Source organism: Arthrobacter sp. B0316-1-20, assembly GCF_059091865.1.
In genome coordinates this window covers 282420-337757 of sequence record NZ_JBNHHC010000006.1, presented here as the reverse complement: position 1 = coordinate 337757, position 55338 = coordinate 282420, and the positions used below count along the sequence as shown (strand labels likewise).

The following is a 55338-nucleotide window of genomic DNA, read 5'->3' as shown; positions in this document are numbered from 1 at the left end:
CCGGGCGTTGGCCGCCTCGTCGCGGCCGGGCTTGACGGCCCGGTGCACGGTGACGATGCCGCCGGACAGGTTGCGGTAGGCCACGTCCTGCCAGCCTTCGCCGGTGATCCACTCGCCCAGCTGGTCCTGGTTGGGCCAGGCGCGAATGGACTCGGCCAGGTAGACGTAGGAGTCGGGGTTGGACGAAATCTTGGACGCGATCGCCGGCAGCGCGCGCATCAGGTACTCGGTGTAGACGGTGCGCCAGACCGGGAGGATGGGGTGCGAGAACTCGGCGATCACCAGCCGGCCGCCGGGCTTGGCCACGCGCAGCATTTCGCGCAGCGCCAGTTTCGGATCGCTGACGTTGCGCAGGCCGAAGGAGATGGTCACGGCGTCGAAGGAGTTGTCCGCGAAGGGCAGATTGGTCGCGTCCCCGGCCACGAAGTCGATGTCGGGGCGGCGGCGCTTGCCGACGCGCAGCATGCCCAGGGAGAAGTCACACGCGACCACGTGGATGCCGGCATCGGCATAGGGTTCGCTGGAGGTGCCCGTCCCGGCGGCCAGATCCAGGACCTTCTGGCCACGTTCGGCGTCCACCGCGTCCACCACGATCCGGCGCCACCGGCGGGTCTGGCCCATCGACAGCACATCGTTAACCAGGTCGTACTTCGGCGCCACGTCATCGAACATGGCGGCTACTTCATCCGGGCGCTTCTCCAGCGATGCACGATTCACTGGGCCATTGTCTCAAAGACCGGCGGCCGCCCGCGAACCCGGGCTTCGCGGGCGGTGGCGTTTGCCGGGCAGAGTAGGCTTAATGACCATGACCTCCCCCCTGTCCCCCTCGTCCGGCCTGCCCGGAACCGGGCCTGCCGCAGCGGCCGGCCGCACGGAACCGGAGGCCGCTGCCCGGTTGCCCCGCGGGACCCTGCGCGGCATCACGGTCGAGTGGCCCGCGGTGCCCGACACCCAAGGGCTCATGGAGTATCTGGTGCGCGACGACGTGCTCTGCTGGGTGCGGCGCGAGGGCGGGCTCGCCGGCTTCGGCGAGATCGCGCGGTTCACGGCCAGCGGGCCGGATCGCTTCCGGCAGGCGGCCGCATGGTGGCGTGGGATCCAGGCCACCGCCGACATCGACAACCGGGTGGGCGGCCCGGGAACCGGGCCGGTCGCCTTCGGCTCCTTCGCGTTCTCCTACACCTCGACCCACAGCTCCCGCCTGGTGGTGCCGGAGGTGCTGGTGGGCCTGGATGGCGACCGCGCCTGGCTCACCTATCTGACGTACGACGCCGATGCACACCTCAGCGCCGAGACGGCCGAGGCCGTGCTCGCGGGCTGGCTGGAAGAAATCTCGGTAGAGCGCAGCCCCGATCCCGCCGACTCCCTCGTTCCGGGACAGGTCTCGGAGCAGGCGTACATGGATGCCGTCGCGGCCGGGGTCAAGCGCATCCAGGCCGGGAACCTGAGCAAGCTCGTCGTGGCCCGGGACGTGGTGGCCAATCTCGCCGCGCCCATCGCCACCGCCCAGGTGCTGCGCGAACTCGCGGCGCGGTACAAGGACTGCTGGACGTACTCGGTGGACGGGTTGATCGGCTCCACGCCGGAGATGCTGATCAAGGTGGAGAATAACGTGGCGCGCGCCCGCGTGCTGGCCGGCACGCTCGACCGCTCCCGGGCCCACGGCCACGCCGGCGAATCGGACACCGACTACGCCCAGCGCGTGCTCGCCGGCTCCGAGAAGCAGCTGCACGAGCACCGGATCGCCATCGACTCGCTCACCCGCAAACTCGAGCCCTTCACCACCGCGATGAGTTCGCACAGCGAGCCGTTCGTGCTGGAGCTGCCCAACGTATGGCACCTGGCGTCCGACGTCTCGGCCGAGCTGGCGCACGACGGCGGGCAGCCGCCGTCGTCGTTGGAACTGGCCGAAGCTGTGCACCCCACCGCGGCCGTGTGCGGCACCCCCACCGAGGTCGCCGGCGCCCTGATCCGCGAACTGGAGCAGATGGACCGCGGGCCGTACGCCGGCCCGGTGGGCTGGACCGACGGCGCCGGCAACGGTGAATGGGGCATCGCGCTGCGCGGCGCCGTGGTGGAGGGTCCCCAGCGGGTCCGGCTTTATGCCGGCTGCGGCATCGTGGACGGCTCCGATCCGGAGGCCGAGCTGGCGGAGACCTGGGCCAAGTTCCGCCCGATGATCGAGGCGCTCGGTTTGCGCCGCAGATAACTATTCACCGACAATCGGCACGGCCGGGGGCGAACCGGCCTCCCGCCGACTACGCTGTTTTCCAATAGGCAATGGCTGTAGCCTGTGGTGCATATCACCTGTTGCGGGCATTCCCGTTACACTTAAGCCGGATTTCCAACGAGACAAAGGTAGTAACTATGCGCAAAAACGCATCCAAGGCGGTCCAGGGGTTCTCCCTTCTGGCCGTGGCGGCACTCGCTTTGACCGCGTGCGGTGGTTCGGACGACGCCGGCGGCAACGGCGGCACGGGCACTGCCGGCGCGGGATCCGAGCTGGCCCTCGTCCAGCCTGGCACGCTGACCGTCTGCTCCGACATCCCCTACCCCCCGTTTGAGTTCGAAGAGGGCGGCAAGTACACGGGCTTCGACATCGACCTGATTACGGAGATCTCTTCGGAGATGGGCCTTGAGGTGGCCATCCAGGACGTCGGTTTCGACGCCCTGCAGTCGGGCGTCACCCTGGCCGCCGGGCAGTGCGACCTCGGCGCCAGCGCGATGACCATCACGGAGGACCGCAAGAAGAACATCGCCTTCTCCGACCCCTACTACGACTCGCTGCAGTCGCTGCTGGTCCCGAAGGACTCCGACATCAAGGCCGTGGGCGATCTCTCCGGCAAGAAGGTGGGCGTCCAGCAGGGCACCACCGGCGAGGCCTACACCCGGGAGAACGCCCCGGAGGACGCCGAAGTCGTCGCCTTCCCGTCCGATGCCGAGATGTACCAGGCCATCCAGGCCGGCCAGGTCGATGCCTTGCTGCAGGACCTGCCGGTGAACATCGGCCACACCGAGGACGGCAAGTTCACCATCGTCGAGGAGTACAAGACCGACGAGTCCTACGGCTTCGCGGCGAAGAAGGAAGGGTCCGAGGCCCTGGTCTCGGCCGTCAACGATGCCCTCTCGACGCTGCGCGACAACGGCAAGTACCAGGAAATCTACGACAAGTACTTCACCGAGTAGCAAGCCCTCCGGCCCCCGTTCCCGTGCGTGAAGCAGCGGGAACGGGGGCCGCCGACTTACAGCTGGAAGGCATCACCAGTGAAACCTTCGACCCGCCGCCGACTTTTCCGCGGGGTCCTTTACGCCATCTTCATCGCCGCCGTCGCCGCCGTCGCCCTGGTGGCCGATTGGGAGGCCATCCGCACGAGCTTCCTGAACCCGGAAGTCCTGGGTGAGCAGTTCCCCACCATCATCGTCACGGCGGCCAAGAACACGGTCGTCTACACCCTGATCGCCTTCGTCGGCGGCTTGCTTTTCGGTCTCCTTTTGGCGCTCATGAAGCTCTCGCCCGTGGCGCCCTACCGGTGGGTGGCGACCGCCTACATCGAGCTGTTCCGCGGCCTGCCTGCCCTGCTGGTGATCTTCGGCTTCGCCTTCGCGGTCCCGATCGCGTTCCAGTGGCGTCCGCCGGGAGGCAGCACCGGGGCCGGGCTGATCGGTTTGATCGTCGTCTCCGCCGCCTACATTGCCGAGACGCTCCGCGCCGGCATCGAGGCCGTCCCCGCCGGCCAGCGGGAGGCGGCCCGCTCGCTGGGCATGAACCCGAGCTGGACCATGGTCTCCGTGGTGCTGCCGCAGGCGGTGCGCATCGTCACGCCGCCGCTGACCAATGAGCTGGTCATCCTGATCAAGGACACCTCGCTGCTCTTCATCGCCGGCATGGCCCTGGGCAATCGGGAACTCACGACTTTTGCCCGCGACGGCGTCTCCCAATTCGCCAATGCCACACCCCTGGTCGCCGCGGCGCTCATGTACCTGATCATCACCTTGCCGCTCACCCAGCTGGTCGCCTGGCTGGAGAAGCGCAACAACAGGAGCCGGTAACCCCATGACTGAAGAATCGCTGCGCCACGACAGGCCGGCCATCGAGGTCAAGGACCTCTGCAAGAACTTCGGCAACAACGAGGTCCTCAAGGGCATCGACTTCCATGTGAACCAGGGCGAAGTGGTCTGCGTGATCGGGCCCTCGGGCTCCGGCAAGTCCACCTTGCTGCGCTGCGTGAACCGGCTCGAGGAGCCCACCAGCGGCACCGTCCTGGTGGAAGGCGTGGACATCACCGACCCGGAAACGGACTTGGACCGGGTCCGGACCCGGATCGGCATGGTGTTCCAGCAGTTCAACCTGTTCCCGCACCTGAACGTCCTGGACAACCTCACCCTGGCCCAGCGCCGGGCCAAGAAGCGCGGCAAGGCCGAAGCCATGGAAGTCGCCCGCAAGAACCTGGAGAAGGTGGGGCTGGCAAACCGCGAGAACGCCTACCCCGCCCAGCTCTCCGGCGGGCAGCAGCAGCGGGTGGCCATCGCGCGCGCGCTGTCCATGAACCCGGACATGATGCTCTTCGACGAGCCCACCTCGGCGCTGGACCCAGAACTGGTGGGCGACGTGCTGGAGGTCATGCGCAAGCTGGCCGACGAGGGCATGACCATGATGGTGGTCACGCACGAGATGGGCTTCGCCCGCGAGGTGGGTGACCGCGTGGTCTTCATGGACGGCGGCGTGGTGGTGGAGCAGGGCAAGCCCGAGGACGTGCTGGCCAACCCGCAGCACGAACGCACCAAGGCGTTCCTCTCGAAGGTCCTCTGAGCAGGCTTACCAGCACACCGGGCAGGCTCCCACAACAATCTGGGCAGGCTCGCCCAGCACACCGGGCAGGCTCACCCCAGCAGACGGGAAGTGGCGGTCGCGACGGCGGCCGCCACTTCCGCGTGCACGGCCCGCAGCCGGCTTCGGTCGGTGCGCACCTCCACCACGCTGCGCCCGGCCACCGGCTCGGAGAGGACGGCGTCCAGTTCGTCCGCGTCCTTGACCAGCCGGTGCCGGACCCCGTAGCCGGCCGCCAGCGAGGCAAGGTCCGCGCGGTGCGGGGTGCCGAAGAGGCGTTCGACGGCGGACGTGAACGCCGCGTGCTCCCCCACCTTTCCGTGTTCCAGGGTCGAGAAGATTCCGCCGCCGGAATCGTTGACCACCACGATCTGCAGGTCGGGTTCGGGCTCCCCGGGTCCGAGCAGCAGCGATCCGGCGTCGTGCAGGAAGGTCAGGTCCCCCATGAGGGCCCGGGTTCCGGTTCGTGCTCCCAGCGCGATGCCCGCCGCAGTCGCCACGGTGCCGTCGATGCCGGCCACGCCGCGGTTGGCGTGCACGAAAGCGTCCGGAATGTCGGTGGGCGTCCCGGCCAGGTCCACGTCGCGGATCGGGTTGGACGAACCGAGCACCAGCCGGCCGCGGGTGTGGAGCCAGACCGAACGTGCGACCCGCAGGCCCGTCAGCTCCGGTTCGGTGTCCAGGCGTTTGAGCAGGGCCGCATCGGCCGCAACGGCGGCGTCCCGCCAGAGCCGCAACCACGCGCCGGACCCCTGGCCCGAGAAGATCGACAGATCCGCCGGCTCGGAAATCACCCGCTCCCGTCGGCGTCCGGGCTCGTACCAGGGGACCGGATCCGGCTGGAACAGCGCGGCCTGGACGTCCTCCCGCGCCAGCAGGGCGGACACCGGCCGCGAAAGCGTCGGGCGGCCAAAGACCACGGCCCGTTCGATCTGTGGCCCGAGGTGGCCCAGCAGCAGGCGGTAGGGTCCGATGGCGTTCGGGCCGAACCTCGCGTTGGAGGACGGTTCGGCCAGCAGCGGCAGCCCGTGTGCACGCGCGAAGGCTTCGGCTCCGGCTCCCGCACCGTGTCCCGCCACGACCACGGTGCGGCGTTCCTCGGCCGCGTGGATAGGCGGTTCCGCCTGGCCCGCGTTCAAACTGGTGGCCCGCCCGGATGCTATCGCCCCGGGTGCCGAGGCACCGCCGTCGTCCGTTGCCCGCACCGGCGCCGCGGCGTGGTCAGTAGCCGTATCCGTATCCGGGAACAGCGGGTCGCGGAACGCGAGATTGATGTGCACGGGACCGACCGCACCCGGATGCGCCGCCGTATCGGCCGCCGTGGTCGCTGCGTTAGCCGCCGACGGCGTGGCCGCCAGCGAGAGCAGGTCGGCCGTCGCGGCCGCCGGGGCCGGCGGGATGCCCTTGGCGTTCAGGAGGCTGGTGCGGATGGCGTCCGTCGGGTCGTCTCCGGCCGGGATGTCCACGGCCGAGCGCACGTGGATGCCGAACAGTCCGTGTTGCACCGTAGTCTGGTTGGCACCGGTGCCGCGCATTTCGGCCGGGCGGTCGGCGGAGAGCACCACCAGTTCCACGCCGGCGTGATTGGCTTCCATCACCGCCGGCAACAGCTCGCCCACCGCCGTTCCGGAGGTTGTGACCACCGGAACCGGGCGCAACGAGCCCAGCGAGAGCCCGAGCGCGGTAAACGCCGCGCCCCGCTCATCGATGCGGACGTGCAGCCGCAGGTCGCCGTGTGTTTCGGCCTCGGCGAGCGCATACGCCAGCGGGGCGCTGCGCGAACCCGGCGCGATGACGACGTCGCGCACTCCGCCCCAGACCAAGGCCTTCACGGCCAGTCGGGCGGTATCCATCGAGCTCAGCTGCGCAGTCACCCCCTCATGGTAAGCAGACGGCCGCGCCCCGAGGGACGCGGCCGTCTGCCTTCCGTCGGCGTGGCCGGGCTAGCGCTTGAGGTGCCCGTTCTTGCCCTTGAACATCTGGATAACGGACGGCCGGGGCAGCGCGGCGTCGCCCGGCTTGGCGCGGCGCCCGTCCCCGACGTAGTCCGGGAACAGGGAGCGCTGGGCTCCCCAGCTGCCGTCCTCGCCCGGGTGCTGGACGGCGACGAACACCAGCCCGTCGTCGTCGTGGATCAACGGGCCGCAGGTCTCGGCATCGATCGGCACGGCCATGAACTGCTCCACCTTGCCGCGTTCCTGTCCTTCCAGCGTGACACGGAAGAGAGCGTCGTTGCGCTGGATGGTGCCGGGCTGCCCATCGGTGGAGACCCACAGGTTTCCGGCCGAGTCGAAGGCCAGGTTGTCCGGGCAGGAGATCGGCTGCACCTGGTCGGCCGGGTAGCCGCTGAAGTAGACCGAATCGTCCACCGCCGGATCGCCCGCCACCAGGATCAGCTGCCAGGTGAACTCGGTGGAGGTCTGGTCACCGGTCTCGGTCATTTCGATGATGTGGCCGTGGCGGTTGTTGGCCCGGGGGTTGGGCTCGTCCACCTGCGCGCGGGTCCGGGCGGTGTTGTTGGTGCAGGCCATGTAGATCTTGCCGGTCGCCGGGTTGATCTCCACGTCCTCCGGGCGGTCCATCTTGGTGGCACCCATGGCGTCGGCGGCGAGCCGGGTGTACACCAGCACCTGGTCGATCCGCATGCCCGGCACCAGCGATTCGCCGTCGCGGGTCAGCTGGATCCAGTACCCGGTGCCGTCGAACGCACCGTCGGAGGGCAGCACGCCGGAGCCGTCGATCTGGTTCTGCGGGGAATTGCCCGTGAAGCTGGCCACATAGAGGTCGCCCTCGGTCAGCAAGGTCATGTTGTGCTTCTTGTCGCCCTCGCGGTAGGTGCCCTTGGAGACGAACTTGTACAGGTAGTCGAAGCGCTCGTCGTCGCCGGAGTAGGACACCGCGTGGCCGGAGGCGGCGATGGTCACGTTGGCGCCCTCGTGCTTGAACCGTCCCAGGGCGGTGTGCTTGCGCGGGGTGGAGGTGGGATCGAACGGGTCCACCTCGACGATCCAGCCGAAACGGTTGTCTTCGTTCCGGCCCTCGGGCCGGTCGGTGTCGAAGCGCGGCTCCGGGATGTGCCAGCCGCGCGACGGGTTGGCGCTGGTCAGGCCGTAGCGGCGCTGCTCGGCCGTCGGGGCGGACACCTTGAAGTACTGGTTGAAGTTCTCTTCGCCCGAGAGCACCGTCCCCCACGGGGTGGTGCCGCCGGCGCAGTTGTTCTGCGTCCCCAGCACGATGCGGCCGGTGGGATCGGCCTGCGTCTTCAGCAGCTCGGAGCCGGCGGCCGGCCCGGTCAGTTCGTATTCGGTGTCCATCAGGAAGCGGCGGTTCAGCCTGGCCCCGCGGACGTAGGTCCACGGCTGGCCCTTGCCCTTGCGCTCCAGTTCCACGACGGACAGCCCGTGCGCGGCCATGGCTACCTCGCGCTGGCGTTCGACGGGCATGTCCGGCGGGAACATGATCCCCTCGTTGGTGTACTCGTGGTTGGCGAACAGGACCGCCCGCTTGCCGTTGCTGCCCGGGATCTCGATGATGTCCAGGTAGTCGTTGTTGTAGCCGAACTGGCCCGACTGGGACTCCTTGGTCTGGTTCTGCGGATCGAACTCCGCGCTGTCGTGGAACAGGGGGTCTCCCCAGCGGATGACCGGATTCCAGTTGTAGCCCTTGGGTACCACGACGTCGTCCACGTTGTTGGGCACGGCCTTGATGCCGTCGAACTTGAGCTTGCTTGGGTTGCCCGGCCCGCGCCCGGCCTTGGCGGCCGGGGCGAGTCCAACCTGTGCATCCGCGGCCGCGCCGCCGCCGAACATCAGCGCCAGCGCGCCGGCGCCGCCCAACCCCATCATCCGGCGGCGGGAGTATTCGGCGGAGACGATGTCCCGGAAGTAGTTATTGTCCGAGGTGTTGCAGACGCCCTTGGCGCAGGCGTTGTCGCACTTGAGCGCGCAGGTCACGGCGCTGCGTTTTCCGGACACATGGCCCAGCATCGGCAGGTAGCGCTTCTTGGTTTCGGTCACGTTTTCACCTTCTGCATTGAACTATGGGATCGTCCTCCAGTGTGCTGATCGAAGTCGACCGGCAGGCCGAGCAGTGGTGAATTTTCGGCCAACGGCAGGCAAAACACCTTGCCGGGCTGGGCCGGGACCGCGAGGCTTCGCGTTCTTCCAGGGCGAGGCAACGAGTTTCTTCACGGGTGGCCTCGGCGTCAGAGGTGTCACCCGCAGAATCGGCCAGGCGCATTGCAGCGCCGAGGTCAGAATGGGGGTGGTGCGTTCAGGTCGGTGTTGTCGTAGGGCAGTTCGATGCCGCCGAGCGTACGTTTTTGTGGTGCTTGGTCGCTGATGTCGCGGGCGGCGGCGCCGTCGGCTGCTTGTGTGGCGCCATCGTCGGTGTCTCCGCCTGCGCCTTTGGCGCCGCGGGTGTTGTCTTCGTTTTCGCCGGTGGCTGCCGCTTCCGTTTCCTTCGGCCGGGGCAGGAGGGTGTCCCAGCCCTCGTCCGGGTGGGTGGTCTTGCGGTGGCCGGTGCGCGTGGTCCACGTGACCTGACCGTGTGGGCCGGCCTCGGCCCGGGCGTGCCCGGCGGTCTTCGCCGCGTGGTGGGCGCTGCACAGGCACTGCAGGTTTTCCGGCACAGTTATCCCGCCGTCGTCCCACCCGCGGACATGGTCGATCTCGCAGTACCTGGCCGCGCGGCGGCAGCCGGGGAAGCGGCAGTGCCGGTCCCGGACACGGACCAGGCGTTTGAGCCATTCGGGCGGAATCCGCAGTTGCCGGGCGGCAGCGATCGCCTGGCCGTGGTCGTCGGTGAGCAACGGCAGCCAGGACCTGGCCAGCTGGGCCAGTTCCCGTCCCATGTCCGCCGAGATCGGGCCGTGCCCGGCCAGGTCACCGGGCTCCTCGCCCAGCCCCAGCAGCGTGGCCAGGGCATGGTGACCAGCATCCCCAGCCCCGCACCACCACCACAGTTACCGCCGCCGTGTGCGGTCCGAGTACCTCCGCCGACCGGTGCCGGCGGAGGGGCCGCAACAGCACCGTTCCCCACGGAGTCTTCAGCGAACCTGCCGCTTCCGCTGCCGGCTGGTGCCAGTGCCGCGGCCGGTTCTGTCGGTGCCGCGGCCGGCTCCGGTGCTGCCGGCACCGTGTCTTCCGCTGCATCCATGTTTGGGGTGCCGGCCGGGCAGGTGCGGTCGGCCAGCATGAGGTCGCAGAACACGTCGGCGCGCAGCTGGGGCAGGGTCCTGGCCTCGCCGGGGCCTTGGAGGGAGCGGGCCGTGGTCTGGATCCGGTCGAAGACCAGATGCGCCTTGTCCGCGCTGGTGCGGATCCACAACTCGGCCATCCCGTCGTCCTGGTCGGTCAGCTGCACGTCCCGGGACTCGTTTGCCCGCCGGTGCCGCTGCGCCAAGGATTCCGGGTGCAGGCGGTCCCGCATCCGCCGGGCCCGGGACCGCACGGTATCCAGTGTGACGTCCCCGGCGCCGGGCAGCACCGCGTTCTCAAAATCCGGCAGGCATTCGGCCGGCAGGTCCGCGCAGCCGCGGGCCAGCGCCTTCGCCCGTGGCAAGTCCAGGTCCCCGCGGCCCATCGCCTCGAGAGTGCCTGGCAGGTGCGTGCAGATCTGCCGGGCGTCGGCCAGCATGGCCCGCGCCGCGGCGTCACCGGTGCACAGGTGCGCCGAGATCTCGTGGTGCGCGAAGCGGGAAAAGCCTTCCGGGTCGCGGTCCCCGCCAGCACCGGGACGCAGCCGGGCGAAGCGGTCCAACGCCTTCATCCGGCAGGACTGCACCCACGCCTCCACCCGGCCCGCAGCCAAAAGGTAATCCATGGTCTGCACGTCATTCAGTTCCGCCGGCTCCATCACCGCCAGCAAACCGGCCAGCACGGCAGGCACCCCCACCCCGCCCTCGGGCATCACAGGCTTACCATCGGCGTCCTCCGGCACCACGGGCAGGCCTACCCCTTCCTCGGTGGTCCCGGCCGTCGGTTGTCCGGTGCCAGATCCCTGGGATGCTCCGCGATCCTCGGGCATGGCTGGCTGCCCGCCGCCGTCGGCTTCGGTTGGCGAAGGAATCTCTGCGGTGTTGGCCGACTCGGCGGCGGCAGACGCATCAGGGTCAGCGGCCGCGGGAAAGAAACCGGCGCGATCAGGTTCGATACCATAACGCCGGAGCAGTGCCTCTGTTACCGCGTGCTGCAGCAGCGCTTCCAGCAGCGAACTGTCCGGACGCGAGGGCACACCGAGGTCCATCACCAGTCCCTGTCCCGGAACCGGGAACCGAAGCTCGACGCCCTCGCCCTCCATATCCTCACGCTACCGGCCGCCTCGGACAGTTTGAGGGCCTCGCTTGCCATCGGTGCAGGGAATCGGCAAGACCAGACTGCGCTCACGAAAGGATTAGGCCAGACATTCAGCCTGGTCGGGCCGCGCCTATAGAACCGGGCCCAAAACCCTGAAGGTTGTTCCGGATGCTGCCTTCCGCAGCCCCGAAGCACGTCCCGAGCACAGGCGCTTCACTGCTCCAGCGGGCCCGCAGGCGAGGTCCGTGGCGCTGCCAATCCCCCCTGCTCTTTCGGCACGTCGCCTGGGCCGCCGGGATGGTCGCCGGCGGCCGTTCCCCCGCCCCCACGTCACGGCTCCAGCAGCCGGTACGTCCGCGTCAGCCGTTCCAACCACCACTGCCGCCGGTCCGCCGGCGCCGCAAGACGATCCAGCAGGTCCGGGTCGGGCACAACGTCGCGCACCGGGAGGCGGCCGGCCACCGGCACGAGCGGTTCCGCCGTCACGTCCGCGTCCATCAGGGACACCGTCGCCAGTCCGCAGGCATACGGAAGTTCCGGCAGCGCCGCAGCCAACGCCACGCCGGCACGGATTCCCACAGAGGAGTCCAGGGCGGAACTGACGACGGCGGGGAGCCCGGCTTGCGCGACGATCTCCAGTGCCCGCCGCACGCCCCCGAGGGGCTGCACCTTGACCACGATCAGGTCGGCGGCGTCTTCGCGGGCCACCCGCAGGGGGTCGGCGGCCTTGCGCACGCTTTCGTCGGCCGCGATCGGGGTGGCGATCCCGCGCCGGCGCAGCTCGGTCCGCACGGCGCGCAGCCCGGCGATGTCGGCGACAGGCTGCTCGGCGTACTCCAGCGAATACCCGGCCAGCCGGGTCAACGCCTCCACTGCCGCGGGCACATCCCAGCCGCCGTTGGCATCTACCCGGAGCGCAGCGTGCGGGGCTGCGGCACGCACGGCGGCGACACGGGCCACGTCCTGGTCGATGTCCTGACCGGTTTCGGCAACCTTGATCTTCACCGTCTGCGCACCGTCGTAGCGGGCCAACACGCCGGGCACCTCCGCCGGCGTCACCGCGGGCACCGTGGCGTTGACGGGGACGCTGTCCCGGACCGGGGCCGGGAAACCCCGCCAGCCCGCCTCCACCGCGGCCGCCAGCCACGCGGCTGTTTCGTCGTCGTCGTACTCAAGAAAGGGCGAGAACTCCGCCCAGCCAGCCGGGCCATCCAACAGCAGCACCTCGCGCTGCATCACCCCGCGGAAGCGGACTTTCATCGGCAGCGACACCACGCGTGCGGTGGCGAGCAGGTCGGCGAGGTCGGGGAGCTCCGGCCGGTCGGAAAGCCCGGGAACATCGGGAATCTGGTGCGGTGTCATCACCTCCAACTGTACGGCGGCCGCCCTTCCCGGAAGCTGCCAGCATTGTGTGCGACCCTAGAATCGATGACTCCGCAGCGTTCCCGTGTCCGCTCCCGGCCCGCGCCCAGCCGTCCGGCGGCGCACGCTCCTGCCCTGTTCTGGCTGGGAGCACTGTTGTGCGCGGGAGCCTTTGTGCTGAACTACTACGCCTTCGTCCGCACCACCACCGGGCAATTCGCCGACGAATCGGCCTGGGCGGAGGCGGACTCCGGCTGGCGGCTGGGCCGCGGCGTTTTCCTGGACTTCCTGGACCTGCTGCCGGATATCTCCGTCGCCGTGGCGGCCGTCGTGCTGCTGGTGGCGGCCTTGGTACGACGCCGGTGGGGGCCGGCGGTGGTCGGCGTCGGGGTGGTCGCGGCGTCGGCGGCGACGACGTGGATCCTGAAGAACCTTGTTCTGGACCGGCCCGACCGCGGCGTGCCCACGCTGGAACACAATTCGCTTCCGTCGGGGCACACCACCATCGCCACCGCTGCGGCCCTGGCCATTTTCCTGGTGGTCTCGCCCCGCTGGCGGCCGTTCGCTGCGGCCGCGGGTGGTTTGTATGCCGTGCTGGCCGGTGCCGCTACCTTGATCAACGGCTGGCACCGCCCGGCGGACGTGGTGGCGGCCTTTTTGGTGGCCGGCTTTTGGGCGCTGGCCGCCGGCCCGGTCGTGCTGCGGCGGGGCAGCGACTGGAACATCTGGTCCGGCTACGGCAGCTTCTGGGCGGCGTCCGCGTGGTGGCCGCGGCTGTGCTGGCTGCTGGCCGTGCTGGGCATCGGCGCCGCCGCGGGACTCTACCTGCTCGCGCAACAGGCCGGCGCGGCACCCGTCCCCGGCACCGGCAGGCTCCCGTTGTTTTTCTGGGCCGGCATGGGCCTGATCACCGGCACCGGGATGCTGCTCAGCGCCCTGCTGACCTGGCTGTTCGGCCTCCAGTCGCGCCGGCATTAGGCCACGCATGGGAACGGCAGCAACGGCCGGGCAGGGAGCGCTGCTCAGCGGCCGCGCTCAAGCATTGCTCAGCGCCCGGGCCCGGAGCATTGCCGGCACGGGACGGCGGTGGCAGTGTGATCCCATGGCCATCGAGGTGCGTCCGGCAACGGTCTTCGGCGATGTGAAGGCCATGCTGGGGCCAAAGCGCGCCGATGCCAACGTCTGCTGGTGCCTCAGCTACCGCCTTCCGTCGAAAGACAACGCCTCGCTGCGGGGCCAGGATCGAGGGGCGCTCGTTGAGCGCTTGTGCGGGCAGGACCCGCCGCCGGGGGTGCTCGCCTACGACGGCGACGAGGTGGTTGGCTGGGCCGCCGTGCATCCCCGGGCGGACACGGCCTTCGCGCGCAACCGAAAGATCCCGCACGTGGACGACGTCGATGTGTGGTCGGCGTGGTGCATCCGGGTGCGGCCAGGGCATCGCGGCAAGGGGATCTCGCATCATCTGCTCGCGGGCGCCGTCGACCTGGCGCGCCGGCATGGTGCCCCCGCGATTGAGGGCTACCCCGTCGACAACGAGGGCAAGAAGGTCGACCTGACCATGGCGTACGTCGGCACGCGAAAGCTCTTCGAACAGGCCGGCTTCACGAAGGCGGCAGACACCGACTCGGTGGTAAACGGGTTCCCGCGCGTGCTCATGCGGCTGGAACTGGGCTGACGCACGCCTTTCCGACGCCGCTCCCCCACCCCTTTCCGACGCCGCGCCCCGCTCGCCGCCGCCACTCCCCTTACCGGTTGGCGCTGAGGCGCTGCAGCAGGGCTCGGGACTGCACGGGCCCGTAGGGCAGGATCGGGATGGCCTTGGTGGAGTCCGCGGGAGTGTCGCGGCTGGCCTGTTCACCCATCCGGACGGCCAGGGTCATGGTCTCGCACATGTTCTTCACGTAGGCGTCGCTGACGGTCTGGCCGTGGCCGGGCACCAGCACGTCGTACTCGTGCCGCAGCCCGGAGATCCGGCGCAGCGCTTCCACCCAGTCTCGCGGGTAGGAATCTTCGAAGGCGGGCGGGGCACCCTGCTCCACCAGATCGCCAGCAAAAAGCGTGGTGGGCGAACCGACCAGCAGGTCGCCGTCGGTGTGGCCGCGGCCCAGATAAAAGAGCTTGACGCCGACCTCGCCCAGGTCGACAGTGGTTTCCGTGTCCACCAGCTTGTTGGGCATCTTGATCCCGGTGTGCTCCCCGTCGCCGGCCGCCATTTCGGGTTCCGTTTCCCCGACTGCCTCACGCTGGAGAATGCCGTTCTCTGCGACGTCGTGCGCGCAATTGCGGTGGGCGTAAAAGTCCTGCACGCCCTGGGCCGCGAAGTAGGCGTTGCCAAAGACGTGGTCAAAGTGGAAATGCGTGTTCACGACGACGAGCGGCAGCTTGGTCAGCGCGCGAACGGCCGCGTAAATCCGCCGTGCCTGCCGCGGCCCGGCACCGGTATCCACCACCAAGGCCTTGTTCCTGCCGACGACCAGCCCGGAGTTCAACAGATACTCCCGGGTCCTGATCACGTAGTTCCCGGGCGCCACCTGCACCCATTCCGCCGGCTCCCCGGCCCTGTCCGCCGGCTCCCCGGCCTTGTCCTCTGATCGGGCGGCATCGCTCATCCGGCTGTCCCCCTCCGTCGCGTCGGACACCGGCCGCGCGGACGGCGCAGCCTGATCCTGCCACGGTACCGTGCCGACCCCTCCGGCACACCCGGCCACCAGGCCGCGGCCAACTGGCTGCGGCCTCCTGGCGGGCGTCCCGAGCTCAGAGTTCGTGGACGGAGCGAAGCACCTCGCGCACTTCGCCGAACGGCACGGAGTCGTCGACGTAGGCCTGCACATGCTTGGAGCCCATGCCACGGACCATCACGCCGTGTTCCCCCTCGGCAGCCGACTCGAGGAACACCGGGCGCAGCGCCTCGGCATGGTGTGCAGACAGGCGGGAGAGGTACTTTTTGTACGCCTCTGGCAGAGTGACCATGCCCTAAGGGTAGCGCCGGCGGGGACGGGCCAGCTAGGGAAAATTCCGGGCTGCCGCCGGCTGGGCGCCGGCCGGCGGGGAGCTGCTACAGGTCCGCGAGGACGCTGCCGGGGTTTTCGATCGCGTCCGCCACGTAGCGCAGGAAGCCGCCCGCGGTGCCGCCGTCGCAGACGCGGTGGTCGAAGGCCAGCACCAGTTCGGTCACCTTGCGGACCGCCAGCTGCCCGTCCACCACCCACGGCTTGTCGATGATCCGGCCGACGCCGAGGATCGCCACCTCCGGGTAGTTGATGATGGCGGCGCTGCCGTCCACACCGAACACGCCGTAGTTGTTCAGGGTGAAGGTGCCGCTGGTCAGCTCGGCCGGCGTGGCCTTGCCGTCGCGCGCGACGGCGGTGAGCCGCCTGATCTCGGTATCCAGCTGCCGGGCGCTGAGCCTGTCGGCGTTGCGTACGCTGGGCACCATCAGACCGCGGTCGGTCTGGGCGGCGAAGCCGAGGTTCACGCCGTCGAAGCCGACGATCTCCTCGCCTTCCACCCGGGTGTTCAACTCCGGATATTTGGCCAGGCCGGCCAGCACGAACCGCGCGATGAAGGCCAGCAGCCCCGGGGTGTTCTCCGGATCGCGGCGCTTGAGGTCGGCGCGCATCTGCAGCAGGGCGGTGGCGTCCACGTCCACCCAGACGGTGGCCTCGGGGATTTCGCTGCGGCTGCGCGACATCGCCTGGGCCACGGTCTTCCGCACGCCCTTCATCGGGGTGCGGGTGGCGATGCCCAGGCCGGTACGGGCGTCGGTATCGGCGGCACCCGCCGTGCGGCCCTCCGCCGGGGCTCCAACAACGCCGGTGGCGGGGGCGGCGGCTCCGGCCATTGCGCCGGCGGGGGCCGGGGCTCCGGCCAGCGCGGCCTCCACGTCCTTGCGCAGCACCATGCCGTCCGGGCCCGTGCCGGCGATGTCGGTCAAGCGGAGACCCGAGTCGCGGGCCAGCTTGCGGACCAGGGGCGAGATGACCAGCGGGGCCCGTCCGCTCGCGGCCGGCACGGGTTCCTCCTGCGTTGCCGCGGTCGTCGGAGCTACCGCCGGGGAGGCCACCGCCGCCGCGGAGGTCACTGCCGCCGGGGAGGCCGCCGCGGTCGCCGGAGCCGCCGCCGGAGCTGCCAGCGGTAGGGTCGCCACGGCAACGCGGCCGGTCTTCGGTTTCCGGGTGCGCTTGGACCCCGCCGATCCACCGGGTGTGCCGTAGCCGATCAGCACGTTGCCGGAGCCGGATTCGGCAGGCTCCTGGATGCCGGCGCGCTCCTCCCTCCGGTAGGCCTCGCCGTCGGGATGGCCGGCGCCTGGCCCCGCGCGGTCCGGGTCGGGAGCGTCTCCCGCCGCGACCGCGGCGGCGGCCTCCCCCGCCCGGGGGGCCTGCGGCGCGGCAGCCTGGGCACCGTCGTCGTGCACGTAGCCCGGAGCGTCGACGGAGATGAGGGGCTTGCCCACGTCCAGGGTGTCGCCGGCCGCGCCGTGCAGCACAGCGACGGTCCCCGCGAACGGGCTGGGCACCTCCACCATGGACTTGGCGGTCTCCACTTCGGCGACCGGCTGGTCCACGCGGATCTCGTCGCCGACCTTGACCAGCCAGTTGACCAGCTCGGCCTCGGTCAGGCCCTCGCCGAGGTCGGGCAGTTTGAATACCTGTCGCGACATGGCTACGCGTCCTCCCACTGAAGTTCATCCACCGCGTCCAGGATGCGGTCCACGCTGGGCAGGTAGTGCCGCTCCAGCTTCGGCGCGGGATACGGAATATCGAAACCGGTCACGCGCAGCACCGGGGCGGCCAGCGAGTGGAAGCAGCGCTCCTGCACCCGCGCCACGATCTCGGAGGCGACGGACGCGAAGCCGGGGGCCTCGGCGACGACCACGGCGCGGCCGGTTTTGCGCACGGACGCCATCACGGTTTCATCGTCGAACGGTACTATCGACCGGATATCAATGACCTCCAGCGAGCACCCCTCCTCGGCGGCGGCCGCGGCGGCCTGCATGACGGTGGGCACGGACGGACCGTAGGTAATCAGCGTGGCGTCGGTTCCCTCGCGGGCGACGACGGCGCGGCCGATGCCGGACCCCGCGGTGCCGGCCTGCCCCGCCCCGGATCCCTGCGCGATCGCGGGGGCGGCCCACTGCGACTGCAGCGCTTCGAGGTCCAGCTGCTCCTTGGAGAAGTAGAGCTTCTTCGGCTCCAGGAACACCACGGGATCCGGGAAGCGGATGGCCTCGCGGAGCATGGTGTAGGCGTCCTCCACCGTGGCCGGCGCCACCACCGTCAGGCCCGGCGTGTGCGCGTAGTAGGACTCCGAGGAGTCGCAGTGGTGCTCCACTCCCCCGATCCCGCCGGCATACGGAATCCGGATCACCATCGGCAGCTTGACCCTGCCGCGGGTCCGGTTGGGCATCTTGGCCACGTGCGAGACCACCTGCTCGAACGCCGGGTAGGCGAACGCGTCGAACTGCATCTCCACCACCGGGCGGAGGCCGTTCATCGCCATGCCGATCGCCATGCCCATGATGCCGGATTCGGCCAGCGGTGTGTCGAAGCAGCGTTCCTCGCCGAACCGCTTGGTGAGGCCGTCGGTGATGCGGAAGACGCCGCCCAGCGGGCCTACGTCTTCCCCGAAGACGACGACGGAGCGGTCTGCTTCCATCTCGTCGGCCAGGGCCGTGTTCAGCGCCTTGGCGAACGTCATTGTTGTGCTCATGGGGTGTCCTTTTACTGGGCGGCGGCGCTCAGGCCGACTCGCGCGAGAGCTCGTCGCGGAGCATGGCGGCCTGCTCGCGAAGCTGGCTGGTCTTTTCGGTGTAGACGAAGCGGAACAGGTCCTCCGGGTCCACGTCGGTCTCGGCGTTGAGTCCGTCGCGCATCTGCGCGGCCACGGTTTCCGCCCGCTCGGCGATTTCCTCTTCGAGGGCCTCGTCCAGGAGGTGCAGTTCCTTGAGGTATGTCCGCAGGCGCACCAGCGGGTCCTTCGGCGCCCACTCGGCCACTTCGTCGTCGGTGCGGTAGCGGGTGGCGTCGTCGGCGTTGGTGTGCGACTGCATCCGGTACGTGTGCGCCTCGACCAGGGCGGGGCCGCCGCCGTCGCGGGCCCGGGTCACGGCCTTGCCGAGCACGGACAACAACGCGGCGGTGTCGTTGCCGTCCACCCGCTCGCCCGGCATGCCGTAGCCGATGGCCTTGTGCGCCAGCGACGGCGCCACGGTTTGCTTATTGAGCGGGACGGAGATGGCGTACTGGTTGTTCTGCACGAAGAATACGACCGGGAGGTGGAACACGGCGGCGAAGTTCAGCGCCTCGTGGAAATCGCCCTCGCTGGTGGCCCCGTCACCGCAGAGCGCGACGACGACGGTGTCCTCGCCCTTGAGTTTGGCGGCGTGGGCGACGCCGACGGCGTGCAGCAGCTGGGTGGCCAGCGGCGTGGCCTGGATCGACACCTTGTGCTCGTAGGGATCGTAGCCGCCGTGCCAGTCGCCCTGCAGCAAGGTCAGGGTCTGCACCGGGTCGACGCCCTTGGCGATCACGGCGACGGTGTCGCGGTACGTGGGGAACAGCCAGTCGTCCCGGCCCAGGCACAGGGCCGCCGCCACCTGGCAGGCCTCCTGCCCGTGCGATGAGGGGTAGACGGCCAGCCTGCCCTGGCGGACCAGGGCGTTGGCCTGGTCGTTGACGCGGCGGCCGACCACCAGTTCGCGGTAGGCGCCCAGCAGGGCCTCGCCGTCGGGCAGCGGGTACTTGTCGTTGTGCACGTGTCGGCCGTCCGGGTCCACCAGCTGCACGGGCTGCCCGGAGGGCAGCATGTAGGCCTCCGCGGTGACCTGATCATCCATGCCGGGGCGGCCGGACGGGTCGGACATCGATCCCTCGATCGGGTTACCGGTTGAGATGGTCATGGTGTCTCCATTCGAATCCTGGTCGGCGGGCGCCGTTGCCTGCCGCCCCGCATGGCGCGGGCGGCCCTGGTGAAGAAACTGTGTAGCTTTAGTATGGATTCGGCTACTTTTCGTATCCACTTATGCGGGAAAACGTGGATTATCTGCTTGCCTGGCCGTAGTCTTGGAGACGAATTGTTAATGTGAGCTGGATAACCCCGCGAGGTGTAGACAGATGGCCAACGGTGCCGCCGCAAAAGTCCCGCAGCTGGACGAGATCGACCGCCGGATCCTGGCGGAGCTGACCCGGGATGGCCGGCTGTCCGTGACCGCGGTCGCCGAAAACGTGCACATCTCCCGCGCCCACGCCTACTCGCGCATCGCCCGGCTGACCGAGGCGGGCGTGCTGACCAAGTTCACGGCGTTGGTGGACCCGATTAAGGCGGGACTGAAGGCATCCGCCTACGTGACCCTGAAGCTGCGCCAGCACTCCTGGCGCGAGCTGCGCGAAGCCCTGCGCGCCATTCCCGAGGTGCACCACATTGCCCTGGTCGGCGGGAACTTCGATGTCATCCTGCTGGTCCGTGCCGTGGACAACGTGGACTTGCGCCGAGTCATCTTTGACCAGATCCAGTCCATGCCCGGGATCCTCGACACCCAGACCTTCCTGGTATTCGAGGACCTGGACACCCGCTGAAGCGCGCGCTCAGCCGCCGTTCCCGCCCGGGGGCGCCGCGACTTCTGTCATGTTGCCGGTCTCGACCTCGCCCGCACGCTCATATACCAGCGCCACCGCGCCCTTCTCGAAGGTGCGGGCGGGGCCGGCGAGGCGGAAGGATGCCGGGATGGTGCCGGAGCCGAAGAGGCGCTTCCCGCTGCCCACCGTGAGCGGATACAGAAAGAGGTTGAGGCGGCCGACCACGTCCTCGGTGAACAACGACTGCAACAGGTCGCCGCTGCCGAACACGTGCACCTCGTCGTGCCGCTCGCGAAGGTGGGCGGCCGCCATCGCATCGTGCAACGCGGTGGTGCCCGCCCAGGCGGGCTCGGTGAGCGTGGTCGACACGACGTACTTCGGCACCGCGTTGAACTTCACCGCGATCGGAGAGTCCTCGCCGGCATTGGGCCAGTAGGACGCGAAGATGTCGTAGGTCTTCCGCCCGAGCAGCAGCGCGTCGATCCGGTCGATGACCTCCCCGATCGCCTCGCCGGATGCTTCGTCGAAGAACGGCGCCTGCCAGCCGCCGTAGTCGAAGCCGCCCTCCGGGTCCTCGTCGGCCGCGCCCGGCGACTGGTACACGCCGTCGAGGGTGAGGAACATGTTGGCCACGATGATGCCCATGGGTCTTCCCTCCCGGCGCGTAACACCGCTGCCGACGCGCCGCCTTCATCCTGCCCGCGGGCCGGGACGGTTGTCCAGACCCGGACGCCTCGGCAGGCCACGGGCGGGGCTTTCGTGGACTCAGGGCCGAAAGCGGCCCGGCTGCACCAGGTTCTGCGGCGCCCGGCCGGCTGCGACCGCCGCCAGTTGATTCTTCAGGAGCCGGACGATCCGCGGTTCGAACGCCGTGGTGTCGCCGCCCAGATGAGGGGTGATCAGCGCGTTGCCGGCCCGCCACAGCGGGTGGTCCGGCGGCAGCGGTTCGGGATCGGTGACGTCCAACGCGCACCTCAGCCGGCCGGAGACGACTTCCGCGGTCAGGGCCGCCGTGTCGACAACCGCCCCGCGCGCCACGTTGACCACCAGCGCACCGTCCGGGAGGGCCGCCAGTACCGCCGCATCGATCAGCCCGCGGGTGGCTTCCGTCAGGGGTGTGATGAGGATCAGCACTTCGTGGGACGCCGCCAGTTCCGTCAACTCGTCCGTGCCGTGGACGTGGCCGTCGCCGTCGTCCCGGGCGCGGGTCCCGACCCGGGTCAGCTGCACGTCGAAGGGCTCCAGGCGCCGCGCGATTTCCCGGCCGATGCCGCCCACGCCGACGAGCAGCACCTTACGGTCCGCCAGCGACGGCCGCCGCACGTGGCGCCACCGGCCCTCGGGCTGGTCCCGCGCGGCGACGTCGATCCCGCGCAAGGAGGCAAGCACGAGCCCGACGGCGAGTTCGGCGGTGGCGGCGGCGTGCACTCCCGCCGCGCTGGCGATGGCGACGTCCGGTCCGACGACGGCGGCTATCCCGTCGACCCCGGTGGTTTGGGCCTGCACCAGCTGCAGGTTCGCCAGCTTCGGCAGGCCGGCGACGGCCCGGGACATGTCCGGGTACGGCAGCACCACGGCCTCGATCTGCTCGGGCCGGACGTCCTCGGGGTCGCCGTCGAAATCCCAATAGACGGTGCGGATCCCCGCGGGCAGGGGTTCCAGGGCGGCCATCAGGTCCCGGTCTGGGCAGGCGACGGTGGTGACGGCAGGCGGGGCGGCATTCATGTGACTCCTGGAGCAGAGGCCGGCAGCCCGGCAGCGCGAACGGGCTTCGCCTGGAAGCCTACCCTCCGTCCGCGCGGGCACCGGCAAAGCGCGCGGCACCAACCGTGCGGCACCGGGCTAGCCGCGCGGCACCGGCCTCGGCCCGCCGTCAGCCCTTGAAGACCGGCTTGCGCTTCTCCTGGAAGGCCTTGAAGCCTTCGGCGTAGTCGTCGCTCTTGCACAGCCGGCCCTGCGCGGCGTTTTCCTCTTCGGTGGCCAGCCACAGGCCCAGCCGCTGGTCGCGGATGTTCGCCACCAGCTCCTTGGACGCCCGGAACGCGCCGGTGGCGCCTTGGGCCACCTTGCCCACGATGCCGCGGGTGGTCTCCAACAGCTCGTCCGCCGGCATGGCCCGGCTGAACAGCCCGGCCCTTACCGCTTCCTCGCCGCTCATCAGCTCGGCGGTGTAGATCAGGTCCAGCGTGCGGTGCGCACCGAGCCGCTCGGTGAACAGCCAGTGCCCGCCCGAATCCAGGGTGGCCCCCAGGTTGGCGAACGGCGAGCCGATCTTGGCGCTGTCGGCCACGTACACCACATCCGTGGCGATCAGCAGGCCGAGCCCGACGCCGAGCGCCGCCCCCTGCGCGGCGGCGAAGGTGGGCGCGGGGAACTCCGCCATCTTCCGCAGCACCGGGGTGACGACGCCGGACAGGTAACCGTAGGCGTCGTCGGTCGCCGGGTCCACCGCCGAGATGTCGCGGCCGGCGCAGAAGCCGCGGCCCTCGCCGCGGAGCAGCAGCGCCCGGACGCCGGCGGCGGCGGCGTCGTCGTACGCCTTGCCCAGATCATGGACCGCCTGTTCGTCCAGCGCATTCATCTTGCCTGGTGCGTTGAGCACCACTTCGGCGATGTTGTCCTGGATGGACAGCTCAATCATGCTCATGGGACTCCTTCGGGGTCGGTGCTGTTAAGATCGGTCAGGCGTCGTAGTCGACGGTGATTTCGTCGCCGGTGGGGTGGGTCTGGCAGGTCAGCACGTAGCCGCGCTCGATCTCGTCCGGTTCCAGCGCGTAGTTCTCCTCCATGGTGAACGTGCCGGAGACAACCTTGGCGCGGCAGGTGCCGCAGACGCCGCCGGCGCAGGCGAACGGAACGTCCGGGCGGACGCGCAGCGCGGCGTTGAGCACCGACTCCCGGGCATGCTTGGGCGAAGCGACCGTGCCGGAGAGCCCGTCCAGCCGGAAGTTGATCTCGTAGTTGTCCGCGCTGGGGTCGAGCTGCACCGGCCGGCCGATGTTGCCCTGCGGTTTGGTCGGCTCGCCGGTGCTGAACAGCTCGAAGCGGATCTTCTCGGCCGGCACGCCGCGTTCGGCCAGGGTGTCGCGGCACAGCTGCACCAGTTCGTAGGGGCCGCAGAGGAACCATTCGTCCACGTCGTCGGTGCGGAGCACGTTGTCGAACAGGCTGGTCAGCTTCTCGGCGTCGATCCTGCCGGAGAGCAGCGGTGAAATGCGCTGTTCGCGGGAGAGCACGTGGTGCAGCGCGAAGCGGGTGGGGTATTTGTCCTTCAGGTCGGCCAGTTCCTCCACGAACATGACGTCCATGGCGGCCTTGTTCGCGTAGACCAGGTCGAACCGGACGCTGTCACTGGCGGCCAGCACGGTCCGCGCGATCGAGATCACCGGCGTGATGCCGGACCCGGCGGCGAACGCCACGAAGGTGGCCCCGGCGTCGGCGTTGATCTGTTCGGGGTGGTTGATCTCCGTCATCTGGTGCTTGGAGATGAACGCACCGGTGGGGCTCATGACATCCAGGACGTCCCCGGCCTTGAGGTGGTCGTTGGCCCAGTTCGAGAACAATCCGCCGATGTCGCGTTTGATCGCCACCCGGATTTCGCCCGGCTTCGGCTCGGCGCAGATCGAGTAGCTGCGCCGGATTTCCTGGCCTTCGAGCGTGGTGCGCAGCGCCACGTACTGGCCGGGCACGTAATCGTACTGGCCGTGCAGTTCCTCCGGCACCTCGAACGTGACCTCGACGGCCTCGTCCGTGAGCTTGCGGACCTCGGCGACGGTCAGCGGGTGGAAGGTGGCGCGGCGCTTGACGGCCGTGGCCTCCGGGGTGGAAGTAGTCATCTAAAGCACCTTGAAGTAGTCGAAGGGTTCATGGCAGTCGTTGCACTGGTACAGCGCCTTGCACGACGTGGAGCCGTACCGGGACAGCTCGCGGGTGTTGAGGGAATCGCAGCGCGGGCACTTGACGCTCAGGCCCAGCCTGACCGGTCCGGTGCGGACCGGCGCCATGCCCGACGGCGGGGCGATGCCGTACTCGTTCAGCTTGGCCTTGCCCTCGGCGGTCATCCAGTCCGTGGTCCAGGCCGGGGCCAGCACCTGCTTCACCCGGACGTCGGCGTAGCCCTCGGAGGCCAGCGCGGCGACGATGTCGTCGCGGATGGCGTCCATGGCCGGGCAGCCGGAGTAGGTCGGGGTGATGGTCACCTCGACGGCCGGCCGCCCGCCGTCGTCCGTTTCATCCAGCACCGACACGGACCGCAGGATGCCCAGGTCCTCGATGCTCAGCACGGGGATCTCCGGGTCACAGACGGTGGCCGCAACGTCCCAGACGCGTGCCGCTTCGGTTCCTGCCGGCCGTTGGGCCGTATTGGTGGACATGAATAGCTCCGTTACTCCGATGGCCGGCCTGGTTACCAGGTGGCGCCGGGGTGTTCGCGGGCCAGCACCTGCATCTCAGCCAGCAGGTAGCCCAGGTGTTCACTGTGTTTGACGCGGGTCTTGTCCGTCATGGCGGGCTGGACGTCCGGGACCTCCAGGGTCGCCTCCGCGAAGACGTCCGCGATGAAGGCGTCGAACCCTTCGCGCAGTTCCGAGGGCCGCACCGCGATGCCGGGCAGCCGGTCGATCAGCTCATCGTCCAGGAACAACTGCTCCACGTACGGCCAGATGGAAAGGAAGCCGGCGGCGATGCGCCGGTGCGACTCTTCCGTGCCGTCGCCCAGCCGCAGCGTCCACTGCGCCGCGTGGTCGCGGTGGTAGTCCACTTCCTTCAGCGCCTTGGCCGCGATGGCCGCCAGGGTCTCGTCCTGCGAGTCGACCAGCCGCGAGTACAGCTCGTGCTGGTACGTGGCGATGACCAACTGGCGGGCGATCGTCCTGCCGAAGTCGCCGTTGGGCTGTTCGACGAGGTAGCTGGAGCGGAATTCGTTCTCCCCGCGCCAGTAAGCCAGGTCGTCTTCGGACTTGCCCCAGGCAGAGCCGGCGTAGGTCAGGAACGACCGGGCATGGCCGATCTGGTCCAGCGCGATGTTGGCGAGCGCGACGTCCTCTTCCAACTCCGGCGCGCGGGAGATCCACCAGCCCAGCCGCTGGGCCAGGATCAGGGCGTCGTCGCCGAGGCGCAACGCGTACTCGCCGACGTCGTGGCTGGCCTTCGTGCCTTCGGTCACCTGCGCGGCAATGTCCTCCGGGCGCAGGGCGTTGCCCGGCGTGATCCGGGTGGCGCTTTCGCCGCTCACAGGTGCTTCACCCCTTCGCTCTTCGTGTAGTACGTGGCATGGCGGTAATCCTTGCCCTTGGGGGATTCGAAGAACTCGCCCTTCGCGTCAGGATCGCTGGCCACGATGGCCGACGCCGGCACCACCCAGAGGGAGACGCCTTCGTTGCGCCTGGTGTAAAGATCCCGCGCGTTGCGCACGGCCATCTCGGCGTCCGGGGCGTGCAGCGAACCGGCGTGCACGTGGGAGAGCCCGCGCGAGGAGCGGACGAACACTTCCCACAGCGGCCAGGGCTGCTTGTCGGACGACGCGGCTTCCGCCGTCGCCGTCTCCACGGGTCGGGCCATTGCGGTCTGGTCTCCAGTTGCCATTCAGGCCACCTGCGCTTTCTGTGCCTTCTTGTCCGCGTAGGCGGCTGCTGCTTCGCGCACCCAGGCGCCGTTCTCGTGTGCCTCGCGGCGGCGCTCCATCCGCTGCGCGTTGCAGGGGCCGCGGCCGGCGAGGACTTCGTAGAATTCGTCCCAGTTGAGTTCGCCGTGCTCCCACATGCCGGTTTCCTCGTTGTAGCGGATCTTGTCATCGGGCAGGGTCAGGCCCAGGACCTTGACCTGCTCCTGGATCATCCCCACGAACCGCGAGCGCAGCTCGTCGTTGGAGAAGCGCTTGATGTTCCAGGCCATCGACTGCTGCGAGTTCGGGGAGTCGGTGTCCGTGGGGCCGAACATCATCAGCGCCGGGGCGTAGAAGCGGTTGACCGCGTCCTGGGCCATCTGCTTCTGCGCCGGGGTGCCGTTGGCCAGTTCCAGCAGGATCTCGAAGCCCTGCCGCTGGTGGAAGGACTCTTCCTTGCAGATCCGCACCATCGCCCGGCCGTAGGGGCCGTAGGAGGCCCGGCACAGCGGCACCTGGTTGGCGATCGCGGCGCCGTCGACGAGCCAGCCGATGGCCCCCATGTCCGCCCAGCTGTTGGCCGGGTAGTTGAAGATCGAGGAGTACTTGGCCTTGCCCTCGAGCAGCTGCTGGTTGAGGACGTGCCGGGGCGCGCCCAGGGTCTCGGTGGCGGAGTAGAGGTACAGGCCGTGGCCGGCCTCGTCCTGCACCTTGGCCATCAGGATGGCCTTGCGCTTCAGGCTGGGCGCGCGGGTAATCCAGTTCGCCTCCGGCTGCATGCCGATGATCTCGGAGTGCGCGTGCTGGGACATCTGCCGGACCAGTGTCTTGCGGTACTTCTCCGGCATCCAGTCGGCCGGCTCGATCCGGGAGTCCTCGGCAATGATCTTGTCAAAGTAGGCCTTCCCGGCCTCGTCCTCGGGGGACGGCACGGCGTGCAACTGGGAGTCGCCGGCCTGGGTCTGCGTTGCCACGATGGTCACCTCACTGTACGAAATCCGGCCGCGAAATAATTACCGACCGTTCGTTCAGGATATAGCGCCTTTTCCGCAACCGTCAAGGCCAAGGGCGGCCGTCAGGGATCAGCCGGGATCAACTTCCGGCCCGGTGCTTCCACCCTCAGCCGAACCCGTCCGGCGGGGCGGGCCGGCTCTATATATTGGTGGCATGACGCACAGCCCCGCCGAAACCGTCCCCGCCTCCTCCCCCGCAGCCCTGCCGGAACCGCCGTCGCCCCGCAAGGTTCCCGTCGAGCGCTCCCATCACGGCGACGTCTTCGTGGACAACTATGAGTGGCTGCGGGACAAGGAGAGCCCGGAGGTGGTTGCGCACCTGGAGGCGGAGAACGCCTACACGGCGGCGGTCACCGGGCACCAGCAGCCGCTGCGCGAGGCCATTTTCGATGAAATCAAGAACCGCACCCAGGAAACGGACCTGTCGGTTCCGGTCCGCAAGGACGGCTGGTGGTACTACGGCCGGATGGAAGAGGGCAAGCAGTACGGCATCCAGTGCCGGGTCCGGGCCGCGGACACCGGCGACCGGGCAGCCGATTGGACTCCCCCGCAGGTCGACGCCGGCCGGCCGGTGCCCGGCGAGCAGGTGCTGCTGGACGGCAATGCCGAGGCCGAGGGAAAGCCGTTCTTTTCGCTGGGCGGCTCTGCCGTGACCAAAGACGGCAGCCTCTACGCCTACGCCGCCGACTTCGCCGGCGACGAGCGCTTCACCCTGAGGATCAAGGACCTGGACACCGGCGACCTGTTGGACGACGTCGTGGAGAACGTCTTCTACTCGTTGGCGTTCGATCCCGACGGCAGCCGCGTGTTCTACACGGTGGTCGACGAGTCCTGGCGCCCGTTCCAGATCAAGGCGCACACCATCGGCACACCGGCGGCCTCCGACGTCGTGATTTACCAGGAAGACGACCCGGCCATGTGGATGGGGTTCGAGCTGTCCTCCGACCGCCGGCATTTGGTGATCGGGATCGGCTGTTCCGAATACTCCGAGACGCGCCTGCTGGACTTCGCCGCTCCGGAAGCCGGGCTGCGGACGCTCATCCCGCGCGGCGAGCGGGTGCTGTACGACGCCGAGCCGTTCCTGCTGGACGGTGCCGAGAAGGTGCTGCTGACCCACAACAAGGACGCGGTGAACTCGATGGTCTCGCTGGCGGACCTCGCGGAGTTCTCCAAGCCCCTGGCCGAGCAGCACTGGGACACCGTGGTGGAGCACGACGACGCCGTGCGGGTCAACGGGGCCGGGGTGACCGCCACCCATATGGTGCTGTCCATCCGCCAGGACACCATCGAGCGCGTGCAGGTGCTGCCCCTGGCCGGTTTGGGCACGGCCGCGCAGGCTGCCCCGGCGGAGCCGGCATTCGACGAGGAATTGTTCACCGCCGGCGTCGGCGGTTCCGACTACGAGGCACCGGTGATCCGGCTGGCCTACACCTCGTTCCTGACGCCGCCGCGGATCTACGACTACGAGCTGGCCACCGGCACGCTGCACCTGCGCAAGGAAACGCCGGTGCTCGGCGGCTACGACCCGGCGGACTACGTGGCCGGGCGGGAGTGGGCGGCCGCGGCGGACGGCACGAGGATTCCGCTGTCGGTGGTCCGCAAGGCCTCGGTGCGGCGTGACGGCAGCAACCCGGCGCTGGTCTACGCCTACGGCAGCTACGAGGTGAGCATGGACCCGGCGTTCAGCACGGCGCGGCTGTCGCTGCTGGACCGCGGCGTGGTCTACGTGGTGGCGCACGTCCGCGGCGGCGGCGAGATGGGCCGGCACTGGTACGAGGACGGCAAGAAGCTGCGCAAGAAGAACACCTTCACGGACTTCGTCGCCGCCACCGAGTGGCTGGCGGCCTCGGGCTGGGCGGAGCCGGGACGGATCGCGGCCATGGGCGGCTCCGCCGGCGGCCTGCTGATGGGCGCCGTCGCCAACCTGGCGCCGGAGAAGTACGCGGCGATCGTGGCGCAGGTGCCCTTCGTCGACGCGCTGACCTCGATCCTGGACCCGGACCTGCCGCTCTCGGCGCTGGAGTGGGAGGAGTGGGGCAACCCGATCACGGACCCGGAGGTCTACGCGTACATGAAGTCGTACACGCCCTACGAGAATGTCCGGCCGGCCGCGTATCCGAAGATCGCCGCGGTCACCAGCTTCAACGACACCCGGGTGCTGTACGTGGAGCCGGCCAAGTGGGTGGCGGCCCTGCGGGAGGCCACAACCGGCACCGAACCGATCGTGCTCAAGACCGAGATGGACGCCGGCCACGGCGGCGCGTCCGGACGGTACGAGGCCTGGAAGGACCGGGCCTGGGATTACGCCTTCGCCCTCGACGCGATCGGCGCCACCGAGCCGGCCTAACCCGCCCGGCGATCCCCGGCCGCCTTGACTTGAATCACAAATCAGGATTACCTAATGAACATTCGGTAATGAACAGCGAGGGGCTTCCATGACGGACATCGACGTCGACACTTCCCGGGACGTTCCGGCGGAAAGCAACGAGCTGCAGCCGGGCGAACGGCCCGTGCACCCGGCCTTCGTCAACGACCAGGCCGCACGCTGGATGGGCGTGGAAGTCGTGAAGGCGGAGTTTGGCGACGTCGTGGTCGAGATGCGGCTGCGCGAAGAGATGCTCAACGGCTTCGGCATGGCGCAGGGCGGCATGGTGTTCGCGTTCGCCGACGTGGCCTTCGCGCTGGCCTGCAACGACCCTGACGGCGACGGCAGCACCATCACGGTGGCCTCCGGCGTCGACGTCAATTTCCTCAACCCGGGATTCGCCGGCCGGCTGCTGACCGCAACCGCCCGGCTGGTCAACCAGACCGGGCGGAGCGGCCTGTACGACATCACCGTCACCCAGGAGAAACCGGACGGCGGTGCCGACGTTCTGCTCGAATTCCGCGGCCGTTCCCGCACCGTCCCCAACCCCGCCCGCAACCAGCGAAAGCCCTGACTGCGCCGCAGCTTTCGACAGCGACGCCCCCAGCCTTCACCGACAGCACTGCCCGACCCGCATTAAAGGACCGTTCCCATGACGACCACCACCGGTACGAAAGCCCGCAAGACGACTCCCGCCGCCGAGGACACCCTCGACCCGGAGGAGCTGATGAGCCGGGACGAGCTGGAAGCCCTCCAGCTGAAGCGCCTGCAGCACACGGTCGCCTACGCCTATGAGCGCGTACCCATGTACAAGCAGAAGTTCGACGACGCCGGCGTCCGCCCGGAGGACCTCAAGGAACTGTCCGACCTGGCCAAGTTCCCCTACACGGACAAGGAAGACCTGCGCCGGTCCTACCCGTTCGGCATGTTTGCCGTGCCGCAGGAGGAGGTGGCCCGGATCCACGCCTCCTCGGGCACCACCGGCCGCGCCACCGTGGTGGGCTACACCCGCCGGGACATCCAGAACTGGGAGACGCTGTTCGCGCGCTCCATCCGCGCCTCCGGCGTCAAGAAGGGCTGGAAGGTCCACAATGCCTACGGCTACGGCCTGTTCACCGGCGGGCTCGGGGCACATTACGGCGCGGAGAAGCTCGGCTGCACCGTCATCCCCATGTCCGGCGGCCAGACCGAGAAGCAGATCCAGCTGATCCAGGACTTCGAACCGGACGCCATTCTCTGCACCCCCACCTACCTGCTCACCATCGTGGACGCGATGGAGCACGCCGGCGTCGATCCCGCGAAGACGTCGCTGAAGGTCGCCGTGCTCGGCGCCGAGCCGTGGACCGATGAGATGCGCCACGAGCTGGAGGGCAAGCTCGACATCGACGCCTGCGACATCTACGGCCTCTCCGAGGTCATGGGCCCCGGCGTCGCCGGCGAATGCGTGGACTACAAGGACGGCTCCACCATCTGGGAGGACCACTTCCGGCCGGAAATCATCGACCCGCTCACCGACCGGGTGCTGGGCGACGGCGAGTCCGGTGAGCTGGTGTTCACGTCGCTGACCAAGGAGGCCATGCCGGTGATCCGCTACCGCACGCACGACCTCACCCGGCTGCTGCCCGGCACCGGGCGGCCGAACATGCGCCGCATCGGCCGGATCACCGGGCGCTCGGACGACATGATCATCCTGCGCGGCGTGAACCTCTTCCCCACCCAGATCGAGGAGATCGCCCTGCGCATCCCCGGCCTGAGCCCGCACTTCCAGCTGGAGATCAGCCGGCCGCACCGGATGGACGAGCTCACCGTCAAGATCGAACGCCGCGAAGACTGCACCCCCGCCAAGGCAACCGAAGCGGCCCGGGAGCTGCAGCGCCAGATCAAGATCCACGTCGGCTCCAGCTGCAAGATCGTGGTTGCGGACCCCGGCACCCTCGCGCGGTCCAGCGGCAAGCTGCGCCGGGTCTACGACCTGCGCGACAACGCCTGACGGATGTGGGAACGGCGGGCGGCAGCAGGCCTGTGCAGGCGCCGCCCGCCGCATAACTGACCTAACGGTCGTGGGAGAATAGGACAATGGCGAAAACAAGGACCCAGGAGACCGCCCGCCGCGGCCGCCCGGGCTACGACCAGCAGTCGGTGCTGAACGTCGCCGTCGCCGTGTTCAACAAGCACGGCTACGAGGCAACCTCCATGGGCATCCTCGCCGAGAACCTGGGCATCTCCAAGAGCGCCATCTACCACCATGTTCCCTCCAAGGGCGACCTGCTGCGCCTGGCCCTGGATGAGGCCCTCGGCAGCCTGGAAGGCGTGCTCGAAAACCCGTCGGCTTCCGCCGGCCGGGCGGATGCGCGCCTGGAGTTCGTGCTCCGCGGCACCGTCCAGGTCCTGTGCGAAAAACTGCCCTACGTCACCCTGCTGCTGCGCCTGCGCGGCAACACCGAGATCGAACGCGACGCGCTGGACCGCCGGCGCGCGTTCGACCACAAGGTGGCGGACCTGGTGGACGCCGCCCGGGCCGAGGGCTCCCTGCGCGGGGACATCGACCCGAGGACCACGGCCAGGCTGCTCTTCGGCACGATCAACTCCATCGTCGAGTGGTACAAACCGGGCGGATCGCTGTCCCCGCAGAAGCTCGCCGACGACCTGATCGCCATGATGTTCGACGGCCTCCACCTGCCTGCCGCGGCCCGCGTCATCGCCTGACTCCTGGCGCAGCGCCGGCCCGCACCAACGCCTGACTCCCGGCGGCAGCGCCGGCCGCACCCTCGCGGATCCGCGGCCGCCCGACGGAGCCGGCGTACCTGCTGAATTCGCCGTCCTCCCCTGCTAGGCTGACCTCACCATTCGATGTTATGGGGACGTGATCGATATGGATGGGGAGTTCGGGTGGGTCTCGGCGCTCAGCATGGCGCTCACGATCGCCGCCATTGTCCTGTTCGCCTACCGCGTGCCGTGGGCCTGGTTGCTGCCGGTGGCCGCTACCGCCGTGCTGCTGGCCACCGGGATCCCCTACGGCCGGTTGAACACAAGCACCGTTTTTGTGCTGGCTGCTGCCCTCTACGGCCTGTGGAAGTGGACCCAGTACCGGCGGGAAGGCGTCCGTGTCCCGCTCCGCTCCGCCCACGGGCGTGAGTGGGGAATCGGCGCTGGGCTGTTGCTGCTGCTGTTCCTGCTCAACGGGTTCGCCGGCGTCACCCCGGTTGCCGAGATCGGCCCCCTGTACCTGTTTAACGCCCTGCTGGCCGCACTCCCGGCCGTCATGTACCTGGGCTTCGCCCACGGCATCCTGCAGTCGTGGTGGCTGGGCGTTGCGCTCTCGCTGTCCACCATGTTCCTCTCCGCCATCCGGGACGCACCGGTCTGGGTCTCGCTGTACGGCGCGATAGCGGCCGGCCTCCAGGTCTTTGGCTACCTGGGCTGGCAGGTGGCCTTGCGGCGGCCGGTGCGGAGCAAACACCGGTTGGCGCCGGTGCGACCGGGGCGTCCGGCCGCTCCCGGTCGTCCGGCCGCTCCCGGGCCTGGCCCGGCGGGACGGGCCGCATAACCAGCTAACGGGAGGGCGGCGGCATGGACTGGATCATGGCCTTGAAGGTTTTGGACGGCCCTGCCGGCGCGCTGGTTTCCGTGGGCTACCTGCAGGCGTCGGTGGGCCTGCTGACGGTCTTCCTGTTCGGCCTCCACTCCCGCTGGGCCTGGCCCGTGCTGCTGGTGCAGGAGGCCCTGGTCTTCCTGCTGCTGCTCACGCCGGCTTTCGACGGCGGCGGCGGGTTCTTCGTCGATGCCTCGATAGGCGTGGCGCTGCTGCTGCCCTGCTACGGCGCGTGGCGCTGGCGGTCCGCCGCCCCGCTCCTTGCGCCGGGTGCAGCCGGTCCGGCGGTGTGGGTGCAGCGGGCAACGGGCCGAACCTGGGCGGCCGCCGTGCTGGTCCTCATCGCCGCCACGGTCGTTTTCGTGGCCAGCGACATTCAGGCGGGCTTTCCCTTGGAGGGCGGCCTGCTGACCGTCCTCCTGCTCCAGGCGTTCTACGCGGCGGTGATGACGGTGGTGTATCTGGGGTTGGCGCACCGGATCTATGAGGCCTGGTGGCTGTGGCTGGCTTTTGCCGTGGTGCAGCTGGCCACCTCGCTGGTCTTTCCCAGCCAGCCGACGCCGCAGCTGCTGTACGGCGCCACCGTGCTGTTGGTGCTGTTCGCCTTCTGGCGTTGGCACACGGTGGTGTTCCTGCCCGTCCCCGGGGCCCGGGCCGCCGGGGACGCGGCAGGAGGAGGAGCTCCGGCTACTTCTCCACCAGTGTGAGCACGTCGTAGGTCGCGACGATCTCGTCGTTCTGGTTGGTCAGCACCGCGTCCCAGGCGACCTCGCCGTATTCGTCCGTCTCGCGCGGGGTGATGCGCTTGGCGGTGAGCGTCACCCGGATCGAGTCGCCGGCTGCCACCGGAGTGATGAAGCGCAGGTTCTCCAAGCCGTAGTTCGCCAGCACCGGTCCCGGTGCCGGCTCCACGAACAGCCCGGCACCCCAGGCGAGCAGCAGGTAACCGTGCGCCACAATGCCGGGGAAGAACGGGTTGGCGGCGGCGGCCTCCTGGTTGGTGTGGGCGTAGAAGGTGTCGCCGGTTTCGTTGGCGAACGCGGTGATGTCCTCCAGCGTGACCTGGCGGAGCTCCGAACGGATGGCGTCGCCGATCCGCAGTGTGGCCAGGTTCTTGCGGAACGGGTGCACGTCGTCGAAATACTGGTCGGCGCCGGTATGCCACACGCCGGTCACGGCGGTGAGCATGTTCGGCGAACCCTGGATGGCGGTGCGCTGCATGTGGTGCAGCACGGAGCGGATGCCGCCCAATTCCTCGCCGCCGCCGGCGCGGCCCGGTCCGCCGTGGACCAGGTGCGGCACGGGGGAACCGTGGCCGGTGGACGTCTTGGCGTCTTCGCGGTTGAGCACCAGCACGCGGCCGTGGTGGGCGGCGATCCCGGTAACCAGCACGCGGGCGGCCTCGGGGTCGTTGGTGGCGACGGTGGCCACCAGTGAACCGGAGCCCTTCGCGGCCAGCCGCACGGCGTCGTCCAGGTCCTCGTAGCCGATGACGGAGGAAACCGGGCCGAAAGCTTCCAGCGAATGCACGGCGTCGGCCTCGGCATCGGCCCAGGTCAGCAGCACCGGCGACATGAAGGCGCCCTCGGAGTCGCCCACGGTCCCGTCGGCGCGGGTGACCTGCGGCGAATCGAGCGTGCCGTAGGCGAGCTCGCCGCCGGCATCGATCATGGCCTGGACGGCTGCGCGGACGTCGTCAAGCTGCTCCACCGAGGCGAGCGCGCCCATGGTGACGCCTTCGGCCCTCGGGTCGCCGACGACGACGCGCTGTTCGATCCGGGCACGCACGGCGTCGGCGACGTCCTGCATGCGGTCCTTGGGGACGATGGCGCGGCGGATCGAGGTGCACTTCTGGCCCGCCTTGGCCGTCATTTCGGTGACCAGCGACTTGATGTACGCGTCGAACTCCGGGGTGCCCGGCACCGCGTCGGGCCCGAGGATCGCGGCGTTGAGCGAATCCGCCTCGGCGGTGAAACGGATGCCGCCCTGGGCCACGTTCGGGTGGGACTTCAGCAGGTTCGCGGTGTCGGCGGACCCGGTGAAGGCCACGGCGTCGCGGTAATCCAAATGATCCAGCAGGTCACGGGCAGAACCGGAAATCAGCTGGAGTGAACCGGCCGGCAGGATGTTGGACTCGATGATCAGCTTCACAGCGGCGGCGGCCACGTAACCGGTGGGAGTGGCCGGCTTGACGATGGTGGGCACGCCGGCGATGAAGGCCGGCGCGAACTTCTCGAGCATGCCCCATACCGGGAAGTTGAAGGCATTGATCTGCACGGCCACGCCGGGAATCCGGGTGTAGATGTGCTGGCCCATGAACGAGCCGTCCTTGGCCAGCACCTCTGCCGGGCCGTCCACCACGATTTGCGAGTTCGGCAGTTCGCGCCGCCCCTTGGACCCGAAGGTGAACAGCACCCCGATCCCGCCGTCGATGTCGATCATGTTGTCGATCTTGGTGGCGCCGGTGCGGTGCGAAACCTCATACAGCGCATCGCGCCGCGCGTTCAGGTACTGGGCCAGCTCCTTGAGCTTGAGCGCGCGCTGGTGGAAGGTCAGCCGGCCCAGCGAGGCCTGGCCGACGGTGCGGCCATGTTCGACGGCTGCGGCGAGGTCGAGGCCGTCCGTACTGACCCGGGCGAGCACGGCGCCGGTGCTGGCATCGCGGACCTCGGTGCCGGACACATCGCCCTCGGGGGTCCACCAGGCATCCTGGATGTAGCTGGGAACAATTTCGACATCAACGGCGGTAGAGGTCATCGTTGACAGCCCTTTCTTCGCCCGGCCCCGGTGCTGGCGCAGGATGGGGCGGGACATAAAATACTGAACGGTCGGTCGGTAACGTATCCAGCCTACATGACAGCCGCAGCCGGCACAGCCCCCTTTTCGGTGACCGCATGGCGCCCGCCCGCCGAAGGATTCAGGCGAGCCGGCGCCGGAGCGCGTCGACGTCGGCGGGCGTCAGGCCATGGCGCAGCAGGAACGGCTCCACCTCCAGCTGGGCCAAGACCTGCAGCAGGGACCCGCGCATCTCCGCCACCCGGGCCTCCAGCTCGTCGCCGCCAACGTACCGCTCCACCGGATGCGGGTAGGGGCTGACCCGGTGCCAGTCGTTGATGCCGCGGATGCCCAGCTCGTGTGCGTCGGCGATCCGCTCGGCCGGGACACCGGCGAGCTGCAGCAGCATCATGGAGACCATGCCCGTGCGGTCCCGCCCGGCGGAGCAATGGACGACGACGGCGCCCTCCGCGTGTGCCAGGGTGCGGAACACCTCGGCGATCAGGTGCGGGAAGACCCGCACGTTGTCCAGGTAGAAACGCGGGTGGTTCATGTACGGGGCGCTGTTGGCGAACTTCGCGTGCCCGGGCTCTTCGGTCGGCCGGTTGAGCACCGTGAATTTATCCAGCGCCCCGGCCGGCACCACCGGATCGGTCGGCCGGCGCGAGCGCTCGCCCGGGTTCCGCAGGTCCACGATGGTGCGCACGCCGTCGTCGTACGCCTGCTGCCAGCCCGCGGCGGTCAGCCATTCGGCGCGGCCCATGCGGAAGATGTCCCCCGCCACCCTGCGGGCGTTGACCGCGCCTTCCCAGGCGACAGCGCCGGCATCGCGGGGCTGTTCGGATGACATTGCAGCAGCCTACAGCCGCCCGGCTAGTCCTCCCAGTCGAAGAAACCCTTGCCGGACTTGCGGCCCAGCTCGCCGCGGGCCACCTTGTCGCGGAGGATCTGCGGCGGGGCAAACCGGTCCCCGAGCGTGGAATGGAGGTACTCGGCGATGCCGAGGCGCACATCCAGCCCCACGATGTCGGTGGTCTTGAGCGGGCCGACCGGGTGCTTGTAGCCCAGCACCATCGCGGCGTCGATGTCCGCCGCGGATGCGACGCCCTCTTCCACCATGCGCATGGCTTCCAGCGCGATGGCCACCCCCAGCCGCGAGGAGGCGAACCCCGGCGCGTCGTTGACGACGACGGCGGTCTTCCTCAGTGCCTCGACCCAGCTCCTGGAGGCGGCGGCGAGCTCTTCCGACGTCTTCGGGGCCAGCACCACTTCGACCAGCTGCGAGGCCGGAACCGGGTTGAAGAAGTGCAGGCCGCAGAAGTTCGCCGGGCGCTGCAACTGGTCGGCCAGCTTGGCGATGGACAGCGAGGACGTGTTCGTCGCCAGCCAGGCCGTCGGGGACAGCTGGGCCTCGACGGCCTTCAGCGCGGTGGCCTTCAGCTCGAAGTCCTCCGGCACCGCTTCCACGACCAGCCCGCACGCGGCGAACGAGCCGTAGTCGACGGAGACCGACAGCCGGGACTTGAGCGCGTCCAGGGGTTCGGTGGCCGTGCCGCGCTCCACGCTCTTGGCCAAGGCCCCCGTCACGCGCTCGCGGGCCGCCTCGGCGGCGGCCTCGTCGCGTTCCACCACGACGACGTCGGCTCCCGCCGTCAGGAACGCGTGGGCGATGCCGGCGCCCATGCGCCCGCCGCCGAGGACACCGACGTTGTTGGGAATAGTCTGCACAGAATTCATCTCGCTCACTTCGATCCTTGCTGCTCTGCGGCGCCAGGGCTTCGGACGGCGTCCCCGTCCGGGGCGGCGGCAGCCGTCTTGACCGCACTGCGGGCTGCGCTCTTGGCCGCGCTCTTGTCTAGGAAGGCCTGCATCCGGTCGAACTTGGCCTGCGACTCGAACAGGATGCCCTGGGCGATGGTGTCGATCATCGGGTGCGCCTCGCGCGGGGTATGGAACACCGACTTGGTGATGCGCACGGCCAGCGGATCCTGCTTGCCGATCCGGTCGGCCAGCGCATGCGCGGCGTCGAGGAGCGCGGCCGGCTCGTGGATCTCGGTGACGAGGCGGGCCGCCAGCGCTTCTTCGGCGTCCAGGATGCGGCCGGCCAACAGGATCTCCTTGGCCAGCGGCTCGCCCACCAGTTCCTTCAGGCGCCAGGTGGCCCCCGCCGCGGCCATGATGCCCAGGCCGACCTCGGGCTGCCCGATCTTCACGGAAGGCGTGGCGATGCGGAAGTCGGCGGCGTAGGCCAGTTCCGCTCCCCCGCCCAGTGCGAACCCGTCGAGGGCCGCGATGACCGGCATCGGCAGCTGGGCAATGCGGTGGAATACCGTGGAATTGATTCCGGCCAAGGCGTCATCACGACGGCGTTCGCGCAGCTGGGAGATGTCCGCACCGGAGGCGAATATTCCCTTGCCGTTGACCTCGGTGCCGGACAGGATGAGAATCCTCGGCGCCCGTTCCAGGACGGCGCAGACGGCATGCAGTTCGTCCACCATGGCCTGGTCGATGGCGTTGCGGACCTCCGGGCGGTTCAGTGCGAGGTGGACGCGGTCCTCCCGCTCGTCCAGCCGCAGCGTGCTGAAGGAGTAGTCGTCGAAGAGCATCAGACCCGCTCAACGATCATGGAGGTGCCCTGGCCGACGCCCACGCACATGGTGGCCAGGCCGCGCTGTGCGCCTTCGCGCTCCATCCGGCCCAGCAGGGTGACCACCAGGCGCGACCCGCTGGAACCGAGCGGGTGGCCCAAGGCGATGGCGCCGCCGTCGTTGTTCACGATCGACTGGTCCAGCTTCAGGTCGTGCAGCACCGCGAGCGACTGGGTGGCGAAGGCCTCGTTGAGCTCCACGGCGCCGAGGTCGTCGATGCTCCAGCCGGCGCGGTCCAGCACCTTGCGGGTGGCCGGCACCGGCCCGATGCCCATGATCTCCGGTGCGACGCCGGCCGAGGCACCGTCGACGATGCGGGCCCGAGGGATCAGGCCGAACTTCTTGACGGCGGCCTCGGAGGCGACCACGATGGCCGAGGCGCCGTCGTTGAGCGAACTTGAGTTGCCGGCGGTCACCACGCCGTCCGCGCGGTTGATGGGCTTCAGGCCGGCCAGGACCTCGAGTGTGGTGCCGGGGCGGGGTCCCTCGTCGGTGTCGACGACGGTGTCGCCCTTGCGCCCCTTGACCGTCACCGGGACGATTTCTTCCTTGAGCCGGCCGCCTTCGATGGCGGCGATGGCCCGCTGGTGGGACTGCACGGCGAAGGCGTCGGCGTCCTCGCGGGAAATGCCGTAGACGTCGGCGACTTCCTCGGCGGTTTCAGGCATGGAATAGGTCATCTTGCCGTCGCGGCTGAGGTCGCCGCTGGCGAAGCGCTTGTTGACGAAGCGCCAGCCGATGGAGGTATCGAAGATCTCGCCCGGCTTGGCGAAGGCCTTGCCCGGCTTCTCCTGCACCCAGGGTGCGCGGCTCATCGATTCGACGCCGCCCGCGATGACGATGTCCGCGGCGCCGGCCTTGATCATGTGCGACGCCTGGATGATGGCGCTCAGGCCGGAGGCGCACAGCCGGTTAACGGTGATGCCGGGAACGTGGTCGCCGTAGCCCGCCAGCAGCCAGGCCATGCGGGCCACGTTGCGGTTTTCCTCGCCCGCCCCGTTGGCGTTGCCGAGGATGACCTCCTCGACGGCATCCGGATCGATGCCTGCCCGGACCACGGCTTCCTTGACGACCAGCGCCGCCAGGTCGTCGGGACGGACCGCCGAGAGCGCCCCTCCGTAGCGGCCAACCGGGGTCCGCGCCCCGCCAATCAGGAATGCCTCAGCCATAGAAATAATCCCTCGCGCTTGATCGTTCAACGGTGACGATGAGCGGTCGCTTCGGCTGCCGCAGGCGACTGAAATTACCGACCGACCGTTCTATAAAGAATCCCACGCGGCCGGGGAGGGGTCAACTGCCGTGACGCAGAAGGTCCGAGGCAGCGCCCGGAACCCGGCCGGCTCAACCGGCGGTTTCGTCCCTGCCCTCGGCCTTGGCGGCGATCTCTTCCAGGTCCTTGGCCATCTGCTTGCCCGCCACGCGCAATCCCAGCTTTCCGAAGAGCGCCATCATCAGCCTCGAGAGCGTTCCCGGTTTCTCCAGCTCGGCCCCGAAGAACATGGCCAGCCGGGTGCCGCCGTCCACGCGAGCGAGCGTGAACCTCGTGGTGTAGTCGGCGCCGTTCGATGCCGCCTTGACCGTCGTCGACGCCGGCGCGTCGACGTCCGCCACCCACATCTCCTCCGTGGCTTCCTTGCCCATCATCTTTCGGGTTTCGCGCCACCGGAAGCCCTCGGCGTAGTCGCCGGGCGTCAGGATCTCGACCCGCGTCACGGAGCTCAGCGTCCGGGCGGAGCCGGGGATGTCGGTGATCACGCGCCACACGGCGTCGACCGGTGCGTTGACGTGCCGGACTATTTCAAGGTGATGGCCCACGGTCGCTCTTTCGGAAGGAGTCAGGTTTCGAACAGCCTAGTGGAGGGGCTGCTCCCGGCGCAGCCGCGGAACGGCAACGATAAACTCGAAGGGTGACTTCCGAGAGCCCCGCCCCAGCCAGTACCGCCAACACTACCGCCGGCCACGCCGGAGTCCCGGCGCAGCCTGCCCTGCCGGAGAAGGTTTCCGACCTCTTCGACCCGGCGCGGTGGCGCGTGGTGGAAGGCTTCGACTTCCAGGACATGACCTACCACCGCCAGGTGGAGCGCGACGCAAGCGGCAACGTGGTGCGCGACCTGCCGGCGGTGCGCATCGCCTTTAACCGGCCGGAAGTGCGCAACGCCTTCCGGCCCGGCACCGTGGACGAGCTGTACCGCGCCATGGACCACGCCCGGATGACGCCCGACGTGGCCACCGTGCTGCTCACCGGCAACGGCCCCTCGCCCAAGGACGGCGGCCACTCGTTCTGCTCCGGCGGCGACCAGCGCATCCGCGGCCGCGACGGTTACCGGTACCCGGTGGAAAACGCGGCCGGCGAGTCGGCCGAATTCATCGACCCGGCCCGCGCCGGCCGGCTGCACATTCTGGAAGTCCAGCGGTTGATGCGGACCATGCCTAAGGTGGTCATCGCCGTCGTCAACGGCTGGGCCGCCGGCGGCGGACATTCCCTGCACGTGGTGTCCGACCTGACCATCGCCTCCCGGCAGCACGGCAAGTTCAAGCAGACCGACGCCACGGTCGGCAGCTTCGACGCCGGCTACGGCTCGGCACTGCTGGCGCGGCAGATCGGCCAGAAGGCCGCCCGCGAGATCTTTTTCCTGGCCCGGGAGTACTCGGCCGAGGACATGGTCCGCATGGGCGCCGTCAACGAGGCGGTGGACCATGAGCGGCTCGAGGAGGTGGCGCTGGAATACGCGGCGGACATTGCCCGGCAGTCCCCGCAGGCCATCCGGATGCTGAAGTTCGCGTTCAACCTGGCCGACGACGGACTGGCCGGCCAGCAGGTCTTCGCCGGTGAAGCCACCCGCCTGGCGTACATGACGGACGAGGCCGTCGAAGGCAAGGAAGCTTTCCTGGCCAAGCGCGACCCCGACTGGTCGTCGTTCCCCTACTACTTCTAGGGCGGGCGGCATGGACATCGAGCCGGCACTGGCAGCGCTGACCGCGGCGCTGGGCGGCGAGGGCCCCACCGTCGAACTCGCCCCGGACGGCACCCCGGTGCCGGTGTCCTCGCCCGGACTGGTTCCCGGGACCGCCGCGGTCGTGCGGACCTCGGGGTCCACCGGCACGCCCAAGGCCACCATGCTGGGGATCGACGCGCTGGCCGCGTCGTCGATGGGCACCGCCCTGCGGCTGGGCGGCGAGGGGCAGTGGCTGCTGACGCTGGCGCCGAACTACGTGGCCGGCCTCCAGGTTCTGGTCCGCTCCCTCTACGCCGGCACCCGGCCCCGGGCGATGGACCTGTCCGGCGGGTTCACCGCCCGCGCGTTCACCGACGCGGCAGCCGCCCTGACCGACCGGTTCCGGATCACCTCGCTGGTGCCCACCCAGCTGCACCGGCTGCTCGCCGCGGCGGAGCCCGAAACGCTCAAGGCGCTGCGCCGGTTCGATGCCATCCTGCTCGGCGGCGCCCGGATGCCGGAGGCGCTGCGGGCGGAGGCGGCCAAACAGTCGCTGAAGATCGTGCGCACCTACGGCATGAGCGAGACCTGCGGCGGCTGCGTGTACGACGGCGTCCCGCTCCAGGGAGTCACCCTCCGGCTGGAGCGAGGCAGGGTCCTGATCGGCGGCGACGTGGTTGCCGGGGGCTACCTGGACAATCCGCAGCTGACCGACGCCCATTTCAGCGCGTCCGGCGGCACGCGCTGGTTCCGCACCGAGGACCTCGGCGAGACGGACGACGCCGGCGCGCTGACCGTCATCGGGCGCGCGGACGACGTGCTGATCACCGGCGGCGTCAAGGTGTCCGCGGCGGCCGTCGCCGAGGCGATCGAGGGGCTGCCGGGCGTCCAGGCCGCACTGGTGGCGGGGATTGACGATCCCGAGTGGGGCACCAGAGTCTGCGCCGCCGTCGTGGGCTCCGCCGCGGAAGCGGACATCGAGGCCCGGGTGCGCCGGGCGCTGGGCGCCCCCGCCGTCCCGCGCCACCTGGTGCGCCTCGAAGCGCTGCCGCTGCTGCCCAACGGCAAGCCGGACCGGCTGGCCGTGGCCGATCTCCTGCGCCGTGCGGCGGCGGAGGCCGCCGGCCACGACCGCGGCTCGCGTGGCGGGAAACCGCCGTCGCCGTGACATCGGCCACTCCTGCGGCGACGGCTGCACCGGCCTTCCGCTTCCATGGGCGAGAATAGACCGGTGCTGCGGCTGCCCGCAGCCAACGATGCATGAACCCCCACAGGTAAGGACTCTCCACAGTGGCTACAGCCGGGCAATGGTTCGAAGGGGCACGGCCCCGCACCCTCCCGATGGCGGTCGCTCCGGTGATCATCGGCAGCGCGGCCGCCTACGACCTGGGTTCCTTCCGGCCGCTGCATGCCCTCCTCGCGGCGCTCATCGCTGTCCTGTTTCAGGTGGGCGTGAACTACGCGAACGACTATTCGGACGGCGTCCGCGGCACCGATGACGTGCGGGTGGGCCCGCTGCGGTTGACCGGGTCCGGGCTGGCCAAGCCGAAAGCGGTGAAGGCCGCCGCGTTCGCCAGCTTTGGGCTGGCCATGGTGGCCGGGCTCGCCCTGATCATCCTGTCGCAGACCTGGCCGCTGCTGCTGGTGGGCGTCGGCTGCGTGATTGCCGCCTGGGGATACACCGGCGGCAACAACCCCTACGGCTACCGGGGGCTGGGCGAAGTGTACGTGTTCCTGTTCTTCGGCATTGTGGCCACCATGGGGACCACCTACACGCAGGCCCTGCAGGTCAGCTGGCCGTCCTTCCTCGGCGCGGTCGGGACCGGCCTGATCGCCACGGCACTGCTGATGGCCAACAACGTCCGCGACATCCCGACGGACCGCGAGGTGGGGAAACTGACGCTGGCCGTCCGGATGGGCGACGAGGCGGCGCGCGTCAGCTACGTCATGATGCTCGCGGTGGCGCTCCTGCTGCCGCTCATCATGGTCTACGACTTCCCGTGGATCCTGCTGGTGCTGCTGCTGGTGCCGGCGTGCCTGACGCCGAGCTGGCTGATGCTCAAGGGCAAAAAGCGCGAAAGCCTCATCCCGGTACTCAAGCAGACCGGGATGATCAACCTCGGGTTCGCCACCGCCTTCGCGCTCGGCGTGGTGCTGAGCCGGCTGTCGTAGCCGCCTCCCGGCCGGTAGCCGCGGCGGCGGCTCGCCCGAAGCCGGGTCAGCCCCGGTCCACGGGCCGGGTGCCGTCCGGCTCCTGCCCGGAGTCCCGGGTCCTGCGGTAGGAATCCACGTTCAGTTCGCCGTGCTGATCGACGGCTGCGTCCTCGGCCAGCGCGTCCGAAATCTCCGTCGAGGTCCTCGGTGCCTTGGCGCCGGCGAAGAACCGGCGCGCCAGTGCCGCCCCCGCTTCGTCCCTCATCTTGCGGAAGAACAGGTACGTGATGCACCAGCCCATGATCGCTGCGGCGAGGGCCGAGTAGACGACACCCAGCCTCAAAAACAGGCAGATGACAAAGATGACGGCCATGATGCCGAGACGCAGGGCGCTGAATTTCCAAAAAGCCACGCCTCAAGTTTACGCTGCCCGCGAGATCGTCCGGCCGGTCCGAAGATTCATCAGCCCCCGGCTTAACGCTCACCTACAATTGACTCATGGTCCGTCTCTATGTCCTGCTCGCGGTACTGGCCCTCGCGGTGGTGATCTATGCCCTCATCGAGTGCATCCGGTCGCGGCCGCACGAGGTGCGCAGTATCTCAAAACCGGGATGGATCCTCACAATCATCCTGGTGCCCCTGATCGGAGCCCTGATGTGGTTCGTGTGGGGCCGCCCCAGGACGGGCGGCCGGCAGGCCCAGCAGGCTCCCCGCCCGGTGGCCCCGGACGATGACATCGCCTTCCTGCGCACGCTCGATGCGCAGCGCCGCGCCAAACAACGTGAAGAGGAACTGAACCGCAAGGAGCAGGAGCTCAAGAAGCGCGAGGACCCCAAGCACGGCGGCGAGGACAAGCCCGCGGCCCATGACGACCGCCAGTTGAGCGAAGACGACCCGGAGAACGGCCCCCGCTAGGCGCCCGCTGACCTGACGCCGGCGTCCGGCTCCCGCAGGTCCCCGCAGGTCCCCGGACCGGCAGAAGGCCCGCCGCCCCGATGGGGCTGCGGGCCTTCTGTTGATTCGGAGGCTGCGGTCCTTTGTCTTGATTCGGGGCCGCGGCCTTCGGCCGATGCCGGCGGCTTGTCCTAGACCCCGGCGTAGCTGTGCAGGCCGGCGAAGAAGACGTTCACGATCGTGAAGTTGAAGACCACGCACAGGTAACCGACGATGGACAGCCAGGCGGCGCGGGTGCCGGTCCAGCCGCGGGTGGCGCGGGCGTGCAGGTAGCCGGCGTAGACCACCCAGATGACGAAGGTCCACACTTCCTTGGTGTCCCACCCCCAGTAACGGCCCCAGGCCTGTTCGGCCCAGATCGCGCCGAGCACCAGCGTGAAGGTCCAGAACACGAAGCCGACGGCGTTGAGCCGGTAGGCGGCGTTCTCCAGTGTCAGTGCCGAGGGAGCCAGCCGCATGAAGGCCAGCTTGTCCGCCTTGCCGGCGCGGCCGCGGGCCTCGCGTTTCGCTTGCACGAGCTGCAGCACGGACATGGCGAACGTCAACGTGAACAGCGCCGAGGCGAGCACGGCGACCGAGACGTGGATGATCAGCCAGTAGCTCTGCAGGGCGGGCACGAGGTGGGCCACCGGCGTCGGGAACCCGATGGACGCGGCAATCAGCATGACGACTACAAGGCCGATCACGAACGAGCCGAGGAAGCGAAGGTCCTTGCGGGTCAGCGCAATCAGGTAGACCACTGCCACCATCAGCGCCCCCGTGGTGCAGAACTCGTACATGTTGCCCCACGGCACGCGGTGGGCGGCCAGGCCCCGGGCCACCACGCCGGCGGCCAGGATGACGGTAGCCAGCACGCTCAGGGCCACGCCGATCCGGGCGGCGGCACGCCGTTCCTTGCCGTAGTTCATCGAGTCCGCGGCCATCTCGACGCCGGCCCCGGCGCCCGCGCCGGCCGCCCTCGCGCCTGCAGCTGTCGACGCCGCACCGGCGGCGCCGACGAGCACGCCCTGCTCGGCCGCGTCGTGCCCGGCGGCCAGCCGGTCTTCCACCGCCTTAATGGTCTTGCTGGATGTCACCAAATCCCAGCAAAAGGCGATGAAGGCGACGGTGAAGGCCATCGCACCGAGCAGGATGAACAGCTCGCTGTACTGGGCCATGGTCTGGTCAATCGTGGGCATGGGAAGAGATGTCCTTAGTGGTTGTCAACGCCGGCGGCGCTCTTGCTATTGTGCGCCCCGGGGGCGGCATCCGTCAGCCACTGGGTGCGGAAGAGTTTGCTGAGGGCGGCCGCTTCCGGGGCCAGCCGGTGGTCCTCGCCGCGGGCCAGCAGGCCCCATTCGACCATGGTGCGGCCGTCCTCGTGGGTGCCGGCCCGCACCCAGACGCGGCGGCGGCCGATGAACAGGGAGGCGCCCAGGCCGGCCAGGGCCAGCGAGGAAAACACGAGGGCACCGACCTTGCCGGGATCATGGTGGATGTCCAGCGCTGCATAGCGGACGAGGCCGTCGAACGTGACGCTGCCCATCCCGTTGGGCAGTTCCGCGGTTTCGTAGGCGGCGAGTTCGATGCCCCCGTCCTCCTGGTTGCGGTCGTTGAGGACGGTCAGCTCGGTCGTGTCCAGGACGTAGACGTTCTTAGGGTCGCCGTTGTCCAGGCCCAGGTCCCCGTAGTAGGAGTTCAGGTACAACCGGGGATTCATGGGATCGGGGTCGCTGCCGTAGGCCACCCCGTCTTCGCCCTCCATCGCGGTCGGCAGGAAGAACCCCACGAAGCCCAGCTGTTCCGGCTGCGCGTCCGGCGCCTTGATCACCAGCGTGGAGGTGTAGGCGCCGTCGTTCGGGATGGCGATGACGGGACCCTGGTGGGCGATGTTGCCCTCGCCGTCCCGGATGGTCACGACCGGCGCGTAGCCGTTGCCCATGAGGTACACGTTCGTTCCGCCGAGTGTCAGCGGGTGGTTTATTTTCAGCACCTGCTGCTCCTCGGGCGCCCCTGGCTCGGCGCGCACGGTCAGGGTGGCGGTGAAGTCGAGCGGCTGGCCGTAGTGGGTCGGTGATTCCCGGTCGAAGACCACATCGAACTCGTCGAGGCGCATGGAGAACGGCTCCAGCCGGTCCTCGGTGAACCCGGTTCCCGGATTGAAGCTGTCGTAGCCGATGAGCGAATTCACGAACGTTTCGCCCTCGACCAGGATCCGCTGGCCCGTGTAGCCGAACTGCCCGCCGATGGCGACGGACACCAGCACGCCGATCAGCGAGGTATGGAAGACCAGGTTGCCGATCTCCTTGGTGAAGCCGCGCTCCGCTCCGACGGAGGGCCGGTCGGTGTCCGCGTCGCGCACATCCACCCGGTACCCGCGGCGCTTCAGCAAGCGGGCGGCGTCCTCGACGGCGGAGCGGGCGGAAACGCCGGCGTCGGCGGGGACCGCCATGGACCCGTACTCGGGCAGCCGGGACAACCGGCGGGGAGTCCTGGGCGGCTGCGACCGCATGGCCTTGTAGTGCTGGATCGCGCGCGGGATGACGCAGCCGATCAGCGACAGGAAGAGCAGCAGGTAGATGGCGGAGAACCACACCGAGGAGTAGACGTCGAAGAGCTGGAAGCGGTCCAGCCACGGCCCGACCGCGGGGTTGTCCGCAATGTACTGGGTCACGACGGCGGGGTTGGCGGGGCGCTGCGGGAACAGCGAGCCGGGCACCGCGGCCACGGCCAGCAGCAGCAGCAGGAACAGCGCGGTGCGCATGCTCGTCAGCTGGGTCCAGGCCCAGCGCAGCATGCCGGCGAGACCCAGTGCGGGGACGGCAACGTCGTCCCGGCCGCGGTTGCGTTTCCGTTCGTCGGCGGGCCGGCGGTCCTTCACGGTCCGGCCGCCGCGATCCGTCCCCGGTCCGGCCGCTGCTTGGGCACCGGCTTGGTCGTGGCGTCCAGCGCCTTCGGGTGTCTGACTCATCAGATCGGGAGCCTCACTTCATTTGCAAACCAGTCCTGCAATTGCGTCACCCAGTCTCCCCATAACCCGCTGGCCATCAGCAGGCCCAAAACCACCAGCATGGCGCCGCCGGCCCGCTGCAGGAACAACCGGTGCCGGCGGAAGAACGCCATGGCGCCCATCCCCCGCCGCACGCCGAGCGCGATCAGCAGGAACGGAACCCCCAGTCCCAGGCAGTACACGAAGGCCAGGAACGCACCCTTGGCCGCATCCGCGCCTCCCGAGTAGGCCAGCGCCTGCACGGCCGAGAAGGTGGGGCCGATACAGGGCGCCCAGCCCAGCCCGAACGTCATGCCGAGGACCGGTGCCCCCCACAGCCCGGCCGGCGGCCGCGACTGGATCTTGCGGTCCCGCTGGAAGTAGGACAGCCCGCCCATGAAGATGATGCCCATGGCGACGACGACGACGCCCAGCACCTGGGTGACCCAGCCGGCTTCGCTTCCCTTCAACCAGGCTCCGAGCTGGCCGAAGATCGCCCCGATGATCACGAAGACGATGGAAAAGCCCAACACGAACAAGCCGATGCCGGCGAACATCCGGCCGCGGCGCTGGCGTTCAAGATCCACGCCGGTCAGGCCGGTGACATAGCCCAGGTAGCCGGGCACCAGCGGCAGCACGCACGGGGACAGGAAGGAGACCAGCCCGGCCAACATGGCCACGGGGATTGCCAGCAGCACGGAGCCGTTGAGCACCGTGTCGCCGAAGGCGCCGCCCACAGTCATCGGCAGCGCGGCCGTCGCCCACCCCATTGCTAGGCGGCCACTGCGTCTTTAATCAGGGCCCGGAGCGTGCCCTTGTCCGCCACGCCCAGGATCCGGGCGGCGACGCGGCCCTCCTTGTCCAGCACCAGCGTGGTGGGCACGGCCTGCGGGGGCACGTAGGCGGTCATCGCCAGCAGGACGTCGCCGTTCTTGTCCATGAAGCTGGGGTACGTCACCCCGAAGTTGCGCTCGAAGGCCTCTGCCGTGGGGCGCTCGTCCCGGATGTTGACGCCGTAGAACCGGGCGCCGTCGGCGAATTCCTCGCTCAGCGCCTGCAGGTCCGGAGCTTCCAGCCGGCAGGGCGCGCAGGAGGCGTACCAGAAGTTAAGGACCGTCACCTGGCCGGCCCAGTCGGCCGCATCGACGGTGGTGCCGTCAAAGAGCTTGGCGGTCAGCTGGACGGGTTCGCCGCGCGAGTCGGGCGCGTACTCGGTGACCGAGCCGTCGCCGGCGATGTAGTTCTTGTTGTCGCCGGCGTTGGCCTGCTGGGCCAACGGATCCTCGACGGAACAGGCGGCGAGCGACAGGGCGCCCAGCAGCCCCGCACCGACTTTGAACGCGGTACGGCGATTGAACGAACGGGGGTTATCGGCAGTCACAGTCACACTTTTCTTCGTGGGGTTGGGGGTGTCCCACTTCTACAACGCGTAGTAATTCTATTATGCTCCGGGCAGGTTCGCCGCACCGGGCAGGAGGTGGGCGCACGGCTCGGCGTAGCGCACCCCGGCGAGGCGGCCGCCGTCGAACTCCAGGGAAGTCACCGAGGCCAGCGTGCACTGGCGGCGGCGGGGATCATGCCAGAGCCGTTTGCCCTCGGCGGCCAGCCGGGTCACCCAGATGGGGAGCTGGTGGCTGACCAGGACCGCCTCGGCGCCCTCCCCGCCGCGTTCCACGGCTATCCGGCGGGCGTCGTCGATGGCCTCGCGCATCCGGGCGGCCTGCGCCGCGTACGGCTCCCCCCAGGACGGCCGGAAGGGATTGTAGAGGTGCGGCCAGTGCCGGGGCTGGTTCAGGTGCGAGCGGATGTCCGCCAGCCCCTCGAAGTGGTTCTCGGCTTCGATGATCCGCTCGTCGGTGACGATCTCGAGGCCAAGCGCCTTGGCGGTCGGGGCCGCGGTCTCCTGGGCCCGGTCCAACGGCGAGGCCACCAGGTAGCTGATCCTGGCGCCGTCGTCGCGGCGTTCGGAAAAGTAGCCCGCGGCACACTCGGCCATTTCCTGGCCCAGCGCGGACAGCCTGAAGCTCGGCAGCCTGCCGTAAAGCACGCGGTCGGGGTTGTGGACCTCGCCGTGGCGGAGCAGGTGGACGGTAGCTTCGGGCATGGGTACAAGTGTCTCAAACCGCCGGTGTTTGCCCAAAAGCCCCGCTGTCCGCCCGTGGGGGTGTAGTGTCTGGCCCCGCCGGCTGGCCGGGAAGAAAATCATCCTTCCGGCCGACCGTCGCGGCACTGGCCTGCATTGTAGTGTTGCCTTAACAGCTGCCAAGCACCTCTGCGGCCGGCGCGCAGGCCGGCCGCACCGAGGGCGACCCGTGTGGATGAGATGAAAAGGAACCGGCCATGAGCACCCCAGTAAACGAACCGAACCAGCCCGGTGACGGGGAGGGCCGGCCCGGAGGCCAGGAACAGCCCCGGTACGGGCAGAACCTGCCGCAATACGGCCAGAACGCGCCTCAGCAGCCCGGCTCGGAGCAGCCTCCCTACGGGCAAAACGCCCCGCAGTACGGACAGTACGGGCAGAACCCGCCGCAGTCCGGACCCCAGTATGGACAACAGTACGGGCAGCAGCCCTACGGCCAGGGCCAGCAGGGGCAGTCCCCGTACGGCCAGCAGTACGGGCAGTCCCCGTACGGCTACCAGAACGCCGTGCCCGGCCAGTACGGCTACCCCGGCGGGCAGGCGCAGACCGCCGCCAAACCCACGGCGCCGCGCGAGGTCGTCATTGCCTTCTGGTTGATCATTGCTGCCGCCGTGCTGACCGCCATTGAAATGCTGACGGAACTGGCGAATCTGGACGGCACCATGGCGATGGTGCTCAACGACCCGTCGGTCCGCGAAGCCCTGGGCGAGCAGGGCGGCCAGTTCTCCGACGCCGAGCTGGCGGAAATGATGAGCGGTACGGCAGGAGTGTTCATCGTCATCACCGCGGTGATCGCCGTCGGGCTGTACCTGATGGTGGCCTTCGGCGTGAAGGCGGGCAAGAACTGGGCCCGCATCACCGGGGCGGTGTTCGCCGCGCTCTCGCTGTTCGGACTCTTCAACATCTGGTTCGGCACCTTGTCCGTGCTGCTGGGCATCGCGGCGATCGTGCTGCTGTTCCTGCCGGCGTCGAACAGGTTCTTCCAGGCCACCAAGGCGCACAAGTTCGGCGTCTACGGCCGCTGACCGGGAGCGGGTTCCGGCCGCCTGACGGCCGGAACCCGGCGGGGCGCAGCAGTGTTCAGCCGTGCTCCGTCGTCTGCGCCCGTTGCGCGTGGTACGCCAGGATCTGCAGTTCGGTGGCCATGTCCACCTTGCGCAGCTGCACGGATGGCGGAACCTGCAGCACCGCCGGCGCGAAGCTGAGAATGCTCGTGACGCCGGCTTCGACGAGCCGGTCGCAGAGCCCCTGGGCCGCGCCGGCGGGCACGGCCAGGACCGCCATGTTGGTGCCGGTCTGGCGCAGGATAAGTTCCAAGTCACCGATCGGGCTGACGCGCATCCCGGAGACCTCCGACCCGATGACCTGCGGATCCGCGTCGAAGAGCGCCACGACTCCGAAGCCCTTGGTGGTGAATCCGGAGTAACCGGCCAGGGCCCGGCCCAGGTTGCCGATGCCGACAATCGCGACTTTCCAGTCCTGGGTGAGCCCCAGGGCCGCGGCAATCTCCTGGCCGACCAGCCGCACGTCGTAGCCCACGCCGCGGGTACCGAACGACCCGAGGTAGGAAAGGTCCTTGCGCAGGGTGGGCGGGCTCACGCCGGCGGCCTCGGCCAGTTGCTCGGACGATATGCGTTCCGTGCCCTCGGACACCAGCGAATTCAGGGCCCGGAGGTAGATGGTCAGGCGTGCGAGCGCGGCCGGCGGGATCTCGTGGCCGGATGGCTTGGCAGCCTCGGTATCCGGGAGGTGGGTCACTGTTGTCGCTCCGATGCCTGCTGCGGGGCTCCGGCCGTGCCGTTTCCAGCCGTTCCGGGTCCTGGGTGCCGCCGGCGGCTGTCCAACCGCAGGCTTGTGTCCCCCCAAGATTAAGCTCCCCCGCGCCGCTCTCCAACTCCTGTGACGCCGGCCGGGCCGCCCCGGACTACTGTGTGAGCAGCCGTCGCAGCCGGTCCGGATCGATGTGCCAGAAGTCCCGCTGGACGCCGTCGATCATGACCACGGGGATCTCCTCGGCGAAGCGCCGTTCGAGCTCGGGGTCCTCGAGGATGTTCTTCTCTTCCCAGGCGAGACCGAGCTCCCCCGCAACGCTCCCGACGGTCTCCCGTGCCGCCTGGCACAGATGGCAGCCGGGTTTGGTCAGCAGCACCAGTTCGTGCCCGGGGCGCGTGTCGGATCCAGTCATGCCTTCCACGGTAGCGGCCGGTGGCGCTGAACGGACAATCTCCGGCGCCTCGTTAGACTCGAAGCATGCCCAAGACCGCCGCCGGCCATGCACAGCGCGCCTCGGTCTCCACGGACCCGGGGACGGAAGCGGCATTTTTCGACGTCGACAACACCCTGATGCGCGGCGCCAGCCTGTTCCACGTGGCCCGCAAGATGTATCAGAGCGGCGCCTTCCGGATGCGCGACGCTGCCGGTTTCGGCTTCAAACAGGCCCGCTTCCTGATGCGGGGTGAGAACCTCAAGGACATCCAGTCGATCCGCGACACGGCACTGGCCCTTGCCACCGGCCTGCTGAGCGACGACGTCAAACAACTGGGCGACGAGGTCTACGACGAAGTCATCGCCTCCAAGATCTGGCCCGGGACCAGGGCCCTGGCGGACCAACACCTGCGGGTGGGCCGCAAGGTCTGGCTGGTCACGGCCACGCCGGTTGAAGTGGCCGCCGTCATCGCCGACCGGCTGGGCCTGACGGGCGCCCTGGGCACGGTGGGTGAAACCGAAGACGGCGCCTACACCGGACGACTCATCGGGGACATCCTGCACGGGCCGGCCAAGGCTATCGCGGTCGAGGAGTTGGCCATCCGCCAAGGCTTGGACCTGGCGCGCTGCTGGGCCTATAGCGACTCCTACAACGACGTCCCGCTGCTGACCCTGGTGGGCAACCCGGTGGCGATCAACCCGGACGCCAGGCTGCGCCGGCACGCCCGGGAGAACAACTGGCCGGTCTACGACTACAGGAGCGGCCGGCGGGCGGCCACCTTGGGCCTCAAGGCCGCCACCGGTGCCGGCGCGGTCTACGGTCTCTGGCGCGGGGTCAACAGATTCCGGCGACCGGCGGCGTAACGGCCGGACCCACGCCGGCGGGGATGAAAACCGGTTAACGGCACAAGGCCCGCCAGTTTCCTGGCGGGCCTTGGAAGAAAAGGGAACCGGTTGTCGGTCCTACTTCTTGTTGCGGCGCTGGTGACGGGTCTTGCGAAGCAGCTTACGGTGCTTCTTCTTGGCCATACGCTTGCGGCGCTTCTTGATAACTGAACCCACGAGTCCCTCATTCACTGATAGTTTCGTCAGCTGCCGGTGCCCGGCGGGGCACACGTCAACTCACGGTTTTCGACGATGACGTAAAACGTTCCTTAACAGGGTACCGCCTCCGCGCCCCCCGCTTTGACCGCCGGACGGCAGCCGGCCCACTCCGGAGCGTCAGGCCGTCCCGGTCTCCCGGTCGATCACGGCGCCACGCAGGTACTCCTCCACGGCCGATTCGGGCACCCGATAGGAACGTCCAAAGCGCACGGCGGGCATCTCGCCCGAATGCACCAAGCGGTAAACGGTCATCTTGGACACGCGCATGACCGCGGCCACTTCCGACACCGTCAAGAAGCGCACACTCGAGAAATTGTTCTCGTCAGCCATTACGCACTGTTCCTTTACTGTAAGCAACACCGGCGGCGTGCCGCCTTGCCCCGCCCCAACAACCGTCTTCCTAGATACTTTAGAGGCTGTTGTGGCAAAAGTGAAAGTGCACACTGTAGCTTAAGCATTTTAAGCAAGCACGGCCTTTTACCCTCAGGCCGCTTTCGTGGCGCGATTCCCCGCGGCCGAGGCCAGCTGGGCCAGCACATCCGCCGTGACGTCCCACTCCATGCAGGCATCCGTGACACTCTGCCCGTAAACCAACGCCGCTCCCCCGCCGTCCTGGGACACCTCCAGTTTCTGTGCCCCGCCCACCAGGAAGCTCTCCAGCATCAGGCCGGCGATGGCGCTGCCGCCAGCTTCGACCTGCGCGGCGATCTCCAGCGCCACCTCGGCTTGGCGGTGGTGGCTCTTGCCACTGTTGGCGTGGCTGGCGTCCACGATCAACCGCGGATTCAGGCCGGCTTCCGCCAGCGCCGCGGACGCCGCCGCCACCTCTTGGGCTCCGTAGTTCGGGCCGCTTGCGCCGCCGCGCAGGATCACGTGGGCGTCGGGGTTGCCGTTGGTGGAGACCAGCGCCGCCCGTCCCTCGCCGTCGATCCCCAGGAACACCTGTGCCGCGGCCGCTGCGTGGCAGGCGTCGAGCGCAACCTGCAGCCCGCCGTCCGTACCGTTCTTGAACCCCACCGGCATGGAGAGCCCCGAGACCAACTGGCGGTGGATCTGGCTTTCGGTGGTGCGCGCACCGATCGCTCCCCAGCTGACCAGGTCCGCCAGGTACTGCGGGCTGATCGGTTCCAGGAACTCCGTGGCCACCGGCAGGCCGAGCTCCGCCACCTCCAGCAGGAACGTCCGCGCCAGCCGCAGGCCGGCGGCGATGTCATGGGAGCCGTCCAGCCGCGGGTCGTTGATCAGCCCCTTCCAGCCCACCGTGGTCCGCGGCTTCTCGAAGTACGTGCGCATCACGATCAGCAGCTCTTCGCGGTGCTCACGTGCCACCTGCGCCAGGCGGCGCGCGTAGTCCAGGCCCGCCGCGGTGTCGTGGATCGAGCACGGTCCCACGATCACCAGGAGCCGGTCGTCCACCCCGTCCATGACCGCCCGGACGTCCTCCCGGCCGCGGGCGACGACGGCAGCCGCCTCGGCGGTCAAGGGCTGTTCCTGCAGCACCTCGCCCGGTGACGGCAGCGGGCTGAAGCCGCCCACCCGCAGGTTGTTCGTGCTGCGCGGCGAGGCCGGGTCGGCGGCCTCGACGCCGGCCGGCGTCGGCGCTTCGGTTTCCAAAAGCTGGTTGGCTGCTGAATTCATGGTCGGTGTCCCGTCTGTTGGCGGCGGGACTTCGCTACAGAACCCGCCGGAGAAATGGCGAAGGGCAGAGAATCATCTCTGCCCTGTTGGCTCTGAAGGTTGGTATGCGTAGGCGCTAAGCGGTTACGTCAGGCCCCTCCAGAGCCAACGCAAAATACGCATACCAACGAGTCGTCATACCCGGAACTGTACGCCCGATCCGCGGGGGAAGGAAAACGCGGGCCCGGGACATGACAGATTATGACGACGGCGGGGCGCCCGGTCCCTACAGCCGCAGGTGTGGGGCGCCGGCCGCGCTCAGGCCAGGCCGGCCAGCACATCGATGCCGAAGACCGGCTCCCGGTCCAGCGTGCGGAGGTCTGCGATCCCGTGCGATTCCAGTGCGGCGGCGAGCGAGCGTTGGAACCGCGGGACGTTCATGCCCAGCCCGCCGCCGAGCACCACCGGGCCGCCCATGCCCAGCCGCCGGGCGACCAGGGCAATCTGGCCGGCCAGGTCGGCGGCCGCGCGGTCGACGATCGCCTCCGCCGCCGGATCGGCGCCTTCGGCGGCGGCCACCACCAGGCGGGACTTGCCCGCCCAAAACCGCCGGTCGGTTTTCGCCGAGTGGAACAGCGCTATCAGCTCGGCCGGCTCCTGAAGCCCGCAGTCGTCCAGCAGCAGGTCCGTGAGCCGGTCCCGCCGCAGGCCCGCATCCAGGCGGGAGAGTGCGTGCCGGACGGCTTCCCGCCCCAGCCAGTAGCCGCTGCCCTCATCGCCCAACAGGTGCCCCCAGCCGCCGGCGCGGACCTCAAGCCCGGCCTCGTTGATGCCCCACACCGACGATCCGGTTCCTGCGACCACGCCGATCCCGGTGCGGAGGCGTCCGGCGGCGAGCACCAGGCGGGTGTCGTGGACAACATGGACGACCGCCCCGGGGGCCAGCAAGGCGATCAGGGCGCGCAGCGCCGCCGCGTCGCCCTCGGTGTCGATCCCGCCTGCCCCTGCATACACCGCCGTGATCCCGGGCGCGCCGAGCCGGCCGAAGACCTCGGCCAGGGCCGCGGCGGCCTGGGCGGGGCTGGCGTTCTGCACGTTGGCGCTGCCCGCCGTGGCTTCGGCGACCGGCAAGCCGTCGTCCAGCCGGATGCCGTGTGTCTTGCTGCCGCCGATGTCCAGCCCGATGAGTCTTTGCACCATGG

Annotated in this window: 56 protein-coding genes (1 of these 56 cut by a window edge); 19 read left to right on the top strand and 37 right to left on the bottom strand. The window is 69.2% G+C overall.

The genetic code is table 11. The features are described from left to right. On the bottom strand, positions 1 to 717 hold the 5' portion of the coding sequence (locus tag AC5RW2_RS12945; protein ID WP_494074048.1) for a demethylmenaquinone methyltransferase. It extends 45 nt beyond the left edge of the window; only the first 717 of its 762 coding nucleotides appear in the window; its start codon is at positions 715 to 717; its stop codon lies off the left edge, out of view. Between the two features lie 244 nt (positions 718 to 961). Here AC5RW2_RS12945 and AC5RW2_RS12940 point away from each other — a divergent pair, with 244 nt between their 5' ends. The 4 genes from AC5RW2_RS12940 to AC5RW2_RS12925 all read left to right on the top strand — a co-directional run bounded on the left by AC5RW2_RS12940 (position 962) and on the right by AC5RW2_RS12925 (position 4810). After that, positions 962 to 2209 (top strand): isochorismate synthase, encoded by a 1248-nt coding sequence (locus AC5RW2_RS12940; RefSeq protein ID WP_494023279.1) that lies wholly within the window; start codon positions 962 to 964, stop codon positions 2207 to 2209. A gap of 158 nt (positions 2210 to 2367) precedes the next feature. After that, positions 2368 to 3186, top strand: a complete 819-nt coding sequence (locus tag AC5RW2_RS12935; protein WP_494022424.1) for a basic amino acid ABC transporter substrate-binding protein — start codon at positions 2368 to 2370, stop codon at positions 3184 to 3186. 78 nt (positions 3187 to 3264) lie between these two features. Then, complete coding sequence (locus AC5RW2_RS12930) at positions 3265 to 4050, top strand: amino acid ABC transporter permease (RefSeq protein ID WP_494000593.1); 786 nt, start codon at positions 3265 to 3267, stop codon at positions 4048 to 4050. 4 nt (positions 4051 to 4054) lie between these two features. Continuing rightward, entirely contained in the window at positions 4055 to 4810 is a 756-nt protein-coding gene (locus tag AC5RW2_RS12925; protein ID WP_494000594.1) for an amino acid ABC transporter ATP-binding protein, read from the top strand. A 71-nt stretch (positions 4811 to 4881) separates the two neighbouring features. Here AC5RW2_RS12925 and menD read toward each other — a convergent pair whose 3' ends face one another. From menD to AC5RW2_RS12900, 5 genes are all read right to left on the bottom strand, one after another. Then, the gene (gene menD / locus AC5RW2_RS12920; RefSeq protein ID WP_494074076.1) at positions 4882 to 6681 is read right to left on the bottom strand and encodes a 2-succinyl-5-enolpyruvyl-6-hydroxy-3-cyclohexene-1-carboxylate synthase; all 1800 of its coding nucleotides are present in this window, start codon (positions 6679 to 6681) and stop codon (positions 4882 to 4884) included. 90 nt (positions 6682 to 6771) lie between these two features. Continuing rightward, a complete protein-coding gene (locus tag AC5RW2_RS12915; RefSeq protein WP_494074047.1) occupies positions 6772 to 8844 on the bottom strand; it encodes a PhoX family protein in 2073 nt (690 codons plus the stop codon). A gap of 236 nt (positions 8845 to 9080) precedes the next feature. Next, on the bottom strand, positions 9081 to 9497 hold the full coding sequence (locus AC5RW2_RS12910) for an HNH endonuclease signature motif containing protein (RefSeq protein ID WP_494074075.1): 417 nt from the start codon (positions 9495 to 9497) through the stop codon (positions 9081 to 9083). Continuing rightward, positions 9461 to 11128: a DUF222 domain-containing protein gene (locus AC5RW2_RS12905; RefSeq protein ID WP_494074046.1), complete on the bottom strand. Its 1668-nt coding sequence runs from the start codon at positions 11126 to 11128 to the stop codon at positions 9461 to 9463. Before AC5RW2_RS12905 ends, AC5RW2_RS12910 begins: the two co-directional genes overlap by 37 nt. A gap of 326 nt (positions 11129 to 11454) precedes the next feature. After that, a complete protein-coding gene (locus AC5RW2_RS12900) occupies positions 11455 to 12486 on the bottom strand; it encodes an o-succinylbenzoate synthase (protein WP_494074045.1) in 1032 nt (343 codons plus the stop codon). A gap of 66 nt (positions 12487 to 12552) precedes the next feature. On the opposite strand from AC5RW2_RS12900, the gene AC5RW2_RS12895 reads away from it, so the two are divergent. Both AC5RW2_RS12895 and AC5RW2_RS12890 read left to right on the top strand, forming a co-directional pair. Then, positions 12553 to 13464: a phosphatase PAP2 family protein gene (locus tag AC5RW2_RS12895; protein ID WP_494074044.1), complete on the top strand. Its 912-nt coding sequence runs from the start codon at positions 12553 to 12555 to the stop codon at positions 13462 to 13464. 124 nt (positions 13465 to 13588) lie between these two features. After that, a complete protein-coding gene (locus tag AC5RW2_RS12890; RefSeq protein WP_494074074.1) occupies positions 13589 to 14161 on the top strand; it encodes a GNAT family N-acetyltransferase in 573 nt (190 codons plus the stop codon). Positions 14162 to 14231: 70 nt separating this feature from the next. Here the strand turns inward: AC5RW2_RS12890 and AC5RW2_RS12885 are convergent, their stop codons facing one another. The 5 genes from AC5RW2_RS12885 to pdhA form a co-directional block, all read right to left on the bottom strand. Further along, positions 14232 to 15095, bottom strand: coding sequence for an MBL fold metallo-hydrolase (locus AC5RW2_RS12885; protein ID WP_494074043.1), 864 nt, complete (start codon positions 15093 to 15095; stop codon positions 14232 to 14234). A gap of 145 nt (positions 15096 to 15240) precedes the next feature. Further along, positions 15241 to 15456, bottom strand: a complete 216-nt coding sequence (locus tag AC5RW2_RS12880) for a hypothetical protein (protein WP_494000602.1) — start codon at positions 15454 to 15456, stop codon at positions 15241 to 15243. A gap of 85 nt (positions 15457 to 15541) precedes the next feature. Beyond that, positions 15542 to 17149 carry a dihydrolipoamide acetyltransferase family protein gene (locus tag AC5RW2_RS12875; protein WP_494074042.1) on the bottom strand — a complete coding sequence of 536 codons (1608 nt, stop codon included), beginning with the start codon at positions 17147 to 17149 and terminating at the stop codon, positions 15542 to 15544. A 2-nt stretch (positions 17150 to 17151) separates the two neighbouring features. Then, entirely contained in the window at positions 17152 to 18198 is a 1047-nt protein-coding gene (locus AC5RW2_RS12870; protein WP_494074041.1) for an alpha-ketoacid dehydrogenase subunit beta, read from the bottom strand. Between the two features lie 28 nt (positions 18199 to 18226). Next, on the bottom strand, positions 18227 to 19387 hold the full coding sequence (pdhA, locus tag AC5RW2_RS12865; protein WP_494074040.1) for a pyruvate dehydrogenase (acetyl-transferring) E1 component subunit alpha: 1161 nt from the start codon (positions 19385 to 19387) through the stop codon (positions 18227 to 18229). 214 nt (positions 19388 to 19601) lie between these two features. Between pdhA and AC5RW2_RS12860 the strand changes: the two genes are divergently transcribed. Next, positions 19602 to 20063 carry an Lrp/AsnC family transcriptional regulator gene (locus tag AC5RW2_RS12860; RefSeq protein ID WP_493978019.1) on the top strand — a complete coding sequence of 154 codons (462 nt, stop codon included), beginning with the start codon at positions 19602 to 19604 and terminating at the stop codon, positions 20061 to 20063. A gap of 9 nt (positions 20064 to 20072) precedes the next feature. Here the strand turns inward: AC5RW2_RS12860 and AC5RW2_RS12855 are convergent, their stop codons facing one another. From AC5RW2_RS12855 to paaA, 8 genes are all read right to left on the bottom strand, one after another. Continuing rightward, the gene (locus tag AC5RW2_RS12855; protein WP_494074039.1) at positions 20073 to 20708 is read right to left on the bottom strand and encodes a dihydrofolate reductase family protein; all 636 of its coding nucleotides are present in this window, start codon (positions 20706 to 20708) and stop codon (positions 20073 to 20075) included. Positions 20709 to 20828: 120 nt separating this feature from the next. Beyond that, positions 20829 to 21788, bottom strand: coding sequence for a 2-hydroxyacid dehydrogenase (locus tag AC5RW2_RS12850; RefSeq protein WP_494074038.1), 960 nt, complete (start codon positions 21786 to 21788; stop codon positions 20829 to 20831). 148 nt (positions 21789 to 21936) lie between these two features. After that, on the bottom strand, positions 21937 to 22704 hold the full coding sequence (locus AC5RW2_RS12845; RefSeq protein WP_494001294.1) for an enoyl-CoA hydratase/isomerase family protein: 768 nt from the start codon (positions 22702 to 22704) through the stop codon (positions 21937 to 21939). Positions 22705 to 22744: 40 nt separating this feature from the next. Continuing rightward, positions 22745 to 23899 (bottom strand): 1,2-phenylacetyl-CoA epoxidase subunit PaaE, encoded by a 1155-nt coding sequence (gene paaE, locus AC5RW2_RS12840; RefSeq protein ID WP_494074037.1) that lies wholly within the window; start codon positions 23897 to 23899, stop codon positions 22745 to 22747. Continuing rightward, positions 23900 to 24436, bottom strand: coding sequence for a 1,2-phenylacetyl-CoA epoxidase subunit PaaD (gene paaD / locus AC5RW2_RS12835; protein WP_494000608.1), 537 nt, complete (start codon positions 24434 to 24436; stop codon positions 23900 to 23902). Positions 24437 to 24468: 32 nt separating this feature from the next. Beyond that, positions 24469 to 25296, bottom strand: coding sequence for a 1,2-phenylacetyl-CoA epoxidase subunit PaaC (paaC, locus tag AC5RW2_RS12830; protein ID WP_494000609.1), 828 nt, complete (start codon positions 25294 to 25296; stop codon positions 24469 to 24471). After that, a complete protein-coding gene (paaB, locus tag AC5RW2_RS12825; RefSeq protein WP_494001295.1) occupies positions 25293 to 25622 on the bottom strand; it encodes a 1,2-phenylacetyl-CoA epoxidase subunit PaaB in 330 nt (109 codons plus the stop codon). Before paaB ends, paaC begins: the two co-directional genes overlap by 4 nt. 24 nt (positions 25623 to 25646) lie before the next feature. Further along, entirely contained in the window at positions 25647 to 26639 is a 993-nt protein-coding gene (paaA, locus tag AC5RW2_RS12820; protein WP_494074036.1) for a 1,2-phenylacetyl-CoA epoxidase subunit PaaA, read from the bottom strand. Positions 26640 to 26832: 193 nt separating this feature from the next. On the opposite strand from paaA, the gene AC5RW2_RS12815 reads away from it, so the two are divergent. The 6 genes from AC5RW2_RS12815 (at position 26833) to AC5RW2_RS12790 (ending at position 33342) form a co-directional block, all read left to right on the top strand. Further along, positions 26833 to 29025 (top strand): S9 family peptidase, encoded by a 2193-nt coding sequence (locus AC5RW2_RS12815; RefSeq protein ID WP_494074035.1) that lies wholly within the window; start codon positions 26833 to 26835, stop codon positions 29023 to 29025. A gap of 88 nt (positions 29026 to 29113) precedes the next feature. Then, positions 29114 to 29617, top strand: a complete 504-nt coding sequence (locus AC5RW2_RS12810) for a hotdog fold thioesterase (RefSeq protein WP_494074034.1) — start codon at positions 29114 to 29116, stop codon at positions 29615 to 29617. A 78-nt stretch (positions 29618 to 29695) separates the two neighbouring features. Then, positions 29696 to 31033, top strand: coding sequence for a phenylacetate--CoA ligase PaaK (paaK, locus tag AC5RW2_RS12805; RefSeq protein WP_494000613.1), 1338 nt, complete (start codon positions 29696 to 29698; stop codon positions 31031 to 31033). Positions 31034 to 31119: 86 nt separating this feature from the next. Next, positions 31120 to 31749, top strand: coding sequence for a TetR/AcrR family transcriptional regulator (locus AC5RW2_RS12800; protein ID WP_494000614.1), 630 nt, complete (start codon positions 31120 to 31122; stop codon positions 31747 to 31749). A 166-nt stretch (positions 31750 to 31915) separates the two neighbouring features. Beyond that, a complete protein-coding gene (locus AC5RW2_RS12795) occupies positions 31916 to 32590 on the top strand; it encodes a nicotinamide mononucleotide transporter (RefSeq protein WP_494074073.1) in 675 nt (224 codons plus the stop codon). A 35-nt stretch (positions 32591 to 32625) separates the two neighbouring features. Next, positions 32626 to 33342, top strand: a complete 717-nt coding sequence (locus AC5RW2_RS12790) for a nicotinamide mononucleotide transporter (RefSeq protein ID WP_494022407.1) — start codon at positions 32626 to 32628, stop codon at positions 33340 to 33342. Here the strand turns inward: AC5RW2_RS12790 and paaZ are convergent. From paaZ to AC5RW2_RS12760, 6 genes are all read right to left on the bottom strand, one after another. Then, complete coding sequence (gene paaZ, locus AC5RW2_RS12785; RefSeq protein ID WP_494000616.1) at positions 33323 to 35392, bottom strand: phenylacetic acid degradation bifunctional protein PaaZ; 2070 nt, start codon at positions 35390 to 35392, stop codon at positions 33323 to 33325. The two genes, AC5RW2_RS12790 and paaZ, sit on opposite strands and share 20 nt — an antisense overlap. Before the next feature lie 160 nt (positions 35393 to 35552). Continuing rightward, entirely contained in the window at positions 35553 to 36260 is a 708-nt protein-coding gene (locus AC5RW2_RS12780) for a tyrosine-protein phosphatase (RefSeq protein WP_494074033.1), read from the bottom strand. 23 nt (positions 36261 to 36283) lie between these two features. After that, the gene (locus AC5RW2_RS12775) at positions 36284 to 37147 is read right to left on the bottom strand and encodes a 3-hydroxyacyl-CoA dehydrogenase family protein (RefSeq protein ID WP_494013005.1); all 864 of its coding nucleotides are present in this window, start codon (positions 37145 to 37147) and stop codon (positions 36284 to 36286) included. A 5-nt stretch (positions 37148 to 37152) separates the two neighbouring features. Then, positions 37153 to 38016: an enoyl-CoA hydratase/isomerase family protein gene (locus tag AC5RW2_RS12770; protein WP_494012823.1), complete on the bottom strand. Its 864-nt coding sequence runs from the start codon at positions 38014 to 38016 to the stop codon at positions 37153 to 37155. Beyond that, entirely contained in the window at positions 38016 to 39227 is a 1212-nt protein-coding gene (locus AC5RW2_RS12765; protein ID WP_494074032.1) for a thiolase family protein, read from the bottom strand. Before AC5RW2_RS12765 ends, AC5RW2_RS12770 begins: the two co-directional genes overlap by 1 nt. Before the next feature lie 172 nt (positions 39228 to 39399). After that, entirely contained in the window at positions 39400 to 39873 is a 474-nt protein-coding gene (locus tag AC5RW2_RS12760; RefSeq protein ID WP_494074031.1) for an SRPBCC family protein, read from the bottom strand. A gap of 170 nt (positions 39874 to 40043) precedes the next feature. Here AC5RW2_RS12760 and AC5RW2_RS12755 point away from each other — a divergent pair, with 170 nt between their 5' ends. The 3 genes from AC5RW2_RS12755 (at position 40044) to AC5RW2_RS12745 (ending at position 43166) form a co-directional block, all read left to right on the top strand. Next, a complete protein-coding gene (locus AC5RW2_RS12755) occupies positions 40044 to 40994 on the top strand; it encodes a 1,4-dihydroxy-2-naphthoyl-CoA synthase (RefSeq protein ID WP_494023277.1) in 951 nt (316 codons plus the stop codon). Between the two features lie 10 nt (positions 40995 to 41004). Beyond that, positions 41005 to 42162, top strand: coding sequence for an AMP-binding protein (locus AC5RW2_RS12750; protein ID WP_494022402.1), 1158 nt, complete (start codon positions 41005 to 41007; stop codon positions 42160 to 42162). Between the two features lie 122 nt (positions 42163 to 42284). Next, entirely contained in the window at positions 42285 to 43166 is an 882-nt protein-coding gene (locus AC5RW2_RS12745) for a 1,4-dihydroxy-2-naphthoate polyprenyltransferase (protein WP_494000622.1), read from the top strand. A gap of 46 nt (positions 43167 to 43212) precedes the next feature. On the opposite strand, the gene AC5RW2_RS12740 is transcribed toward AC5RW2_RS12745, so the two are convergent. After that, positions 43213 to 43560 (bottom strand): DUF4229 domain-containing protein, encoded by a 348-nt coding sequence (locus AC5RW2_RS12740; RefSeq protein WP_494074030.1) that lies wholly within the window; start codon positions 43558 to 43560, stop codon positions 43213 to 43215. An 86-nt stretch (positions 43561 to 43646) separates the two neighbouring features. Between AC5RW2_RS12740 and AC5RW2_RS12735 the strand changes: the two genes are divergently transcribed. Then, on the top strand, positions 43647 to 44063 hold the full coding sequence (locus AC5RW2_RS12735; protein ID WP_494012825.1) for a PLD nuclease N-terminal domain-containing protein: 417 nt from the start codon (positions 43647 to 43649) through the stop codon (positions 44061 to 44063). A 170-nt stretch (positions 44064 to 44233) separates the two neighbouring features. Here the strand turns inward: AC5RW2_RS12735 and ccsB are convergent, their stop codons facing one another. Genes ccsB through AC5RW2_RS12710 form a run of 5 tightly spaced genes read right to left on the bottom strand, consistent with a single transcriptional unit; the run spans position 44234 to position 49174 of the window. Next, positions 44234 to 45280, bottom strand: a complete 1047-nt coding sequence (ccsB, locus tag AC5RW2_RS12730) for a c-type cytochrome biogenesis protein CcsB (RefSeq protein WP_494022400.1) — start codon at positions 45278 to 45280, stop codon at positions 44234 to 44236. A 14-nt stretch (positions 45281 to 45294) separates the two neighbouring features. Beyond that, positions 45295 to 47052, bottom strand: a complete 1758-nt coding sequence (gene resB / locus AC5RW2_RS12725; protein WP_494074029.1) for a cytochrome c biogenesis protein ResB — start codon at positions 47050 to 47052, stop codon at positions 45295 to 45297. Further along, entirely contained in the window at positions 47052 to 47840 is a 789-nt protein-coding gene (locus tag AC5RW2_RS12720) for a cytochrome c biogenesis CcdA family protein (protein WP_494000626.1), read from the bottom strand. Before AC5RW2_RS12720 ends, resB begins: the two co-directional genes overlap by 1 nt. 2 nt (positions 47841 to 47842) lie before the next feature. Next, positions 47843 to 48457 (bottom strand): TlpA family protein disulfide reductase, encoded by a 615-nt coding sequence (locus AC5RW2_RS12715; protein WP_494000627.1) that lies wholly within the window; start codon positions 48455 to 48457, stop codon positions 47843 to 47845. Between the two features lie 54 nt (positions 48458 to 48511). Continuing rightward, positions 48512 to 49174, bottom strand: a complete 663-nt coding sequence (locus tag AC5RW2_RS12710) for a histidine phosphatase family protein (protein WP_494012827.1) — start codon at positions 49172 to 49174, stop codon at positions 48512 to 48514. A gap of 236 nt (positions 49175 to 49410) precedes the next feature. Here AC5RW2_RS12710 and AC5RW2_RS12705 point away from each other — a divergent pair, with 236 nt between their 5' ends. Beyond that, on the top strand, positions 49411 to 50235 hold the full coding sequence (locus AC5RW2_RS12705) for a hypothetical protein (RefSeq protein WP_494000629.1): 825 nt from the start codon (positions 49411 to 49413) through the stop codon (positions 50233 to 50235). 55 nt (positions 50236 to 50290) lie between these two features. Here AC5RW2_RS12705 and AC5RW2_RS12700 read toward each other — a convergent pair whose 3' ends face one another. Both AC5RW2_RS12700 and AC5RW2_RS12695 read right to left on the bottom strand, forming a co-directional pair. Continuing rightward, on the bottom strand, positions 50291 to 50968 hold the full coding sequence (locus tag AC5RW2_RS12700) for a redox-sensing transcriptional repressor Rex (protein ID WP_494074028.1): 678 nt from the start codon (positions 50966 to 50968) through the stop codon (positions 50291 to 50293). 166 nt (positions 50969 to 51134) lie between these two features. Further along, entirely contained in the window at positions 51135 to 51395 is a 261-nt protein-coding gene (locus AC5RW2_RS12695; RefSeq protein ID WP_494022395.1) for a glutaredoxin family protein, read from the bottom strand. A gap of 65 nt (positions 51396 to 51460) precedes the next feature. On the opposite strand from AC5RW2_RS12695, the gene AC5RW2_RS12690 reads away from it, so the two are divergent. Then, on the top strand, positions 51461 to 52279 hold the full coding sequence (locus tag AC5RW2_RS12690) for an HAD family hydrolase (RefSeq protein ID WP_494000632.1): 819 nt from the start codon (positions 51461 to 51463) through the stop codon (positions 52277 to 52279). A 99-nt stretch (positions 52280 to 52378) separates the two neighbouring features. Here the strand turns inward: AC5RW2_RS12690 and AC5RW2_RS12685 are convergent, their stop codons facing one another. The 4 genes from AC5RW2_RS12685 to AC5RW2_RS12670 form a co-directional block, all read right to left on the bottom strand. After that, positions 52379 to 52477: a 30S ribosomal protein bS22 gene (locus AC5RW2_RS12685; RefSeq protein ID WP_003792170.1), complete on the bottom strand. Its 99-nt coding sequence runs from the start codon at positions 52475 to 52477 to the stop codon at positions 52379 to 52381. Positions 52478 to 52636: 159 nt separating this feature from the next. After that, complete coding sequence (locus AC5RW2_RS12680) at positions 52637 to 52849, bottom strand: helix-turn-helix domain-containing protein (protein ID WP_493978048.1); 213 nt, start codon at positions 52847 to 52849, stop codon at positions 52637 to 52639. Positions 52850 to 53002: 153 nt separating this feature from the next. Further along, on the bottom strand, positions 53003 to 54157 hold the full coding sequence (locus tag AC5RW2_RS12675; RefSeq protein WP_494074027.1) for a 3-deoxy-7-phosphoheptulonate synthase: 1155 nt from the start codon (positions 54155 to 54157) through the stop codon (positions 53003 to 53005). A gap of 297 nt (positions 54158 to 54454) precedes the next feature. Beyond that, positions 54455 to 55336, bottom strand: coding sequence for an N-acetylglucosamine kinase (locus AC5RW2_RS12670; protein ID WP_494074026.1), 882 nt, complete (start codon positions 55334 to 55336; stop codon positions 54455 to 54457). Positions 55337 to 55338 lie beyond the last annotated feature (2 nt).

Bases quoted from the DNA above. Each gene is read 5' to 3' on its own strand.
- AC5RW2_RS12750 (WP_494022402.1), top strand. From the start codon at position 41,005: ATGGACATCGAGCCGGCACTGGCAGCGCTGACCGCGGCGCTGGGCGGC.
- AC5RW2_RS12780 (WP_494074033.1), bottom strand. From the start codon at position 36,260: ATGTCATCCGAACAGCCCCGCGATGCCGGCGCTGTCGCCTGGGAAGGC.
- AC5RW2_RS12870 (WP_494074041.1), bottom strand. From the start codon at position 18,198: ATGAGCACAACAATGACGTTCGCCAAGGCGCTGAACACGGCCCTGGCC.
- AC5RW2_RS12675 (WP_494074027.1), bottom strand. From the start codon at position 54,157: ATGAATTCAGCAGCCAACCAGCTTTTGGAAACCGAAGCGCCGACGCCG.
- AC5RW2_RS12720 (WP_494000626.1), bottom strand. From the start codon at position 47,840: ATGGGGTGGGCGACGGCCGCGCTGCCGATGACTGTGGGCGGCGCCTTC.
- AC5RW2_RS12770 (WP_494012823.1), bottom strand. From the start codon at position 38,016: ATGCTCTTCGACGACTACTCCTTCAGCACGCTGCGGCTGGACGAGCGG.
- paaD (WP_494000608.1), bottom strand. From the start codon at position 24,436: ATGTCCACCAATACGGCCCAACGGCCGGCAGGAACCGAAGCGGCACGC.
- AC5RW2_RS12690 (WP_494000632.1), top strand. From the start codon at position 51,461: ATGCCCAAGACCGCCGCCGGCCATGCACAGCGCGCCTCGGTCTCCACG.
- AC5RW2_RS12880 (WP_494000602.1), bottom strand. From the start codon at position 15,456: ATGGTCACTCTGCCAGAGGCGTACAAAAAGTACCTCTCCCGCCTGTCT.
- AC5RW2_RS12855 (WP_494074039.1), bottom strand. From the start codon at position 20,708: ATGGGCATCATCGTGGCCAACATGTTCCTCACCCTCGACGGCGTGTAC.
- paaZ (WP_494000616.1), bottom strand. From the start codon at position 35,392: ATGACCTCTACCGCCGTTGATGTCGAAATTGTTCCCAGCTACATCCAG.
- AC5RW2_RS12940 (WP_494023279.1), top strand. From the start codon at position 962: ATGGAGTATCTGGTGCGCGACGACGTGCTCTGCTGGGTGCGGCGCGAG.
- AC5RW2_RS12845 (WP_494001294.1), bottom strand. From the start codon at position 22,704: ATGATTGAGCTGTCCATCCAGGACAACATCGCCGAAGTGGTGCTCAAC.
- AC5RW2_RS12790 (WP_494022407.1), top strand. From the start codon at position 32,626: ATGGCCTTGAAGGTTTTGGACGGCCCTGCCGGCGCGCTGGTTTCCGTG.
- AC5RW2_RS12705 (WP_494000629.1), top strand. From the start codon at position 49,411: ATGAGCACCCCAGTAAACGAACCGAACCAGCCCGGTGACGGGGAGGGC.
- AC5RW2_RS12800 (WP_494000614.1), top strand. From the start codon at position 31,120: ATGGCGAAAACAAGGACCCAGGAGACCGCCCGCCGCGGCCGCCCGGGC.
- AC5RW2_RS12765 (WP_494074032.1), bottom strand. From the start codon at position 39,227: ATGGCTGAGGCATTCCTGATTGGCGGGGCGCGGACCCCGGTTGGCCGC.
- paaK (WP_494000613.1), top strand. From the start codon at position 29,696: ATGACGACCACCACCGGTACGAAAGCCCGCAAGACGACTCCCGCCGCC.
- AC5RW2_RS12935 (WP_494022424.1), top strand. From the start codon at position 2,368: ATGCGCAAAAACGCATCCAAGGCGGTCCAGGGGTTCTCCCTTCTGGCC.
- menD (WP_494074076.1), bottom strand. From the start codon at position 6,681: ATGGATACCGCCCGACTGGCCGTGAAGGCCTTGGTCTGGGGCGGAGTG.
- AC5RW2_RS12670 (WP_494074026.1), bottom strand. From the start codon at position 55,336: ATGGTGCAAAGACTCATCGGGCTGGACATCGGCGGCAGCAAGACACAC.
- AC5RW2_RS12875 (WP_494074042.1), bottom strand. From the start codon at position 17,149: ATGTCGCGACAGGTATTCAAACTGCCCGACCTCGGCGAGGGCCTGACC.
- AC5RW2_RS12885 (WP_494074043.1), bottom strand. From the start codon at position 15,095: ATGAGCGATGCCGCCCGATCAGAGGACAAGGCCGGGGAGCCGGCGGAC.
- AC5RW2_RS12810 (WP_494074034.1), top strand. From the start codon at position 29,114: ATGACGGACATCGACGTCGACACTTCCCGGGACGTTCCGGCGGAAAGC.
- AC5RW2_RS12905 (WP_494074046.1), bottom strand. From the start codon at position 11,128: ATGGAGGGCGAGGGCGTCGAGCTTCGGTTCCCGGTTCCGGGACAGGGA.
- AC5RW2_RS12850 (WP_494074038.1), bottom strand. From the start codon at position 21,788: ATGAATGCCGCCCCGCCTGCCGTCACCACCGTCGCCTGCCCAGACCGG.
- paaB (WP_494001295.1), bottom strand. From the start codon at position 25,622: ATGGCCCGACCCGTGGAGACGGCGACGGCGGAAGCCGCGTCGTCCGAC.
- AC5RW2_RS12775 (WP_494013005.1), bottom strand. From the start codon at position 37,147: ATGAATTCTGTGCAGACTATTCCCAACAACGTCGGTGTCCTCGGCGGC.
- ccsB (WP_494022400.1), bottom strand. From the start codon at position 45,280: ATGCCCACGATTGACCAGACCATGGCCCAGTACAGCGAGCTGTTCATC.
- AC5RW2_RS12710 (WP_494012827.1), bottom strand. From the start codon at position 49,174: ATGCCCGAAGCTACCGTCCACCTGCTCCGCCACGGCGAGGTCCACAAC.
- AC5RW2_RS12925 (WP_494000594.1), top strand. From the start codon at position 4,055: ATGACTGAAGAATCGCTGCGCCACGACAGGCCGGCCATCGAGGTCAAG.
- AC5RW2_RS12795 (WP_494074073.1), top strand. From the start codon at position 31,916: ATGGATGGGGAGTTCGGGTGGGTCTCGGCGCTCAGCATGGCGCTCACG.
- pdhA (WP_494074040.1), bottom strand. From the start codon at position 19,387: ATGACCATCTCAACCGGTAACCCGATCGAGGGATCGATGTCCGACCCG.
- AC5RW2_RS12680 (WP_493978048.1), bottom strand. From the start codon at position 52,849: ATGGCTGACGAGAACAATTTCTCGAGTGTGCGCTTCTTGACGGTGTCG.
- AC5RW2_RS12900 (WP_494074045.1), bottom strand. From the start codon at position 12,486: ATGACACCGCACCAGATTCCCGATGTTCCCGGGCTTTCCGACCGGCCG.
- AC5RW2_RS12695 (WP_494022395.1), bottom strand. From the start codon at position 51,395: ATGACTGGATCCGACACGCGCCCCGGGCACGAACTGGTGCTGCTGACC.
- AC5RW2_RS12860 (WP_493978019.1), top strand. From the start codon at position 19,602: ATGGCCAACGGTGCCGCCGCAAAAGTCCCGCAGCTGGACGAGATCGAC.
- resB (WP_494074029.1), bottom strand. From the start codon at position 47,052: ATGAGTCAGACACCCGAAGGCGCTGGACGCCACGACCAAGCCGGTGCC.
- AC5RW2_RS12735 (WP_494012825.1), top strand. From the start codon at position 43,647: ATGGTCCGTCTCTATGTCCTGCTCGCGGTACTGGCCCTCGCGGTGGTG.
- AC5RW2_RS12895 (WP_494074044.1), top strand. From the start codon at position 12,553: ATGACTCCGCAGCGTTCCCGTGTCCGCTCCCGGCCCGCGCCCAGCCGT.
- AC5RW2_RS12890 (WP_494074074.1), top strand. From the start codon at position 13,589: ATGGCCATCGAGGTGCGTCCGGCAACGGTCTTCGGCGATGTGAAGGCC.
- AC5RW2_RS12815 (WP_494074035.1), top strand. From the start codon at position 26,833: ATGACGCACAGCCCCGCCGAAACCGTCCCCGCCTCCTCCCCCGCAGCC.
- paaE (WP_494074037.1), bottom strand. From the start codon at position 23,899: ATGACTACTTCCACCCCGGAGGCCACGGCCGTCAAGCGCCGCGCCACC.